Origin of the sequence: Pseudonocardia adelaidensis (genome assembly GCF_039543345.1) — a bacterium.
GTDB classification, from domain to species: Bacteria; Actinomycetota; Actinomycetes; order Mycobacteriales; family Pseudonocardiaceae; genus Pseudonocardia; species Pseudonocardia adelaidensis.
This window is the reverse complement of sequence record NZ_BAABJO010000013.1, coordinates 167161-214486: the sequence shown is the minus strand read 5'-3', so window position 1 is coordinate 214486 and position 47326 is coordinate 167161. Positions and strand designations below refer to the sequence as shown.

Annotated in this window: 45 protein-coding genes and 2 pseudogenes (1 of these 47 cut by a window edge); 15 read left to right on the top strand and 32 right to left on the bottom strand. The window is 73.3% G+C overall.

From position 1 onward, the window contains the following. The 4 genes and pseudogenes from ABEA81_RS19625 to ABEA81_RS19610 all read right to left on the bottom strand — a co-directional run. A pseudogene (locus ABEA81_RS19625) lies at window positions 1–283 on the bottom strand (hypothetical protein); the annotation flags it as partial. Then, entirely contained in the window at window positions 280–2862 is a 2583-nt protein-coding gene (nirB, locus tag ABEA81_RS19620) for a nitrite reductase large subunit NirB (protein WP_345606645.1), read from the bottom strand. The pseudogene ABEA81_RS19625 and the gene nirB, both read right to left, overlap by 4 nt. Then, window positions 2859–4349, bottom strand: a complete 1491-nt coding sequence (locus ABEA81_RS19615; protein ID WP_345606643.1) for an FAD-dependent oxidoreductase — start codon at window positions 4347–4349, stop codon at window positions 2859–2861. Before ABEA81_RS19615 ends, nirB begins: the two co-directional genes overlap by 4 nt. Window positions 4350–4463: 114 nt before the next feature. Beyond that, on the bottom strand, window positions 4464–5993 hold the full coding sequence (locus ABEA81_RS19610; RefSeq protein WP_345606642.1) for a class I adenylate-forming enzyme family protein: 1530 nt from the start codon (window positions 5991–5993) through the stop codon (window positions 4464–4466). A gap of 255 nt (window positions 5994–6248) precedes the next feature. Here ABEA81_RS19610 and ABEA81_RS19605 point away from each other — a divergent pair, with 255 nt between their 5' ends. Continuing rightward, complete coding sequence (locus ABEA81_RS19605; RefSeq protein ID WP_345606641.1) at window positions 6249–6443, top strand: hypothetical protein; 195 nt, start codon at window positions 6249–6251, stop codon at window positions 6441–6443. Window positions 6444–6516: 73 nt separating this feature from the next. On the opposite strand, the gene ABEA81_RS19600 is transcribed toward ABEA81_RS19605, so the two are convergent. The 6 genes from ABEA81_RS19600 to ABEA81_RS19575 all read right to left on the bottom strand — a co-directional run bounded on the left by ABEA81_RS19600 (window position 6517) and on the right by ABEA81_RS19575 (window position 17537). Then, window positions 6517–8571 (bottom strand): molybdopterin oxidoreductase family protein, encoded by a 2055-nt coding sequence (locus ABEA81_RS19600; RefSeq protein WP_345606640.1) that lies wholly within the window; start codon window positions 8569–8571, stop codon window positions 6517–6519. Continuing rightward, a complete protein-coding gene (locus ABEA81_RS19595; RefSeq protein ID WP_345606639.1) occupies window positions 8568–9950 on the bottom strand; it encodes a nitrate/nitrite transporter in 1383 nt (460 codons plus the stop codon). Before ABEA81_RS19595 ends, ABEA81_RS19600 begins: the two co-directional genes overlap by 4 nt. Window positions 9951–10078: 128 nt before the next feature. Next, window positions 10079–10900, bottom strand: coding sequence for a TIGR02569 family protein (locus ABEA81_RS19590; RefSeq protein WP_345606638.1), 822 nt, complete (start codon window positions 10898–10900; stop codon window positions 10079–10081). 185 nt (window positions 10901–11085) lie between these two features. Beyond that, the gene (locus ABEA81_RS19585; protein ID WP_345606637.1) at window positions 11086–14934 is read right to left on the bottom strand and encodes a hypothetical protein; all 3849 of its coding nucleotides are present in this window, start codon (window positions 14932–14934) and stop codon (window positions 11086–11088) included. 358 nt (window positions 14935–15292) lie between these two features. Then, window positions 15293–16465, bottom strand: coding sequence for an adenylyltransferase/sulfurtransferase MoeZ (gene moeZ, locus ABEA81_RS19580; RefSeq protein ID WP_345606636.1), 1173 nt, complete (start codon window positions 16463–16465; stop codon window positions 15293–15295). A gap of 49 nt (window positions 16466–16514) precedes the next feature. Then, window positions 16515–17537: an alpha/beta fold hydrolase gene (locus ABEA81_RS19575; protein ID WP_345606635.1), complete on the bottom strand. Its 1023-nt coding sequence runs from the start codon at window positions 17535–17537 to the stop codon at window positions 16515–16517. 130 nt (window positions 17538–17667) lie between these two features. On the opposite strand from ABEA81_RS19575, the gene ABEA81_RS19570 reads away from it, so the two are divergent. Together ABEA81_RS19570 and ABEA81_RS19565 are read left to right on the top strand one after the other, a co-directional pair. After that, entirely contained in the window at window positions 17668–18873 is a 1206-nt protein-coding gene (locus ABEA81_RS19570) for a hypothetical protein (RefSeq protein WP_345606634.1), read from the top strand. A gap of 47 nt (window positions 18874–18920) precedes the next feature. Next, window positions 18921–19544 (top strand): TetR/AcrR family transcriptional regulator, encoded by a 624-nt coding sequence (locus ABEA81_RS19565; protein WP_345606632.1) that lies wholly within the window; start codon window positions 18921–18923, stop codon window positions 19542–19544. Window positions 19545–19550: 6 nt separating this feature from the next. On the opposite strand, the gene ABEA81_RS19560 is transcribed toward ABEA81_RS19565, so the two are convergent. Next, the gene (locus ABEA81_RS19560; protein ID WP_345606630.1) at window positions 19551–20108 is read right to left on the bottom strand and encodes a ClpP family protease; all 558 of its coding nucleotides are present in this window, start codon (window positions 20106–20108) and stop codon (window positions 19551–19553) included. An 11-nt stretch (window positions 20109–20119) separates the two neighbouring features. After that, a complete protein-coding gene (locus ABEA81_RS19555; RefSeq protein ID WP_345606629.1) occupies window positions 20120–20734 on the bottom strand; it encodes an ATP-dependent Clp protease proteolytic subunit in 615 nt (204 codons plus the stop codon). Between the two features lie 164 nt (window positions 20735–20898). On the opposite strand from ABEA81_RS19555, the gene ABEA81_RS19550 reads away from it, so the two are divergent. Next, window positions 20899–21120 (top strand): hypothetical protein, encoded by a 222-nt coding sequence (locus tag ABEA81_RS19550; RefSeq protein ID WP_345606628.1) that lies wholly within the window; start codon window positions 20899–20901, stop codon window positions 21118–21120. A gap of 1 nt (window position 21121) precedes the next feature. After that, window positions 21122–21319 (top strand): DUF7455 domain-containing protein, encoded by a 198-nt coding sequence (locus ABEA81_RS19545; RefSeq protein WP_345606627.1) that lies wholly within the window; start codon window positions 21122–21124, stop codon window positions 21317–21319. Window positions 21320–21352: 33 nt separating this feature from the next. On the opposite strand, the gene ABEA81_RS19540 is transcribed toward ABEA81_RS19545, so the two are convergent. From ABEA81_RS19540 to ABEA81_RS19530, 3 genes are read right to left on the bottom strand one after another with little or no spacing between them, the layout of a single operon-like run. After that, window positions 21353–22261, bottom strand: a complete 909-nt coding sequence (locus ABEA81_RS19540) for an alpha/beta fold hydrolase (protein ID WP_345606626.1) — start codon at window positions 22259–22261, stop codon at window positions 21353–21355. After that, a complete protein-coding gene (locus ABEA81_RS19535) occupies window positions 22258–23169 on the bottom strand; it encodes an AurF N-oxygenase family protein (RefSeq protein WP_345606625.1) in 912 nt (303 codons plus the stop codon). The genes ABEA81_RS19540 and ABEA81_RS19535 overlap by 4 nt, the downstream gene beginning before the upstream one ends. Beyond that, complete coding sequence (locus ABEA81_RS19530; RefSeq protein WP_345606624.1) at window positions 23166–24038, bottom strand: SDR family NAD(P)-dependent oxidoreductase; 873 nt, start codon at window positions 24036–24038, stop codon at window positions 23166–23168. Before ABEA81_RS19530 ends, ABEA81_RS19535 begins: the two co-directional genes overlap by 4 nt. A gap of 59 nt (window positions 24039–24097) precedes the next feature. On the opposite strand from ABEA81_RS19530, the gene ABEA81_RS19525 reads away from it, so the two are divergent. Continuing rightward, window positions 24098–24772 (top strand): TetR/AcrR family transcriptional regulator, encoded by a 675-nt coding sequence (locus tag ABEA81_RS19525; protein WP_345606623.1) that lies wholly within the window; start codon window positions 24098–24100, stop codon window positions 24770–24772. Next, window positions 24765–25100, top strand: a complete 336-nt coding sequence (locus ABEA81_RS19520; protein ID WP_345606622.1) for a DUF4873 domain-containing protein — start codon at window positions 24765–24767, stop codon at window positions 25098–25100. The genes ABEA81_RS19525 and ABEA81_RS19520 overlap by 8 nt, the downstream gene beginning before the upstream one ends. A 94-nt stretch (window positions 25101–25194) precedes the next feature. Here ABEA81_RS19520 and ABEA81_RS19515 read toward each other — a convergent pair whose 3' ends face one another. Next, window positions 25195–25422, bottom strand: a complete 228-nt coding sequence (locus ABEA81_RS19515) for a DUF3107 domain-containing protein (protein WP_345606621.1) — start codon at window positions 25420–25422, stop codon at window positions 25195–25197. A gap of 117 nt (window positions 25423–25539) precedes the next feature. Continuing rightward, window positions 25540–26208: a ferritin-like fold-containing protein gene (locus ABEA81_RS19510; RefSeq protein ID WP_345606620.1), complete on the bottom strand. Its 669-nt coding sequence runs from the start codon at window positions 26206–26208 to the stop codon at window positions 25540–25542. 238 nt (window positions 26209–26446) lie between these two features. On the opposite strand from ABEA81_RS19510, the gene ABEA81_RS19505 reads away from it, so the two are divergent. From ABEA81_RS19505 to ABEA81_RS19495, 3 genes are all read left to right on the top strand, one after another. Then, entirely contained in the window at window positions 26447–28282 is a 1836-nt protein-coding gene (locus tag ABEA81_RS19505) for a DEAD/DEAH box helicase (protein ID WP_425570609.1), read from the top strand. A gap of 23 nt (window positions 28283–28305) precedes the next feature. After that, window positions 28306–29574 carry an Rv3212 family protein gene (locus ABEA81_RS19500; RefSeq protein WP_345606619.1) on the top strand — a complete coding sequence of 423 codons (1269 nt, stop codon included), beginning with the start codon at window positions 28306–28308 and terminating at the stop codon, window positions 29572–29574. A gap of 209 nt (window positions 29575–29783) precedes the next feature. After that, window positions 29784–30587, top strand: a complete 804-nt coding sequence (locus ABEA81_RS19495; RefSeq protein ID WP_345606618.1) for an oxygenase MpaB family protein — start codon at window positions 29784–29786, stop codon at window positions 30585–30587. On the opposite strand, the gene ABEA81_RS19490 is transcribed toward ABEA81_RS19495, so the two are convergent. The 5 genes from ABEA81_RS19490 to ABEA81_RS19470 form a co-directional block, all read right to left on the bottom strand. Further along, window positions 30550–30861 (bottom strand): hypothetical protein, encoded by a 312-nt coding sequence (locus ABEA81_RS19490; protein WP_345606617.1) that lies wholly within the window; start codon window positions 30859–30861, stop codon window positions 30550–30552. The two genes, ABEA81_RS19495 and ABEA81_RS19490, sit on opposite strands and share 38 nt — an antisense overlap. Continuing rightward, window positions 30840–31676 (bottom strand): RecB family exonuclease, encoded by an 837-nt coding sequence (locus ABEA81_RS19485; RefSeq protein ID WP_345606616.1) that lies wholly within the window; start codon window positions 31674–31676, stop codon window positions 30840–30842. Before ABEA81_RS19485 ends, ABEA81_RS19490 begins: the two co-directional genes overlap by 22 nt. Window positions 31677–32042: 366 nt before the next feature. Next, window positions 32043–32918 (bottom strand): PHP domain-containing protein, encoded by an 876-nt coding sequence (locus tag ABEA81_RS19480; protein ID WP_345606615.1) that lies wholly within the window; start codon window positions 32916–32918, stop codon window positions 32043–32045. Between the two features lie 83 nt (window positions 32919–33001). Then, entirely contained in the window at window positions 33002–33538 is a 537-nt protein-coding gene (locus tag ABEA81_RS19475; protein ID WP_345606614.1) for a PH domain-containing protein, read from the bottom strand. 4 nt (window positions 33539–33542) lie between these two features. After that, window positions 33543–33701 (bottom strand): hypothetical protein, encoded by a 159-nt coding sequence (locus ABEA81_RS19470; protein ID WP_170225713.1) that lies wholly within the window; start codon window positions 33699–33701, stop codon window positions 33543–33545. 100 nt (window positions 33702–33801) lie between these two features. Here ABEA81_RS19470 and ABEA81_RS19465 point away from each other — a divergent pair, with 100 nt between their 5' ends. Next, complete coding sequence (locus ABEA81_RS19465; RefSeq protein WP_345606612.1) at window positions 33802–34197, top strand: NUDIX hydrolase; 396 nt, start codon at window positions 33802–33804, stop codon at window positions 34195–34197. Between the two features lie 206 nt (window positions 34198–34403). On the opposite strand, the pseudogene ABEA81_RS19460 reads toward ABEA81_RS19465, so the two are convergent. Next, a pseudogene (locus ABEA81_RS19460) lies at window positions 34404–35306 on the bottom strand (MFS transporter); the annotation flags it as partial. Window positions 35307–35495: 189 nt separating this feature from the next. Between ABEA81_RS19460 and ABEA81_RS19455 the strand changes: the two are divergent. Then, complete coding sequence (locus tag ABEA81_RS19455) at window positions 35496–35858, top strand: winged helix-turn-helix transcriptional regulator (protein WP_345606611.1); 363 nt, start codon at window positions 35496–35498, stop codon at window positions 35856–35858. A gap of 198 nt (window positions 35859–36056) precedes the next feature. On the opposite strand, the gene ABEA81_RS19450 is transcribed toward ABEA81_RS19455, so the two are convergent. Further along, on the bottom strand, window positions 36057–36560 hold the full coding sequence (locus ABEA81_RS19450; protein ID WP_345606658.1) for a MaoC family dehydratase: 504 nt from the start codon (window positions 36558–36560) through the stop codon (window positions 36057–36059). 283 nt (window positions 36561–36843) lie between these two features. Here ABEA81_RS19450 and corA point away from each other — a divergent pair, with 283 nt between their 5' ends. After that, entirely contained in the window at window positions 36844–37908 is a 1065-nt protein-coding gene (gene corA, locus ABEA81_RS19445; protein ID WP_345606657.1) for a magnesium/cobalt transporter CorA, read from the top strand. A gap of 10 nt (window positions 37909–37918) precedes the next feature. Then, a complete protein-coding gene (locus tag ABEA81_RS19440; RefSeq protein WP_345606610.1) occupies window positions 37919–38893 on the top strand; it encodes a DUF5914 domain-containing protein in 975 nt (324 codons plus the stop codon). On the opposite strand, the gene ABEA81_RS19435 is transcribed toward ABEA81_RS19440, so the two are convergent. The 7 genes from ABEA81_RS19435 to ABEA81_RS19405 form a co-directional block, all read right to left on the bottom strand. Beyond that, entirely contained in the window at window positions 38869–39768 is a 900-nt protein-coding gene (locus ABEA81_RS19435) for a DMT family transporter (RefSeq protein WP_345606609.1), read from the bottom strand. The genes ABEA81_RS19440 and ABEA81_RS19435 overlap by 25 nt on opposite strands. A 199-nt stretch (window positions 39769–39967) precedes the next feature. Further along, window positions 39968–40795 (bottom strand): class I SAM-dependent methyltransferase, encoded by an 828-nt coding sequence (locus ABEA81_RS19430; RefSeq protein ID WP_345606608.1) that lies wholly within the window; start codon window positions 40793–40795, stop codon window positions 39968–39970. A 172-nt stretch (window positions 40796–40967) separates the two neighbouring features. Beyond that, complete coding sequence (locus tag ABEA81_RS19425) at window positions 40968–42173, bottom strand: ABC transporter ATP-binding protein (protein ID WP_345606607.1); 1206 nt, start codon at window positions 42171–42173, stop codon at window positions 40968–40970. Window positions 42174–42177: 4 nt separating this feature from the next. Then, on the bottom strand, window positions 42178–43014 hold the full coding sequence (locus tag ABEA81_RS19420) for a carbohydrate ABC transporter permease (protein ID WP_345606606.1): 837 nt from the start codon (window positions 43012–43014) through the stop codon (window positions 42178–42180). A gap of 1 nt (window position 43015) precedes the next feature. Continuing rightward, window positions 43016–43978, bottom strand: coding sequence for a carbohydrate ABC transporter permease (locus tag ABEA81_RS19415; RefSeq protein ID WP_345606605.1), 963 nt, complete (start codon window positions 43976–43978; stop codon window positions 43016–43018). Then, window positions 43978–45336 carry an ABC transporter substrate-binding protein gene (locus tag ABEA81_RS19410; RefSeq protein WP_345606604.1) on the bottom strand — a complete coding sequence of 453 codons (1359 nt, stop codon included), beginning with the start codon at window positions 45334–45336 and terminating at the stop codon, window positions 43978–43980. The genes ABEA81_RS19415 and ABEA81_RS19410 overlap by 1 nt, the downstream gene beginning before the upstream one ends. Window positions 45337–45488: 152 nt before the next feature. Then, a complete protein-coding gene (locus ABEA81_RS19405; protein ID WP_345606603.1) occupies window positions 45489–46007 on the bottom strand; it encodes a general stress protein in 519 nt (172 codons plus the stop codon). A 372-nt stretch (window positions 46008–46379) separates the two neighbouring features. Here ABEA81_RS19405 and ABEA81_RS19400 point away from each other — a divergent pair, with 372 nt between their 5' ends. Further along, on the top strand, window positions 46380–46643 hold the full coding sequence (locus ABEA81_RS19400; protein WP_345606602.1) for a hypothetical protein: 264 nt from the start codon (window positions 46380–46382) through the stop codon (window positions 46641–46643). An 8-nt stretch (window positions 46644–46651) separates the two neighbouring features. Here ABEA81_RS19400 and ABEA81_RS19395 read toward each other — a convergent pair whose 3' ends face one another. Then, on the bottom strand, window positions 46652–47326 hold the 3' portion of the coding sequence (locus ABEA81_RS19395; RefSeq protein WP_345606601.1) for an acyl-CoA dehydrogenase family protein. 519 nt of this gene lie beyond the right edge of the window; 675 of the gene's 1194 nt are visible here — the last part of the coding sequence; its start codon lies off the right edge, out of view — the gene reads right to left on this strand; it ends in the stop codon at window positions 46652–46654.

Below are 47326 nucleotides of genomic sequence, written 5' to 3'. Positions count from 1 at the left end.
CCCCTGTGACTTTCCCGCCCCCCTGCCCTTCGGGCCCGCCCCCTGTGACTTTCCCGCCCCCCTGCCCTTCGGGCCCGCCCCCCTTGCCGTCGGACAGCCGGAAGAGCGCCACCTGCACCGGCTCGCCGCCGGCCGCGAGCAGCGCGGCGACCCCGCGCTCGGGCAGCAGCCGGTCGAGCGGGCACACGGTTTCCCACCTGAGGTCGATCATCTCTCCACGCATGTCCGACGACGGAACGCCGTCGCGAAGCAGGCGGACGGTCGGCGGTGATTCAGCAGTCATGCGCGTACCCCCGGGAGGCCGAGCGTGACGGGCACCGGCTGCCCGCGTTCGGTGACGAACGAGATCGTCGGGTCCGGCGCGTCCGGCGCGTTGACGAACGACACGAACCGCTCCAGCTTCTCCGGGTCCTCCAGCACCCCGCGCCACTCGTCGGCGTAGCCCGCGACGTGGGCCTCCATCGCGGCCTCGAGGTCGGCGCAGATCCCCAGCGAGTCGTCGACGATCACGGCGCGCAGGTGGTCGAGGCCGCCGTCCATGGCCTGGATCCAGGCCGCGGTGCGCTGCAGCCGGTCCGCCGTGCGGATGTAGAACATGAGGAACCGGTCGATGAGCGCGATCAACGTGTCGGTGTCGACGTCGGACGCGATCAGCTCGGCGTGGCGCGGGGTGAAACCGCCGTTGCCGCCGACGTAGAGGTTCCACCCGGTCTCGGTGGCGATCACGCCGAAGTCCTTGGACCGGGCCTCCGCGCACTCGCGGGCGCAGCCCGACACCCCCGCTTTGACCTTGTGCGGCGAGCGCAGGCCGCGGTAGCGCAGCTCGAGCGCGACGGCGAGGCCCACCGAGTCCTGCTGCCCGTAGCGGCACCACGTGGTGCCGACGCACGACTTCACGGTGCGCAGCGCCTTCCCGTACGCGTGCCCGGACTCGAACCCCGCGTCGACCAGCCGGCGCCAGATCGCCGGCAGCTGCTCGACCCGGGCACCGAACATGTCGATCCGCTGCCCACCGGTGATCTTCGTGTAGAGCGCGAAGTCGCGGGCCACCTCGCCGATCACGATCAGGCCCTCCGGGGTGATCTCCCCGCCCGGGATGCGGGGCACCACCGAATAGGTGCCGTTGCGCTGCAGGTTGGCCAGGAAGTGGTCGTTGGTGTCCTGCAGCGCCGCCTGCTCGCCGGAGAGCACGTGCCCCGAACCGAGCGACGCCAGTATGGAGGCGACGGCCGGCTTGCAGATGTCGCAGCCGCGGCCGGTGCCGTGCTGGGCGATGAGCTCGGAGAACGTGCGTACCCCGGTGCTCGCCACGATCTCGAACAGCTCCGCGCGCGACACCGCGAAGTGCTCGCACAGCGCCTTCGAGACCTCGACGCCCTCCTGCGCGAGCAACGTCTTGAGCATCGGGACGCACGACCCGCAGCTGGTCCCGGCCCGGGTGCAGGCCTTGAGCGCCGGCACGTCGTGCGCGCCACCGTGGATCGCGTCCCGCAGCGCGCCCTTGGTCACGGCGTTGCAGGAGCAGATCTGCGCGGAGTCGGGTAGCCCAGAAAAGATCAACTCGGCGGCGCCCACCTCCACGCCGCCCGGCGCGATCATCGCGACCGGGTCCGCGGGCAGCGGCGAGCCGACCAGCGGGCGCAGCGCGGCGAACTTCGACGCGTCGCCGACGAGCACGCCCCCGAGCAGCGTCTTCGCATCGTCGCTGACGACGAGCTTGGCGTAGGTGCCCGCGACCGGGTCGTTGACGACGACCTCCAGCGCACCCGGCGTGCGGGCCAGCGCGTCGCCAAAGCTCGCCACGTCGACGCCGAGCATCTTGAGCTGCGTCGACATGTCCAGCTCGGCGGGCGTCATCGTCGCGGAGCCGCCGAGCAGCCGGTCGGCCACCACCTCGGCCATCGCATACCCCGGCGCGACCAGCCCGTACGTGCGGCCCTCCAGCGCGGCCACCTCGCCGACGGCCCAGACGTGCGGGTCGGGCGTCCGGCAGGCGGCGTTCACGAGCACGCCGCCGCGCTCCCCGACCGGCAGCCCGGCCGCGCGGGCCAACCCGTCGGCGGGGCGGATGCCCGCGGAGAAGACGACGACGTCCGCGTCGAGCTCGATCCCGTCGGACAGTGACGCGATCAACCTCCCCGGCGGGGATCCGCCTTGCTCCGCGGCGGCGTGTCCCCGCCGGGCACGTGGTGGGAGGCGCCGCCGGTCCTCGGTGATCCCCGTGACGGACACGCCGCAGCGCACCTGCAGGTCCTCGGACTCCACGAGCCGCCGCAGCACGGCGCCGCCGCCCTCGTCGACCTGCGCCGGCATCAGTCGCGGCGCGATCTCGACGACCTGCGGCGACAGCCCGAGCAGGCGCAGCGCCCGCGCGGCCTCCAGCCCGAGCAGCCCGCCGCCGACCACCACGGCCGAGCGCCGGCCGGGCCCGGGCGCGGCCACGGCCCGCCCGGCGGCGGCCATGATCGCGTCGAGGTCGTCGAGCGTGCGGTAGACGAAGCAGCCGGGCAGGTCGCGGCCGGGGACCGGCGGCACGAACGGCACCGACCCGGTGGCGAGCACGAGCGCGTCGTAGGGCAGCTCGCGGCCGGACTCCGTGCGAACGATGCGCGCATCGCGGTCGAGCGCGACGGCGGGGTCGCCGAGGTGCAGCTGCACCAGCGGGTCGGCCACCTCGGGAAGCGTCAGCTCCTCGGCGGTCCTGCCGTCGACATAGGAGGAGAGGGCGACCCGGTCGTAAGCGGGGCGGGTCTCCTCACCCAGCACCGTGATCCGCCACCGAGCGGCGGCATCGCGGTCGCGCATCGCCTGCACCAACCGGTGCCCGACCATGCCATTACCGACGACGACGAGCTCCTTCACGCGGCTCCCTCCTCGGGGACGGGGGTCAGCGCTGTCTGTTCGCTCCGCAAAGCTCCGCTCAGCGTCGGGGGGTCGCTCTCGGCGAGCCATGCGCAGATGCCGCGCACGGTGTCGCCGCAGCCGCCGCAGCCGGTTCCGGCGCGGGTGGCGCGGCTCAGGGCCGGGACGTCGGTGTAGCCGTCCCGCCAGGCGGCGACCAGGGCCCCCTTCGTGACGGTGTTGCAGCGGCAGACGATCGCGGATGCGGGCAGCCGGCCGGGGTCGGCCGTCTCGGGCGCACCGGGCAGCGCACGGCCGAACAGCAGCCCGAGCCGGTCGGCCGGGGCGGGATGACCCGTGTCGTAGTACTGGATCATCGACGCCGCCGCCTCGGGCAGGCCGATCATGGCGCCGCCCACCACGCGGTCGCCGCGCAGTGCGAGGGTGGCGTAGCGGCCGCCTGCCGGGTCGGCGAAGCGCAGCACCTCCGCACCCGACTCGGCCAGCACGGCCGGATCGCCCACCGTGGCGAGGTCGACGTCGCGCGCCTTGAGCCGGGTGACGGCGCGGGTGCCGCCGTAGCGGGCGGCCGGGTTCGTGCCGGTGAGGAGGTCGGCGAGCACCGCGGCCTGTTCCCACCCCGGCTGCACGAGGCCGGCGGGGGTGCCCGGGTGCTGGGCGCAGTCACCGATCGCGTGCACGCGCCCGTCGGACGTGGCGAGGCGGTCGTCGACCAGCACACCCCGGTCGACGGCGATGCGGGCGTCGGCCGCGAGCCCGGTCTCGGCCCGGACGCCTGCCGCGACGACCAGCGCGTCGGCGGCGACCAGCTCACCGTCGGCGGCGCGCAACCCGGCGTCGGGTTCCCAGCCGACGGCCTGGAAGCCGAGCCGGACGTCGACGCCGAGCCGGGTCATCGCGCCGGCCAGCACCTCGCCCGCACCCGCGTCGAGCTGGCGTTCCATGAGGTGCGACATCGGGTGCACGACCGTGACCCGCACTCCCCGGCCGGCCAGCCCGCGGGCGGCTTCGCACCCCAGCAAGCCGCCGCCGAGCACGGCGAAGCGCGCGCCGGGACGGGCCAGCTCCAGGATCCGCTCGCAGTCGTCGAGGTCGCGGAAGGTGACGACGCTCTTGTCGGCGAGCCCCTCCAGCGGCGGCAGCCAGGCCCGGCTACCGGTGGCGAGCACCAGCTCGTCGTAGCGTTCCACCGCGCCGTCCGAGCAGTGCACGACCCGTTCCGCCCGGTCGATCGACTTCACGGTGACACCGGTGCGCAGGTCCACGCGGTGCCGCGCGGCCCAGCCCGGCGGGTGCAGCTGCACCGCCTGGGCCGACAGCCCGCCGCCGAGCACCGTGGACAGCAGCACCCGGTTGTAGGCCGGGCGCGGCTCGGCCCCGAGGACGGTCAGGCGCACGAGTCGCCCGTTGGGGTCCCGGCGCCGCACCTCCTCGGCGAACCGGGCACCCACCATCCCGTGCCCCACCACCACGACCCGTCTGCTCACGCCGATCGACGGTAGGTACCTGGAGTTACACGCGTGGGGCGCTTCGTGACGGAGAGGTAACGCCGCTCGCACATCGCCCGGCCACCGCCGTGAGCGGTGCCGCGCGTCACAGGATCAGCGGCCGCGCACCGGGCGCCCCCACTCCGTGTCCTCCCGCAACTGCCGCTTGAGCAGCTTGCCGCCCGGGTTGCGGGGCAGCGGCGCTGAGCGCACGACGAGGAACTGGGGGATCTTGAAGTCGGCCATCCGCCCTCGGAGGTGGGCGAGCACGTGCTCCGCGTCGATGCCGGCGCCGACCACGACCGCGCCCACCTTCTCCCCCATCACCTCGTCCGGCACCCCCACGACCGCGGCCTCGACGACGCCGGGCACGGCGGCAAGCGCGTTCTCCACCTCCACGCAGTACACGTTCTCGCCGCCGCGGTTGATCATGTCCTTGGCGCGGTCGACGATGTGGACGAGGCCCTCGCCGTCGATGCGGGCGAGATCGCCGGTGTGCAGCCAGCCGTCGACGAACGTCTCCCGGGTTGCCTCCGGCTTGTTCCAGTAACCGGCCACCACGTTCGGGCCGCGGACGAGCAGCTCGCCCACGCCGCTCGCCGCGTCGAGCACGTCGAGCGAGAGGTCGACCACGGGAGCCGCGAACCCGACGGAGTCGGCGTGCTCGGCCGCCCACTCGTGCGGCAGGAAGGTGGCGATCGAGGAGGTCTCGGTGAGTCCGAAGCCGTTGCCGACCCGGGCGTTCGGGAAGTGCTCCTTGATCCGCTGCACGAGCGACGGCGCGATCGGCGCTCCGCCGTACGCGACACGGCTGACCCGGCCGACGTCGAACTCGGCGAAGTTCGGCTGGCCGATGGCGAGCGCGTAGATCGCCGGCACGCTGGTGAGGTGGTTGATCCGCTCCTCGACGATCGTGCGCAGGAACGCCTGCACGTCGAAGGCCGGCAGCACGACGGTGGTGCCGGCGATGGCGAGCTGCAGGAGCAGCTGGCTGTTGCACCCGGTCACGTGGAACAGCGGCACCGAGACGAGGTTGCGCAGCTCCGGCCCCTCGGCCCGGTCGATGCCGACCACGCGCACCGCCGTCTCCACGTTGGAGAGGAAGTTCTCGTTCGTGGTCATCGCGCCCTTGGGGAAGCCGGTGGTACCGCTGGTGTAGAAGATCGCCGCGAGGTCGACGGGGGTGAGCGCCTCGGCGTGCGGCGGGCCGTCGGGCAGCGGCTCGCCGGGGCGCAGCACCACCGAGGCGCCCGAGTCGGCGAGCACGTACTCGATCTCGGGCGGCGCGAACCGGGTGTTCACCGGCACCGCGACCGCGCCGGCGAGCTGCGTGCCGAGGAAGCAGAGCACCCAGTCGACGCCGGCGGGCAGGACGTTGGCCACGCGGTCCCCGCGGCCCACCCCGGCCGCGACGAGGCCGCCGGCCACGCGGGCCGCCCGGTCCCAGAGCTGCCGGTAGGTGAGCCGCCCTCCGCCCACCTCGACGAGCGCCTCGCCGTCCGGGTACCGCTCGACGCTCGCGCGCAGCATCGTGACCAGCGAGGTCGGCAGCGCGGTGTAGTGGGCGACCCCGGTGACGTCCCGCTCGATCCCCGACGTGTCGAACGGGGCCCTCCCGCGCGGGTAGGGCTCGACCACCACCATCGGCGCCTCCTCATCGAGTTCGCCGGCCGATCGTGTCCCCCGTCACATCAGCCGCGCAAGGGCACACTCGCGGCACGTGCTGCGGCGAGGACGAGGAGCCGGGCCTGCCGCCCGCCGTGATCGAGATGCTGGCCCGCTACCGCCGGATGTGCGACGAGCAGGGGTTCGGCTGGGGTGAGGGCGCCCCGCCGGACTTCTTCCGGTGGGCGCGGTTCAGCGTGCTCGGCCCCGCGTTCGACGAGTTCGCGGCCTCCGGTGACTGGTCGGCGGCCGTCCGCGCCGCCGTCGGTGAACGCGTTCCCGCCGCTGCTCGACCGGTTGCAGGCCCTCGCCACCGAGCACGGCCGGTTCGACCCGGACCGGCGGCCGGAGCAGCTCGCCGACCTGGTGGCGGTGGCCGACCGCGCCCGGGCCGTCTGCCGGGACGTCCTCGCCGTCGCCGAGAACTGAGTCCGGCATTGCAGCAAAGCCACTTTCACGCAACGTGCTGGCAGGAAAGTGGCTTTGCTGCAACTCCCGCGACTCAGGCCGGCTCGAGGCGCACCGCGCTCACCTTGAACTCCGGCATCCGGCTGACCGGGTCCAGCGCCGGGTTCGTCAACCGGTTGGCGGCCTGCTCGCCGCCGAAGTGGAACGGCAGGAACACCGTGTCCGGCCGCAGGCCCGGCACGCACCGCACGCGCGCGTGCGCCGCGCCCCGCCGGGACACGACGCGCGCCCAGTCGCCGTGGGCGAGCCCGGCCCGGGCCGCGGTGTCCGGGTGGACCTCGACGAACGACTCGGGCACGACGCCCGCGAGCTCGGCGATCCGGCGGGTCTGCGCGCCCGACTGGTAGTGGACGAGAACGCGTCCCGTGGTGGCGCGCAGCGGGTGGTCGGCGTCGGGGAGCTCGGCCGACGGCGTGTGGTCGACCGGGATCAGCCGGGCGCGGCCGTCGGCGTGGGCGAACCGCTCGGTGAACAGCCGCGGCGTGCCCGGGTGGCCCGGGGCGGGGCAGGGCCAGTGCAGCGCCTCGCCCGCGTCGAGCCGGTCGTAGCTGATGCCCGAGTAGTCGGCGAGCCCACCGGCCGACGCCGCCCGCAGCTCCTCGAACACCGCACGGGGCTCGGCGGGGAAGCCTGCGACGCCGAGCCGGTCGGCCAACCCCGAGATCACCTCGAGGTCGGTGCGCACCCCCTCCGGGGGTGGCAGCGCCCGGCGCCTGCGCAGCACCCGGCCCTCGAGGTTGGTCATCGTGCCCTCCTCCTCGGCCCACTGGGCCACCGGGAGGACGACGTCGGCGGCCATCGCCGTCTCGCCGGGGAGGACGTCGGCCACCACGAGCAGGTCGAGCGCCGCCAGCCGCTCGGCCACCGCGTTCGCGTGCGGCGCGGAGACGAGCACGTTGGAGCCGAAGACGAGCAGCGCCTTCGGCCCGTCGCGACGACCGAGCGCGGCCAGCAGCTCCGTGGCGCTGCGCCCGGGCCCCGGCAGGCCGGCCGGGTCCACGCCCCACACGCCCGCGACGTGCGCACGGGCGGCCGGGTCGCTGATCGAGCGGTACCCCGGCAGCTGGTCGGACTTCTGCCCGTGCTCGCGCCCGCCCTGCCCGTTGCCCTGCCCGGTGATCGTGCCGAAGCCCGAGCCGGGCCTGCCCGGCAACCCGAGTGCGAGCGCGAGGTTGATCCAGGAGGTGACGGTGTCGACGCCGTGGGCGTGCTGCTCGGCGCCGCGCGCGGTGAGCACGTAGCGCCGCGCCGCCCCGGCGAGCAGGCCGACGGCCGTGCGCATGTCCGCGGCCGGCACTCCGCACACCCGCTCCGCGCGCTCGGGCCACCACTGCGCGGCGACCCGCCAGGCGTCGTCGAAGCCCGCGGTGCGTTCGGCGAGGTAGTCGGCGTCGAGGTGCCCGTCGACGACGGCGGCGTGGAGCATGCCCAGCGCCAGCACGAGGTCGGTGCCGGGCACGGGCTGCAGGTGCAGCCCGCCCGAGGCCACGGCCCGTTCCGCCGTCGGCGTGCGCCGCGGGTCCACCACGACGAGCCGGGCCCCAGAGAGGTGGCCCATCAGCGGCGGCATCGTCTCCGCGACGTTCGCGCCGGCGAGCAGCACGACCTCGGCGTCGTCGAGGTCGGTGACCGGGAACGGCAGCCCGCGGTCGATCCCGAACGCCCGGTTGCCGGCCGCGGCCGCCGACGACATGCAGAACCGGCCGTTGTAGTCGATCTGCGAGGTGCCGAGCGCGACCCGCGCGAACTTGCCGAGCAGGTAGGCCTTCTCGTTCGTGAGCCCGCCCGCGCCGAAGACGGCGACGGCGTCCGGTCCGTGCTCGGCCTGCAGCTCGCGGAGCCGGCCTGCGACGTGCCCGAGCGCCGCGTCCCAGCTCACGGCGTCGAACGGGGCCGAGCGGGACGCGCGCATCAACGGCGTGGTCAACCGTTCGGGGTGGGCCAGCAGGCTGCCGGAGGTCCATCCCTTCTGGCAGAGCCCGCCGCGGTTGGTCGGGAAGTCCCGCGCGTCGACGCCGCCGTCGGCACCGACCCACTGCCCGCACTGCAGGGCGCAGTACGGGCAGTGGGTGGCGACCCGGGGCGTCACACTCCCGCGTGGGCCACGCGCGGGTGCGTGACCTCCGCCGGGACCGGACGCAGGTACACCACGTACGTCACCACGATGCACACCAGGTAGAACGCGAGGAACGACCAGAACGCCGGATTGCCGGACTGCGCGGTCAGGAACGACTGCCGGAACGCCAGGTTGATGAACAGGCCGCCCAGCGCGCCGATCGCGCCGGCGATGCCGATCACGGCACCCGAAACGCGCCGCGCGCGCAGGTACGCCGCGTCCGGCTCGGCCGCTCCCGCCTCCACCGCGACCCGCGCGTGGCCCCGGAAGATCGCCGGGATCATCTTGTACGTGGAGCCGTTCCCGACGCCGCTGAACACGAACAGCAGCACGAACCCGGCCGTGAACAGCGCGAGCGAGTCGATGGCGGACGCCGCGAGCACCACGAGGGTGGAGACACCCATCGCGATGAAGTTGTAGAACGTGACCTTCGCGCCCCCGTACCGGTCGGCGAGCCACCCGCCCACCGGCCGGACCAGCGAGCCGAGCAGCGGACCGATGAACGTCACGGCGGCGGCCTGCAGCGGGGTGCGGCCGAACTGGTTCTGCAGCACGAGCCCGAACGCGAAGCTGTAGCCGATGAACGAGCCGAACGTGCCGATGTACAGGAACGACATCACCCACGTCTGCGACTCCCGGTACGCCTCCTTGAAGGCCCCGGTGTCGCCGCGCATCGATGTCAGGTTGTCCATCCTCAGCGCGGCGCAGGCGGCGGCCACCACGATCAGCGGGATGTAGACGCCGAGCAGGATCCGGGGCGCCCCGGCTCCCGCGGTCGCGATGATCAGCAGGCCGACCAGCTGGATGACCGGCACGCCGATGTTCCCGCCGCCTGCGTTCAACCCGAGGGCCCAGCCCTTCTTCGCCTCGGGGTAGAAGGCGTTGATGTTGGCCATGGACGAGGCGAAGTTCCCACCGCCGAGCCCGCCGACGGCGGCGACGAGGACGAACACCCAGTACGGCGTTCCCGGCTGCATGACGATCGCGGCGAGGATCGTCGGGACCAGCAGCAGCGTCGCGCTCACGATCGTCCAGTTGCGGCCGCCGAACCGGGCGGGCGCCATCGTGTAGGGCAGCCGCAGGATCGATCCCACCAGCGTCGGCACGGCGACCAGGAAGAACTTCCCCGCCGCGTCGATGCCGTACTCCGGCCCCATGAAGAGCACGAGGACCGACCACAGCGTCCAGATCGAGAACCCGATGTGCTCGGAAAGGATCGAGAACCACAGGTTGCGGTTGGCGACCTTGGCGCCCGTGCGCTCCCAGAACCCACCGTCCTCGGGGTCCCAGTGGTCGATCCACCTCCCGCGGAGCAGGGAACGCGCGGGGGATGCGTCTGCCGTGGTCGTCACGCCGGTCCTCCAGGTTCGTCTTCTCCGGCGCGACGCTATGCACGGCCCGTTACCGGCCCGTCGGTTCGATGTGACGGCAGCGCAAAGCCGCGCTCACCGGGAGGGGGCGCTCGAGGTGAGGTCCTCGGCTACAGGAGCGGGCCGATGGCCCCCGCCGCCCGCTGCAGGCCGGCGAGCGTCCGCGGCGAGGCGTCCGGGTGCTGCGCGTGCAGCGCGACACGGTGCAGCAGCGCCCGCAGCAGCATCTGCGGCCACTCCTCGAGGTGCGTCCACCGGTGGGGCAGCTCCTCGTCGGCGCCGCCCCAGGCCAGCGCGTCGACGACGATGACCGCCGCCGCCCACTGCGCCGGGCGCCAGCAGGGCACGAGGTCGATCACGGCCGGCATTCCGTGCTCGTCGAAGAGGACGGCGCCGAAGAGCTCGGGGTGCACCAGCTGCGGGGTGAGCTGCACGGGCTTGCGGAACTCGGCGAGCTGCGAGTACAGCTCGCCGCCGGTGGCCGGGTCGAGCGTCAGCCGCCGCTCGCCGAACGCGCCCGCGGCCGAGCGGCTGACCAGGTCGTCCCGATCGTCGAGCAGCCGGGGCCGGGAGACGCTCGCGGTGGCGGCGTGCAAGCGCACCGACGCCTCGATCACCTCGTCGTAGCGGGGCTCGACGTAGCCGGGGATGAAGCGGCACGCCGCCCAGCCGCCCACGACCCACCGCCCGTCGGACGAGCGCAGCGGGCGGGCGATGCGCACACCCTCGACCTGGAGGCCGTCGAGCACGGCCGCGGACCAGGCCGCCACGACGTTGTCGGGCACCGGGCGGACGAGCACGTCGCCGCAGTGCCATGCCCGCCTGCCGGCCCACACCACCGGACGTGGCTCGACGTCGTTGACCCCGAACGCGGTGCGGACGTGCACGGGCAGGGTGGTCCCGGCGGGCGGCATGACGGGCGCAGCGGTCACGCCGGCGACGCTACCTGCGCCGCGCAGCCGTTCCGGGGTGCCACGCGGGGGCGCGTCGCCGTGCCGCGCGATCGGGCGGTGACCCGGTGCGATGATCACTCGCCGTCGTCGCCGCCCGCCGGCGCTCACTCGCCGTCGTCCCCGCCCACCGACGCTCAGTCCGCGTCGTCCCCGCCCACCGACGCTCAGTCCCCGTCGTCGCCGCCCCCGTCGTCCCCGCCGTCGTCGCCCCCGTCGTCTCCACCGTCATCGCCGCCGTCGTGATCGCCGCCGTCGTGATCGCCGCCGCCGTGATCGCCGCCGCCGTGATCCCCGTCGTCGTCCCCGCCGTCGTCGTCGCCGTCATCGGAGTCGCCGTCACCGGAATCGCCGTCATCGGAATCACGGTCGTCGGAATGCCGATCCGAGCCCTTGTCCGAGTCGTGGTCGGAGTCGTGGTCGGAGTCGTCGTCGGAGTCCCGGTTCGAGTCGCGGTCCGAGCCCTTGTCCGAGTCACGGTCGGAGCCCTTGTCCGAGTCACGGTCGGAGCCCTTGTCCGAGTCACGGTCGGAGCCCTTGTCCGAGTCACGGTCGGAGCCCTTGTCCGAGTCACGGTCGTCATCGGAGTCCCGGCCCGAGTCGTCGTCGGACTTCCGGTCCGAGTCACGATCCGAATCCCGGTCCGGGTCCTCGCCGGAGTTCCGATCCGCATCCGAGTCCCGATCGCTGTCACGCTCCGCATCCGAGTCCCGGTCCGACCCGCCATCGGAGTCGCGTTCCGAGCGCTGGTCGGCGGCCTCGTCGGAGCGGCTGTCGGAGTCCCGGTCAGACCGGTCCCCGGACTCCCGCTCCGAGTCGCCGTCGGTGTCACGGTCGGTGTCCTCCTCGGTGTCACGGTCCGAGCGGTCGTCACGGTCGGCCGAGTCCTCGTGGGAGTCACGACCGGAGTCCCGATCGGAATCGCGGTCGGAGTCACGGTCGGAGTCACGGTCGGAGTCACGGTCGGAGGAGCCCTCGGATGCCAACGCCTTCCAGACGGCCGCCTCGAGCTCGTCCTCGTCCCATCCGCCCCGGTCGCCGGACCCCGAGTCGCGGTCGGACGATTCACCCGACGAGTCGTCATCCGAGGAGTCCCGATCCGGAGCGTCACCATCGGACCCGCGGTCCGAGTCGCGGCGGTCCGAGTCCCGGCCCGACTCGTCGTCCGAGACGCCCCCCGGGTCGTCCCCCGAGTCGTCATCGGAGTCGTCATCGGAGTCGTTCTTCTCGGCCGCGGCCGCCAGCAGGGAGCCGAGCCCGGAACCTCCCAACGCCTCGAGGACCCGGCCGGCCCGTTCGGCGTCGTCCGAGCCGGACGAGTCGCCGGAGTCCGAGCGGTCGGTATCGCGGTCGTCGTCCGAGCGGTCGCCCCGGCCGCCGCCGGATTCCTCGCCGGACCGGTCAGAGCCGCGGTCGGCGTCGGCACGCACGTCGTCGTCGCGCTTGCGGTCCGATCCGCCGCCGTGGTCTTTCGATCGGTCGTCGTCCGCGGTCAACGACCCGCCGACGGCCTCGACGACCCCCGCGACCTTCCGGTCCGGTCGCGACGAGCCCGAGTCGTCGCCGTCGTCCCCGCCGCGATCGGACCCGCCGCCGTCGGACCCGCCGCCGCTCGGCTTGCTGTCGGACCCGCTGCCCCGGTCGCTCCTGCTGCCGCCGTCGTCGTCCGCGTCGCCGTCCCGGTCGCCACCGCCGTGACCCCCGCCGCCGAACAGGCCGCGCAGCGGTCCGGCCCCGCCGGAGTCGTCGTCCCCGCCACGGCCGTCGTCGCCGGCGGCGTCCCCGGCGTCGTCACCGTCATCCGCGGCGCCGTCATCCCCGGCCACGTCATCCCCACCGTGGTCGGACCGGCCGCCACCGCCGAGGAGATCCCCGACCGATCCGACGAGGCCACCCGGGGAGCGGCCGCCACCGGACTCAGCGCCGGTGCCACGACCACCGCCCCGCGACACCTCGTCCGGGCCGGCGCCCATGTCCGCCCCCGAACCCCGGCCCGCCCGGTTGCCCGACGCGACGTCTCCCGGCCGGTCGCGGTGCTCACCCCCGGCGTCCGCGCCGCCGAGTGCGTCCCCGACGGAGCCGAGCGCATCACCGACGGCGCCACCCGGTCCACGGTCACCCGAGCCCTCGCCCTGCTCCCGGTCACCCGCCGCATCCCGCTCACCGGGCCGGTCCCCACCCCCGGGCGAACCACGATCGCCACCGGCCGGCCCGCGTTCGCGGGGCCCCTCGCGCTCCTCACCCCCGGCATCCGCGCCGCCGAGTGCGTCCCCGACGGAGCCGAGCGCATCACCGACGGCACCACCCGGTCCACGGTCACCCGAGCCCTCGCCCTGCTCCCGGTCACCCGCCGCATCCCGCTCACCGGGCCGGTCCCCGCCCCCGGGCGAACCACGATCACCACCGGCCGGGCCGCGTTCACCGGGTCCCTCGCGTTCATCGCCGCCGGCGTCGCCCGGCCGACCGGCGCCGTCCCGGCCGCCGCCGAGCGCATCGCCCAGTGAGCCGAGTGCCTCCCCGACGGGTCCGCCCGGCCCGTTCTCGTCCCCGCCGGCTTTCCCACCAGGGCTCTCGTCCGCCCCGCGGTCACCCGGGTCCCGGTCCTGGCCCCCGGACGGCGCTCCCCCGGCGGGGGGTCGGTCCGCGGGCGACCGCTCCTTCTCGCCGGCGTCACCACCGTCGCCGCCCGCCTTCTCACCGCCGAGCGCATCGCCCAACGAACCCAGTGCGTCCCCGATCGGCCCCCGATCGGGGCCGTCGGCACGGAGGTCCGGCGGCGAGTCGGGGTCGTGGTGCTCCGCGGTCTCGTCCCCCGGGCCGCGGGGGTCCGGCGGTGCGCCGTTGGACGTGTCCTGCCGCTCCTGGTCCTCGTCCTCGCCGCGGGCGATGACGTCGGGGAGATCGGGCAGGGCGTCCTGCTCCTCGTCGTTGTCGTCGGAGTCGCCGTCGGCCTTCTCGCCGTCGGACTTGTCGCCGTCGGACTTGTCGCCATCGGACTTGTCGCCATCGGAGTCGCCGTCGTGGTCGTCCCGGTCGGATTCCTCCCGGTCCTCGGAGCGCCCCTCGTCCGACCTCCTGTCGGAGCCGCCGTGTTCGACCACGTCGAGGACGCGCTGCCTGACTTCCTCGGTTTCCTCGTCGTCGTCGGGCAGCGGGCTGCGGACGGCGTTGTCGACTCCGCGCTCGAGGTCCTCGAGCTCGTCGCGCTTCGCCTCGCGCTGGCGCAGCTGCAGGTCCCGTTGCTCGTCGAGCGCGGCGATCTCGGGCGACTGCCCGCTGCGCCGACCGGACGGGGCGGCCGCGAGTGCTTCCTCGACCGCCTGCAGGTGGCGCTCGGTGGTCCGGAGGTCCGTCCGGGCGCGGTCGAGGGACCGGTAGGTGTCGATCTGGGACGCCAGCGTGGCCTTCCGCCGTTCGAGCAGGGCCTTGCGCGCCTGCAGGTCCTCCACCTCGGGAGGGGTGATCGAGCGGCGCTCCGGCGGCAGGCTCGTCCACGCGCGTTCGGTCTGCGTGAGCGTGTCGAGCTGGCTGTCGAGCGAGGCGAGTGCGATCTGGGCGTGCGCGATCCACTCGGCCCGCGGGTCGGTCCCCGGCTCGGCGGGGGCGGTCTGCGTCGGAGCGATCGGTTCCGACGCGGTGAAGACGTAGGTGGCCGCGAGGATGCCCGCGGCGCCGAACACGGCCATGGTGCGGCGCCTGCGCCCGTTCGCGCGCGCCCTGCTGCGGGTGGCGGCGGCCTGCGCGGCGTGGTGCGCGCGGCGCGCCTCGACGAGGGCCCGCTGCTCCCGCACGCCGTGCGGGACCGGCGGTGCCGACGGATCCTCCAGCGGGTCGAGGAGCCAGGGAAGCGTGGCCGCGAGGCGCGCGTCCTGTCCGGCCTGTGCGGCGGCCCGCCGGGCCTGCCGGGCGGCGGCGCGGTGCGCTGCCGTGCAGTATCGGCGAGGCGGGCGACCGGGGATGTCCTCGATCACCTCGTTGCACCCGGGCAGGGCACAGCGTCTCGCGTTGTCGTCCACCAGTGCGACCCCCATCGCCGGGTGACGGAAGGCATGCCAGGACTCGGGACGAAGCGACCGTGGTGTGCGCCGCGGCGCACCCCGACACCACGGTCCCGCAGATCCGTCTTGATCTTTCGGCTCCGGAACGCTACCCGGCACTCGACCGGGTGTCACTGCTCCGTTCGACCAACACGACAGCAGGAAGTCGATCACAGTTAGTGATCACGAGTGCTCCGATTGGGCCATTCGAGCCCTTTCTCCCGTGCGCGCGACAAGCGCTCTTGCATCGGTAAGGACGAATGCAAACGAAACGACGACGACGCCCCTCCGACCAGGTGTCGGACGGGGCGCCGTCGCGCGGGGCCCTGGGTTGCGCTCAGTACACCGGCTGGGAGGGATCGACCTGCTTGACCCACGCCAGCACGCCCCCACCGACGTGCACGGCGTCCTTGAACCCGGCGCGGTGCAGCACCGCGAGCGCCTCTGCCGAGCGCGCACCGGACTTGCAGTGCAGCACGACCGGCTTGTCCTGGGGGATCTCCGAGAGCGCCTCGCCGGACAGGATCCGGTCCTTCGGGATGAGCTTCGCCCCCGGGATGCTGACGATCTCGTACTCGTTCTGCTCCCGGACGTCGATCAGCTCGAAGTCCTTGCCCGCGTCGATCATCTCCTTGAGCTCGAGCGCGGTGATGGTGCTACCGGCAGCCGCCTGCTGCGCGTCGTCGGAGACCACACCGCAGAACGCGTCGTAGTCGATGAGCTCGGTGACCTTCGGGGTGTTCGGGTCCTTGCGGATCTTGATCGTCCGGTAGCTCATCTCCAGGGCGTCGTAGACCATCAGCCGGCCCAGGAGTGGCTCACCGATGCCGGTGATCAGCTTGATCGCCTCGTTCACCATGATCGAACCGATCGACGCGCACAGGACGCCCAGCACACCGCCCTCGGCGCAGGACGGCACCATCCCGGGCGGCGGCGGCTCGGGGTAGAGGTCGCGGTAGTTGAGCCCCTTGCCGTTGGGGGCGTCCTCCCAGAACACGGACGCCTGGCCCTCGAACCGGAAGATCGAGCCCCACACGTACGGCTTGCCGAGCAGGACCGCCGCGTCGTTCACGAGGTAGCGCGTGGCGAAGTTGTCGGTGCCGTCGAGGATGAGGTCGTAGTCACGGAAGACGTCGAGCACGTTCGACGAGTCGAGCCGCGTCTCGTGCAGGCGGACCTCGACGAACGGGTTGATCTCCTTGATGGAGTCGCGCGCCGACTCGGCCTTCGACCTGCCGACGTCGGACTGCCCGTGGATGACCTGGCGCTGCAGGTTTGACTCGTCCACCACGTCGAACTCGACGATGCCGAGCGTGCCGACGCCCGCGGCGGCCAGGTAGAGCAGCGCCGGGCTGCCGAGCCCGCCCGCGCCCACCACCAGCACCTTCGCGTTCTTGAGCCGCTTCTGCCCCGCCATGCCGACGTCGGGGATGATGAGGTGGCGGCTGTAGCGCTCGACCTCCTCCTTCGTCAGCTCGGCGGCCGGCTCCACGAGCGGCGGTAGCGCCATGATCAAGCTCCTCGCATCGACGTACTGGCTCACTTTGGCAACGTCGCGGTCACCCGGGTTCTTCCCAGGTCCCCGCCTCGACCGCATCCCACATGCCCGCGACCGCGCGCGCCACCGCCTCGGGCGCCTCGATCTGCGCGACGTGCCCCACACCCCGCAGCACCAGCAGCCGGGAGCGCTGAAGGGCGGCCGCGGTGCGTGCGGCCAGCCGGGGCGCGACGAGCCGGTCGCGCTCGCCCCAGACCACCAGCGTAGGCGCCTGCACACGGGCCGCGACGGACCACAGCGACTCGCCGCGCAGCCATCCCGCCACCATCGCCTTGCCGGTGCGCTCGGCGGCCTCGTGGGCCCACGCGAGCCGGGCGCGCACGGCGAGCTCGGCCGCGGCCTCGGCCACCCGGTGCTCCGGGGCGATCGCCGGGTCGCCGAAGCAGAGCCGCACGATCTGCTCGGCGCGCGTGCGCGGGTCCATCGCCGCGAGCTCGGAGCGGGCCCGCCTTCCGACCAGCGGCAGCATCGCGACCAGCAGCTTCCAGTCGGAGACGCGGCGCGGGTCGGGGCGCAGGTCGGGCATCGCGGGCGACACGAGCGTCAGCGTGCGCACCAGCTCCGGCCTGCGGGCGGCCACGGTGAGCGCGACGGCACCGCCGAACGAGTTGCCCAACAGGTGCACCGGCCGCCCGCGACCGGCGAGGAAACACAGCAGGGCGTCGGCGTGCCCGGCCGGTGAGTAGTCGCGCGACGCGAGCGGCCGGGAGAGCCCGAACCCGGGAAGGTCGACCGCGGTGCCGGGGGCACGGGTGGCGAGCAGCCCGGCGAGGTCGGTCCAGTTCGTGGCCGAACCGGACAACCCGTGGACGTAGACGGCCGGGGTGTCCCCGTGGCCGGGTGTCTCGCGCACGTGCAAGGTCACGCCGCCGGAGGTCACCTCGCCACCGGGCCACGTGGCCCGGTGCGGATCGTGCGGGGGCAGCGTGGCCGCGTCCGCGAGCGGGGGCCCCGCCGGCACCGCCTGCGTCCGGCGGGCGCGGACCAGCAGCGGACGGACGAACGGCAGCGCGACGGCACCCACCCTCCGAGGATGACCCGGCCACGCGGTGGCGGCCACCTGGCGTGACCGGACTCGCGCCGACCGGGGGACGTCATCGCAGCGGAGCTCGGCCGTTGTACCCAGTGCCTCGGGAGGAGGGACGGACGGCGCCGTGACGGACGGACGGGTGGAGAGCGCGGCCGCGGGCGTGGTCGGCACGGTGGCGCTGGCGGTGCTCGGGTGCCAGCTGGCAGGAGGCGCGCCGCTGACCGACGCGGCGGGCGCCGCCCTCGCCGTGCTCCTGGTCGCGGCGCCCACGGCGCTGCACCTGGCCACCGGGCTGCCGCGCCTCGTCGGCACCGAACGGGCCGCCCGGCTCGGCGCCCTGGTCTGCCGCGGCGACGCGTTCGCGGCCGCGCGGTGCGTGGACACGGCCCTGCTCACCGGGACCGGCACGCTCACCGGCGGCGCGCTGGGAGTGCACGCCGTGCACGCGGTCGACGGCGTCCCGCACGCGGACGTGCTGCGCCTGGCGGGCGCCGTGGCCCAGCAGTCGGAGCGGCCGATCGACCGCGCGATCGCCTGCGCGACGCCGCGGCTGCCCGGCGTCGCCGAGTTCGACGCAGTGGCCGATCTGGGCGCGCGCGGCATCGTGGCCGAGGTGGTGGGCGCCCCCGGCGAGGAGCAGCGGGTGATCGCCCACGCCGTGCTCGTCGGTGGTGCCGGGCTCCTCGCGGCGCACGACATCGACCCGCCTGCCGTGCCCGCGACGGCCGGGTGCACCGCCGTGGCGGTGGCGTGGGACGGCATCGCCCGGGGCGTGCTGCAGGTCGGGCCCGACGTCGCCGCGGCCACCGCGGCCGCAGTGGGCAGGCTGACCGCCCTCGGCGTGCGACCCGTCCTCGTCGCCGCCGAGGAGGCCGCGGTCGCCCTGGCCGTGGCCGAGCGCGCCGGCATCGCACCGGACGCCGTCCACGCCGGCATCGCGCCGCGGGAGGTGGCCCCGCTCGTCCGGGAGCTCCCGGGCCGCGTCGCCGTGATCGCCTGCTCCGAGCGGTACGGCCCGGCGCTCGACGCCGCCGACCTGGCCGTGCGCCTCCCACCGCACGGGGACGCGCCCGGTGCACAGCACCCGGTCCTGACGCTGGTGCACGCCGATCTCGCCGCGGCGGTCGACGCCCTCGGATCCGCCCGTCACACCGCGGCCGTCATCCGGATGAACCTCCTGTTCTCCCTCGCGTGCGCCACGGTGCTGCTCCCGGTGACCGCCATCGGCCTGCTCGGCCCGTCGCTCGCCGCGGCGGGCACCGCGGCCTGCGCGGCGGTACTCGCGGTCAACAGCGTGCGGTCCCAGCGGGCCACCACTACCGGCGGGTAAGGTGTTCTTCCGCACCCGATCGGGTGGAGGGACGGAGGGGCAACCGCATGACCGAGGCGCCGGCACCGGTGCACCGCGGCACCCGCCTGTCCCGCGACGCGCGCCGGGCCCAGCTGCTGGTCGCCGCGCGGGACGTCTTCGCGGCCCACGGCTACCACGCCGCCGCGATGGACGACATCGCCGAACGGGCCGGGGTGAGCAAGCCCGTGCTCTACCAGCACTTCCCCGGCAAGCTCGAGCTCTACCGGGCGCTGCTCACCACGTACGCCGACGAGCTGGTGGAGCGCGTCACCGCGGCGATCGACGGCACCAGCGACAACGAACAGCGCGTGCACGCGGCCGTCGCGGCCTACTTCGACTTCGTCGCCGGTGAGGGCCAGGCCTACCGGCTGGTCTTCGAGTCCGACCTGCGCGGCGAGCCGGAGGCGGCGGCGGTCGTCGACGGTGCGCTCACCCGCTGCATCGACAGCGTGGCGGCGGCGGTCACCGCCGACGCAGGCCTCGACAACTCACGCGCGCGCCTGCTGGCGGTGGGGCTGGTCGGGTTGAGCCAGGTGGCCGCGCAGTACTGGCTCGACTCCGACCAGGCGGTTCCCCGCGACGAGGCCGTGAGCCTCATGTCCGGCTTCGCGTGGCGCGGCCTCGCCGGGTTCCCGCTGGTCCACGACTGACGCTGCTCACCGCGGTGGCGTGCGCAGCACCCCGTCGACGAGGCCGTAGTCGACGGCCTCCTGGGCGGTGAACCAGCGGTCGCGGTCGAAGTCGGCCTCGATCCGCTCCAGCTGCTGCCCGGAGTGCTCGGCCGTGAGCTCGGCGATCCGCCTCTTGAGCTTGGCCAGCATGCCCGCGCGGATCACGATGTCCGACTCCGATCCGCCCGCACCGCCCGACGGCTGGTGCATCATCACCTGGGCGTGCGGCAGCGCGAACCGCTTGCCCGGCGCGCCCCCGGTGAGCAGGAACTGGCCCATCGAGGCGGCCATGCCGGTCGCGATCGTGGCCACGTCCGGGGCGATCGAGTGCATGGTGTCGTAGATCGCCATCCCGGCGAAGACCGAGCCGCCGGGCGAGTTGATGTAGAGCGTGATGTCGGCGTCCTTGTCCTCGCCCGCGAGCAGCAGCAGCTGCGCGACGAGCTTCGTGGCGACGTCGTCGTCGACCTCCTGGCCGAGCACCACGATGCGCTCACGCAGCAGCCGGTCGTAGACGGTGTCGTCGATGGTGGGTGCGCTCATGGCGGGTCCTTTCAGCGGGGGAGTTTGCGGCTCTCGATGACGTTGTCGGCGAGCCCGTAGGCCACGGCCTCCTCGGCGGTGAGGATCAGGTCGCGCTCGATGTCGGCGTGGATGCGCTCCACGCTCTGGCCGGTGGCCTCGGCGAGCGCCTCCTCGAGCTGCCGGCGCAGGCGAGCCACCTCCGTGGCGTAGATCTCCAGGTCGGAGGTCTGCCCGCGGACGACGTCGATGCTCGGCTGGTGGATCAGCACCCGGGAGTTGGGCACGACGGACCGGTGGCCCGGCGCCCCGGCCGCGAGCAGCACGGCCGCAGCGGATGCCGCCTGCCCGAGGCAGTAGGTGTGCACCGCGGGGCGGATGTAGCGCATCGTGTCGTAGATCGCCGTCATCGCGGTGAGCGAGCCGCCCGGCGAGTTGATGTACATCGAGACCGGCCGGTCGGGCTCCGCGGACTCCAGGCAGATCAGCTGGGCCATGACGTCGTTGGCCGCCGCGTCGTCGATCGGCGTACCGAGGAAGACGATGCGGCCCTCGAACAGCTTGCTGTAGGGATTCGACTCCTGGTAGCCGTAGCTCGTCCGCTCGACGAACGACGGCAGGACGTAGCGGGCCTGCGGGCTGTGCATGCGGGGGACGCTAACGGCGCCCGACCTCCCCCGACCGGCTCCTTCGCGGGTGGCGAACCCCTTTCGCCGAGAGCGGACGGCGCGAGCGATGAGTTCCGGGAGTGGCGCCGGTCTCACCTACAACCGCGCCGCACGGAGCGCGCAGGCCCGGAAGGGAGCGAGAAATGATCACCACGTCCGACCTCAGCCACCGGGACCGCGCCGTCCTGCGCGCCGTCGCCGCCGGCCGCTGCACCGTCTCCACGATCGGTGTCCTCGCCGTCGACGGGCTCGGGTGCTGCGACCAGTTCGTCGGCCGCAGGCTGGCCGCCGCGGGCCTCATCGCCTCCGGCCCCGGCCCCGCCCACCTGACGGCCACCGGCCGCGCGCTGATCGAGGCGGCGTGACGTGAACGCCTACTGCGACCGCTGCCCGGCCCGCGCCCGCGTCCGCGCCGAGCTCCCGGTGGGCGAGCTGCACTTCTGCAACCACCACATCCGCGAGCACCGCGACCGCCTCCGGGAAGCCGGTGCCCAGCTCATCACGCTGCCCGGAAAGCCGGCCCCGATTGCAACGAGGCCACCTCCCGGCAGGCTCGTCGCCTGAAGGTGGCCATGCTGCAACGGCCGCAGGCGCCGATCACGCCGTCGCGCGGAGCTCCCCGTTCCGCACGGCGCCCCTCGCCAGCGCGGCTATCCGGCTCGACACGCCGGACACCCGTTCGAGGGGGAGCATGTGCCCGGCCCCCGGGAAGATCGTCAGTCCCGCCGACGGCAACGCGTCGGCGATCCGCCGGGCCGCGCTCACCGGCGTGAGCCGGTCCCGGGAACCGACGAGCACGACGGTCGGGATGTCGGCGAACGCCGGGAGCGCGGCGTCGCGCTCGTGGGCTTCGAGGGTGGGCTGGAAGCCGGACACGGTGAGCGGCCGGCACGCACCCACCGTCTCGCAGGTGATCCGCCGGGCCTCCGCGCTCGGCCGGGTGCCGAGCAACAGCCACCGCATCGCGGGCGCGATGAGGTGCGGGTTGCCGAAGTGCTCCCGCCGCGCCCAGCCCCGCGTCCCGGACACCCGCCGCTGCACGCGCCGGTAGACCGCGGCGACGGGCGGGGCGAGCCCGAACGGCCGCTCGGCGAGCCCGCCGCTGGCGGTGGAGACCAGCGCCACGCCGCGGGCCCGCGCCACGACGTCCGGATGCCGTTCGGCGAGGGCCATCAGCGTCATGCCACCCATCGAGTGCCCGGCGAGCACGAGCGGCCCGGTCGGCGCCGTGGCCGCGACGACCTCGGCCAGGTCGTCGGCGAGCTGGTCGATCGTCATGGTCGCCGGCTCGACGGCGGCCGAGCGGCCGTGTCCGCGGTGGTCGGGCCGCACGACCCGCACCGGTGCCGGCCCGCCGGCGAGCGAGCGGGCCACCGGTTCCCACGCGCGGCGGTCGAGCGTCCAGCCGTGGACGAGCACGACGGTGACGGGGGCGTCCTCGGGCCCGTCGATGTCGACGTGCAGCGGCACGCCGTCGGCGGCGGGGACGGTGCGCGCGGTTGTCATCGGACGAGGTGGGCCTTCCGCCAGAGGATCTCGCTGGGGCCGCCGATGATGCCCTGCTCCCGCAGGAACGGCACCAGCTTGCGCGCCGACCAGGCCAGCGTGTCCTGGTAGTGGGGGTTGTTCAGCGCCGCCTTCTGCCCGACCGCGGGATCGATGCCCACGGACTTGTAGACGTCGCGGTGGACCAGGTTGCGGGCCACCACGAACGCGACGCGCGCCGAGAGGTAGCGGGCCAGGGTCCGCTGGGCGGCGTTCGTCCCCGGCATGATCCGCATCAGCTCCTCGCGGGCGTAGCGGACGTGCCGGGCCTCCTCGGTGACGTGGATCCGGTTGACCATGCGGGTGAGCGGCTGCACGGAGTCGTCGCGCATGGCCTCCCGCTGCAGCTGGTCGAGGATCTCCTCCACGAACAGCGTGCCGGCGAACATCGCCGGACCGGTCGCGACGGTCTTGAAGAAGCGCCCGAGCTCGTGGGTGAGCCGCTTCGGCGCGTAGTCCGGCACCCCGTAGCGCTCGGTCATCTTGGCGAACATGATCGAGTGCCGGCACTCGTCGGCGATCTCGGTGAGCGCGTACTGGATGTGCTGGCGGCGCGGGTCGCGGTCGTAGGAGTAGCGCAGCAGCATCTGCATGAGGATGATCTCGAACCACAGGCCGATCCGCGCGATGCTGCACACCTCGTGCACCGACAGCGTGCGCCGCTGCTCCTCGGTGAGCCCCTCCCACAGCTCGGTGCCGTAGAGCGAGACCCGGTGCGGCGGCATTCCCCAGGTGCCGTCCGCGAGCGGGGCCTGCCAGTCGATGTCGATGCTGGGCTCGTAGGAGTGGTCGAGCGACGAGCGGAGCAGCCGTTCCGCCGTCGCCTCGCGGTCGTTCACGGTTTTCGCGTTCACGGTCTTCACGTTCATCGCGTGCTCCTTTCCGGGGCACGGCCGGTCAGCCGGGCGACGAGGCCGGCCGCCAGCGGCGAGCCGTCGAACCGCCCAGCGGCGGCCTGTTTGCGGATCTGCCGGGCCGCCAGCGCACCGACCGTCGCGGGAAGGTGCCGGGCCGCCCACAGCTCGACGTTGCCGGCGCGGGTGCAGGCGGTGTCGCGCGGCGGTCGGGGCGCGGCGAGGGTGCGTAGCACGGTGCCGACGACGTCCTCGACCTCCTCGCGCCGCACCTGGCCCTCCAGCGTCAGCCCGACCTCGCGCCCCGCGGCGTGGATCCCGGTGCGCACGTAACCCGGGTAGACGGTGCTGACGTGCAGCTGCGTGCCGTACTCCAACCGCAGCGCGTCCGCGTACGCGCTCATCCCGCGCTTCGCGACGCTGTAGGCCGAGACGAACGGCAACGTCACGTACGCGAGCTCGCTGGCGACGAAGACGGCGCGCCCGCGGTGCCCACCCCGCTCGGCCCGGCACGCCAGCAGCGCCGGGAGCGCTGCCGCGGTGACGCGCCACGCACCGAGCAGGTTGACGTCGATGACGCGCAGCGCGTCGGGCTCGAGCGGGCCACCCGCGTCGTTCGGGGTGCCGATGCCGGCGTAGTGCACGACGGCGTCGAGCCCGTCGAGCAGCTCCACGGCCTCGGCGACGGCCGCCTCGACGGCCGACGTGTCGGTGATGTCGCAGGCGAGCACGCCGCTCTCGGGCCCGCCGCCCGCCACGTCGAGCCCGACCACCCGCGCACCCTGTTCCCGCAGCCGCGTGACGGTGGGTGCCCCGAAGCCACCGGCCGCGCCGGTGACGAGCACCCGGCCGGGCATTCCGGTGGACGCCTGTGTCCGTGCCATCGAACCAGCCTCCAGACGACACTTGCGTGTTACCGCCGGTAACTGTTACCACAAGTACCGTGCATCGTGACGAAGCCCGTGTCAAGCCGAGCACCCCGGCGCAACGGCAACAACGACGAGCCGAACGCCGCGCCGAGATGGTGCAGGCCGCGATCGAGGCGGTGCGCACGCACGGCCCCGGGGTGTCCGTCGCGGAGCTCGCGGCGGCGGCCGGCATCACGAAACCCGTGCTCTACCGGCACTTCACCGACCGTGCGGACCTGCAGCGCGCCGTCGGCGAGAAAGCCGCGGAGATGCTGCTGGGCCGGATGGCCCCCGAGTTCGACCCCGACCGCGAGCCCGCGCAGCTGATCCGAGGGGTGATCGACGCCTTCCTCGCGGGCATCGAGGCCGAGCCGCAGCTGTGGCGGTTCGTCGTGCACCACCCGATCGAGCGGGAGGCGGGAGCCGAGATCGTCGAGGACGCCCGCCAGCAGATCGCCCGCCTGCTCGCCATGATCATCGGCGAGCGGCTGCGGGCGCTGGGCCTCGACTCCGGCGGCGCGGAGGCCTGGGCGCAGGGCCTCGTGGGAATGGTGCAGAGCGCGGGCGACTGGTGGCTCGAGCGGCGCACCATGAGCCGCGCCGCGCTCACCGACTACCTGACGACCCTCATCTGGGGCGGCATATCGGGTGTCATCGCGATGGCCGACGAGCCCGTCCCGATGCCCTCGCCGGAGGCGGACCGTGGCTGACCACGACGAACACGACGAACACGACGAACACGACGAACACGACGAGGGCTACACCGGCCCCGCCGTCCTCACCGTCGACGGGCGGGACGTGGCCGTCCACGCGCAGCTGGACACCCGTCACGAGCCGCACGACGGGCGGCTGCACTGGTTCGGCCGGCTCCGCGTGGAGGACGGACCGCAGGAGCTGCCGAGCGGCACGGTCGAGGTGCGCACCGAGAGCGGTCGCGCCGAGGGTCGCATCGGCGACGTGGACCCCTGGGGCCGCTACCGCGTGACGGGCGTGGGCACGCCGCCGTTCCGGGTCGACGAGCCGGACCTGGACGACTGACGGGCGGTTCGCCGCCGGGACAGCGCTACCTGACGTCGTGAGCGGATACGAGTGCCGGAGCACTCGTATCCGCTCACGAGGGCGAACCCGCAGGTCAGCCGATCGCGAAGCCCACCCGTCCCGCCGCGGCCGGGGCGATCTCCACGTAGGCGATCTGGGCGGCGCGGACGAGGTAGCGCCTGCCCTTGTCGTCGACGAGGCGGAGCAGCCCGTCCGCATCCTTGAGCGCGTCGTCGACCAGGGCCTGGACCTCGTCCGGCGTCTGGTCGCTGGACACCACGAGCTCGCGCGCGCTCTCCGCGATGCCGATCTTGACCTCCACCGGTGGACCTCCTGGTCACGTCGTCCGAGCTGAATGCGCGGCCCAGGCTAGCCGAGCGCGGCGGTGCGGGAGGGCCTGGGCGCTCTGCCGTGGGCGAACGAGACGAGTGGCGCGCGGCTAGTTGAGCCCGAGCTTCGCCATCCGCTTGCCGTGGTTGGACTGGAGGCGTTTGAGCAACGCGGCGATGCCGGACAGGTCTCCGGTCCCGGAGACGATGAACTCGGCCAGCTCGTCGCGCTCGGCCACGATGTGCTGGGCCTGGGTGACGGCTTCGCCGAGCAGCCGCCGCCCCCAGAGCGCGAGCCGGTCGTGCACCTGCCTGCTGCTCGCGCAGGCCGCCTTGACCTCGCGCTCGGCGAACGCGCTGTGGCCGGTGTCGGCCAGCACCTGCTGCACGAGATCGCCGGTGGGCCCGGGCAGCCAGCCCGCGATGTCACGGTAGAAGTCGGCCGCGAGCCCGTCGCCGAGGTAGGCCTTGACCAGCGACTCGAGCCAGCTGCGGGGCGCCGTGGACGCGTGGTAGGCGTCCCACTGCGCCACGAACGGCCGCATCGCGTCCTCGACGCTCACCCCGAGCCCGTCGAGGTGCTCCTCGAGCAGCCGGAAATGCCCGATCTCGGCGGCCGCCATCGCGGAGAGCGCGGCGCGACCGCCGAGGGTGGGCGCGTGCCGCGCGTCCTCGGCCAGGCGGTCGAACGCCGACAGCTCCCCGTAGGCCAGCACGCCGAGCAGGTCGACGGTAGCCCGGTCCGCCACCGCCTTGTCCACGGCCCGCGCAGTCCCCATGGTGCGGAGCCTAGTGCCCGGACGACCCGCGTGACCGACGTCACGAAGATCGGTTCGATGCGGCCCGGGCCACGGAACGGGCGGGGACGCCCGCGCCGCACCGCCCGGACGGGTCGGCGGCGGTGCCCCATCGAGGGCCGCGACCCGGTAGGATGTGCGGCAGCGCAGCGCCCACATCGGGTGCGCGCCTACGAGCGTCGCCGGTGCTGAGCGCGTCGGCTCCGCAACGACATGGTGCGTGCAGCGCCTCGTCAGCTCTCCCACCCGAGCGCCCCGCGCGCCGGTGGTCGACGAGCCGGCCTCGGGCTCCTGTGCGCGGAGAGAGGCGATCAACCTGTCCGTCGAGAGCGACACTTCCATCGAGAACCCCCCCACCGCCGACCCGATCGACGAGGTCGTGGAGGCGCATCCACTCCAGGCCGGCGCCCCGGTCCGGCCCGAATCTCCCACGTTCGCCGAGCTCGGCGTCCGGCCCGAGATCGTCAAGGCGCTCGCCGAGGCCGGTATCGAGCGCACGTTCGCGATCCAGGAGCTCACGCTCCCGCTGGCGCTGGCAGGCGAGGACGTGATCGGCCAGGCCCGCACGGGCATGGGCAAGACCCTCGGCTTCGGCGTCCCGCTGCTCCAGCGGGTCGTCCCGCCGGCCGAGCAGCCCGCCGCCGGCGTCGACGGCGAGGCCGCCGACCGCACCAAGGACGTCCCGCAGGCGCTGGTCGTCGTGCCGACGCGCGAGCTGTGCGTGCAGGTGGCCAAGGACATCGCCGACGCGGGCAAGCACCTCGGCGTCCGCGTCACCGCCATCTACGGCGGCCGCGCCTACGAACCGCAGCTCGCCGCCCTCCGCAAGGGCGTCGACATCGTGGTCGGCACGCCCGGCCGGCTGCTCGACCTGGCCGAGCAGCGCCACCTGGTGCTGGGCCGAGTCAAGGCACTCGTGCTCGACGAGGCCGACGAGATGCTGGACCTGGGCTTCCTGCCCGACGTCGAGCGGATCATGCGCATGCTGCCGGACCAGCGCCACACGATGCTCTTCTCGGCCACGATGCCGGGCCCGATCATCCAGCTGTCGCGCACGTTCCTGCACCGCCCCACCCACATCCGGGCGGAGGAGGCCGACCAGGGCTCCATCCACGAGCGCACCAAGCAGCTCGTCTACCGGGCCCACGCGATGGACAAGGTCGAGCTGCTCACCCGCGTGCTGCAGGCCGACGAGCGCGGTCTCACCATGATCTTCGCGCGCACGAAGCGCACGGTGCAGCGGGTGGCCGACGACCTCGCCGACCGCGGGTTCGCCGCCGCCGCCGTGCACGGTGACCTGGGCCAGGGTGCCCGCGAGCAGGCGCTGCGCGCGTTCCGCTCCGGCAAGGTCGACGTCCTCGTGGCCACCGACGTCGCGGCGCGCGGCATCGACGTCACCGACGTCACCCACGTCGTCAACTACCAGTGCCCCGAGGACTCGAAGACCTACGTCCACCGGATCGGCCGCACCGGCCGTGCCGGCAAGGAGGGCGTGGCGGTCACGCTCGTCGACTGGGACGAGATCCCGCGCTGGAAGATGATCAGCGACGATCTCGGCCTCGGCATCGACGAGCCGGTCGAGACCTACTCGACCTCCGACCACCTGTACGCCGAGCTCGGCATCCCCGCCGGCGCCACCGGCCGGCTCCCGCGCTCGAAGCGCACCCGGCCGGGGCTCGACGCCGAGTACATCGACACCGAGGGCGACAACGGCTCGAAGCGCCGCTCCGGTCGCTCGAAGACCGGGCCCCGGCGCGCCGAGGACGAGGTCGTGGCGCCCCGGCGGCCGCGGCGCTCGCGGGCGCGCACCCGCAGCCGTGGCGGCGTGACGGTCGACGGCGGTGCGGAGGGCGGCACGGCCGGCGGCGACGCGCAGGCCTCCGAGGCGGTCGCAACCGCTGCGGAGGCGCCGGCGGCGCAGGCCGGTCCCGAAGCCGGCCCGCGCGCCGACAGCGATCGGCCCCGCAGGCGCCGGCGTCGCGGAGGCGCCCGCCGCCGCACCGACGAGACCGTCGGCGACGCGGACGGCGACGCGCAGGACGCGGCCGCCAGCTGAGCACCGCACGCGGGGCGACCGGGTTGGCGCCCGTCATCCCCGACCGGCCGCGCCCACCCCGGGTGCGGCCGGAACGGCGCCGCCGCAGCGACGTGGTCGTAGCGGCGGCGCTCACCGTGCTGCTGGTCGGCGTCACGATCGTCCTCTGGGTCACCAGCGACGTGGCGCACACCTCCTCCGTGGAGGCCGCCGATCCGATCGCGCCGCCGCCGGCCGCCGCCGGCATGCCGGCGGCCGTCACCGAGGCGTGGCGCGCACCCAGCGGGGCCACGGTCGCACCGGTGGTCGCGGGGCCGGCCGCCGTCACGGCAGACGGCGGCCTCGTCGTCGGCCGCGACGCGCTCACCGGCGAGGTGCGCTGGAGCTACGAGCGCGACCGGCAGCTCTGCACGGTCGCGGCCGGGTTCCCCCGCGCCGATCAGGGCCGGGGCCGGGTGCTCGCGCTGTACGCCGAGGACTCCGAGTGGTGCAGCGAGCTCACCGCGCTGCGCCCGGACACCGGGGCGCGGGCCGCGGCGAGCAACCCCGACGTGCGCCCGGGCACCCAGCTGCTCGCGTCCGGGTCGTCGGTGGTCGCCACCGGCCCCAACTACCTGGAGGTCATGCGCAGCGACCTCGTCAAGACGCTCGAGTACGGCGCCGTGCCGATCCCGGTGCAGGTCAAGGCGCAGCCGCGGCCGCAGTGCACCCACGCGTCCACGGCGCTCGGGACCGACCGGCTCGGCCTCGTCGAGCGCTGCCCCGGCGAGGGGAGCGACCGGCTCACCCTCGTCGTCACCGACGGGGAGAAGGGCGCCGAGGAGCCCGAGGTCGCCTTCTCCGTCCTGCTGCCCGGCCCCGGCGCGGTGATCGTCGCGGTCTCGGACGAGCGGGTGGCCGTGGCGCTGCCCGGCCCGCCGCGGCTGCTGGTGTACGACCACGCCGGCCGGCAGGTGGCGGAGCACCCGCTGGACGTGCCCGGCACCGATCTCGTCGATCCGCCGGGCGGGGTGGCGGCAACGGCCACCCGCGACCACCGGATCACGTGGTGGACGGGATCGCGGACCATCGCCCTCGACGACCAGGACCTCGCCCCGCAATGGGTCGTGCCGGACGCGCTCGGCCCGGCGGTGCCCTACGCCGACGGGTGGCTCGCACCGGTGCCCGGCGGGCTGCGGGTCCTCGACGCCCGCGGTGCCGAGCTGCGCACGATCCCGGTGGAGCGCCCATCCGGCCCGGTGCGGCTGGCGACGCTGGGAGAGGTGCTGCTCGAACAGCGGGCAGGCGAGGTCGTGGCACTGAAGCCCGCCTGAGGGTCCTGAACAGCTCCGGCCGTAGCGAGCGGCGTCCGAGTGGCCGCATCGCAGCGGGGTCGCCTGGTGGGAGGAGGCCGATACCGGGCCGTATCTGCGACGACGACAACGCAGCGAGGTGGCCGCCGGGCGTCGCGCAGTAGGTCGGGGTTCTTCAGCGCGCCCCTGGCACCTGGCATGGAGGGGCTCGATCGGGCAATCCTGGTGGCGTGAGCACCGCAACGCCCCCTTCCGTCGCGAGCGAAGGGCTCTTCCCGCCGGGCAGCGCCACCCGCCACGTCATCGGCGACCCGGCCGCGCTGGTCGGCGGCATCAGCGCCCTGTTCCTGCAGGCCCTGCACCCGCGGGCGATGGCGGGGGTCGAGCAGCACTCGTCCTTCCCCGCCGACTTCTGGCCACGCCTGCAGCGCACCGTCGGCTACGTCACCACGCTCGCGTTCGCCGACCTCGCCACCGCGGAGAAGGCGGCGGCGCGGGTGCGCGCGATCCACCGGCGGGTCCGCGGCACCGACCCCGTGACCGGTCTGCCCTACGCCGCCGACGACCCCGACCTGCTGCGCTGGGTGCACGTCAGCGAGGTCAGCTCGTTCGCCGCCGCCGTGCGCCGGTTGGGACTGATCGACGCGGCCGAGGAGGACCGTTTCCTCGCCGAGCAGGTGCGGGCGGGGGCCCTCCTGGGCGCCACGGACCTGCCGGCCGACCGCGCCGCGGTGGAGGCCTACTTCGCGGCCGTCCGACCGGAGCTCGCGGCCAGCCCGGTGGCGCGGCGGGCCGCCGCCCGGCTGCTGCTCGCCCCGCTGCCGTGGCGGCTCGCCCTGTTCACGCCTGCCCGGCCCGCGTGGACGGTCGTCGCCGGGGTGGCCGTCGGACTGCTCCCGGACTGGGCGAAGCAGCTCTACGGGATCCCGCGCGTGCCCGGCGCGGATGCTGCCACCACCGCGGGCCTCGCGACCCTGCGCGCCGCGCTCCTGACCTTCAGACGAGCCACAGGACGGCCAACACCACCGCGGTGAGGCCCATCACGGCGAACGCCCACCCGGCCGCCTGGGCGGCCGGTGAGCGGTCGGCCCGGCGCTGGAGCACCACAGCGGCGACCGCGGCCACCACGTGCCCGCCGATGGACGCCGCACCCGGCCCCGGCACCGCGCGCTGCTGCGCCACGACCCCGGCGACGAGCAACGCCACCGCCAGCGCCACGAGCCCGCCCGCCAGCACCCCGGAGAACCCCCGCAGCAGGCGGACCGCCCGGGGCTCCGTCCTGCGCCTCAGGGTGCCAGCCCGGCCCACGGCACCTCCTCGGGCGCGGCCGCCCGCCCCTCCGGGCAGTGCCTGCGCACGTCGCAGCCACCGCAGCGCGGGGCAGGTCGGGGCGGGAACAGCACGTCGGCGTTCCCGCCCGCGGCGAGTTCGCCGGCCGCGCTGTCGAGCTCGGCCGCGCTCGCCTCGGCGCGTGCGACGTGCTCCCGCAGGGACGCCGCGTCGTGCCGCCAGGCCGCGACCGTGCCGCTGGGCAGGTGGTGCAGCTCCACCTGCGTGCACTCGCGGTGCAGGGTGCGCTCCACCGCCACCGCGTAGAGGGCGAGCGCACGCGACGCACGGGCGTCGGCGGGGGTCGGGGCGCGGCGCCCGGTCTTGTAGTCCACGACCACCAGCTCGGCACCGCGGCGGTCGATCCGGTCGACGCGCCCCTCCGCGACGATCCGGTCGGTGGCGGCCGACACCCACCGTTCCAGGCCGACGGGCTCGACCTCCGGGTCCAGCTCGGCGGCGTACTCGGCCAGCCAGCCGCGAGCGCGCTCCCGGTAGTCGGCGGCCTGGTCGGCGTCGCGGAAGCCTTCGCTGCTCCAGTACCGGTCCACGAGGCGGGCCGCCGTCCGCGGGGTGCGCTCGGCGGGTGGGAGGTCGAACAGCGCCCGCAGGGCGAGGTGCACCACGGCACCGAGGGTGCTCCCCGCACGGGCGCCGCCACGGGACGGCGCCGGTCGGTCCAGGTAGGTCATCCGGTACCGGCGCGGGCAGTCGTCCCAGGTGCCGAGCCTGGACGGGGTGACCCGCACCAGCCGGGTGGTGGCGAAGTCGAACCCGAGCTGCGCGCCGTCCACGCGAGCACGGTAGTCGCCGCCCACCCGGTTCGGTGACGACCCCTGACGAGGTCCGGCGGGGATCGACGACGGTCTCCTCCGGCTGGTGCGCCGGGCGGTTGGCCCGCCGCGCGGTGAGGATGCCGATCGCGGACAGGCCGGCGACCGCAGCGCCGAATGCGGTGGCGACGGTCAGCACCGTCACGATCGCCGCTGCGGCCTTCGTCCCCTCGTCCGGGCCTTCGGTGCCGGTCATCGCGGCCACCGCCAGATGGGGCATGGCGATGCCGATCCCCGCACCGCTCACGAGCAGCACGGGCAGCCACGCGATGACCACGGGCACTGTGGTGCGCTCGTGCTGCCGTCACATCGATAGCCGGCCCGCCGTCAGCCGGTCAGGACCTCGACACCGGTCGTGGCGTCCAGCAACTCCTCGAGCGCCTCGGGGGCGGTGGTCTCCAGCGCGATCGGGGTGGTCTTGTTGGTGCCGTGGTAGTCGCTCGATCCGGTCGCGACGAGCCCGGTGTCCGCGGCGAGCCGCCGCAGCAGGGCGCGGTCCTCGGGAACGTGGTCCGGGTGGTCGACCTCGACGCCCGCGAGTCCGACGGCCGCCAGCTCGGCGATGACCGACGGTTCCACCACCCGCCCACGCCTGCGCGCCAGCGGGTGCGCGAACACCGCGAAGCCGCCCGCGGAGCGCACCATGTCGATGGCCGTACGCACGGGCGTGTCGGTCTTCGGCACGAAGTACGGGCTGCCGTTGTAGAGGAGCGTGGCGAACGCCTCGCTGACCGAGCCGACCACCCCCGCCGCGACGAGCGCCCGCGCCAGGTGCGGCCGTCCGGCGCTGGCGCCGTCCGGCAGGAACGCGAACACCGCGTCGGGGTCGACCGGGTACCCGTCCGCGGCCATCTTCTCGGTCATCCGGCGCAGCCGCTCGACGCGCTCGGCCCGCAGCCGCGCCTGCTCGGCCACGATCACCGGGTGTTCGGGGTCGAACTGGTAGCCGAGCAGGTGCACCGCCACGTTCCGGTCCCCGCGTCCGGTGGGGCTCACGCACGAGAACTCCGCCCCGCGCAGCAACCGCATTCCCGGTGGCAGCGCGGCCGCGGCCTCCGCCCAGCCCGCGGTCGTGTCGTGGTCGGTGATCGCCAGCACGTCGACGCCCGCGGCCGCGGCGACGGCGACGAGCTCGGCCGGGCGGTCGGTGCCGTCGGACGCGGTGGAGTGGGTGTGCAGGTCGATTCGGGGGCGGCGGGGCACGCCTGAGGCTATCCCGGACCAGGAGGGCCCTGAACAACTCCGGTCGTCGCGCAGCAGGCCCGGTTGGTCAGGGCGCGGCGAGGTCAGCGCCGCCAGCGGGGCCGGGCGAGCATCCCCGTGGCGCGCGTCTTGCCCTTCTCGCCGAACACGAGCTCCGACAGCGCCTCGTAGATCTCCTCGGGGCGAGGCAGGTAGTCGATCCGGTTGAGCGCCTGGATCTGACCCGCCGACTCCACGACGATCGTGCCGTAGCCGAACATGCGGCCGCCGAGCGTGCGCTGGAACGTGAGGTCGGTGACCTTGCCCAGCGGCATCATGCCGACGTTGTGGGTGATGATGCCCTGCGCGAGCATCACCCGCTTGTCGGTGATGACGATGCGCTCGATCCACCACAGGATCGTGAGGATCGTGAACCGCAGCACCGCCACCAGCGCCAGGTACCAGGCCAGGTTGTCGATCAGGATGCTGTCGGGCAGCAGCCGCTCGCCGATCACCAGGGCCAGCAGGAACAACGCCGTGGAGCTGACGTGGTTCATCATCACGGCCCAGTGCTGCCGCACGCGGATGACCCTGCGCTCCGTGGGGAGCAGGTACTCGTCGATCTCGCGAGGGGCGAGCATGGGACTAGACGAGCTGGGTGACGAAGCGGATGACGGACTCCGCGCCGTCCCTGAGCGTGGTGCCGACGCTCGTGACGGATCCGGCCGCGTTGTCCGGCTGCGTGAAGACGAAGAAGAGGAGCAGCGCGATCGCGAGCAACCCGACGATCTTCTTGACGTTCACCACAACCACCGTTCTGGACGGGACGGAGACCTGCACCTGATTTGTACCGCACCGATCGTGTCCAGGGTATCCGGCGCGCGGGGCCGTATGGTGGCCGTTGATGACATTGGGTGATGGCTCCGTCCCCTGTGTGGGGGGACTCGCCTACGACGAGTCGGGCAGGCTGCTGCTCGTCCAGCGCGCGAACGAGCCTGGTCGCGGCCTCTGGTCGCTGCCGGGAGGCCGCGTCGAGGCGGGGGAGGACGACGCAGCCGCGCTCGTCCGGGAGATGGCCGAGGAGACCGGCCTCGTGGTGCAACCGGGTGGTCTTGTCGGCCGAGTCCACCGCGGCACCTACGAGATCGCCGACTACCGGTGCCGCGTGCTGGGCGGGACCCTGGTCGCCGGCGACGATGCGCTCGACGCGCGCTGGTGCGACGCGGCGACATTGCTGGAGCTCCCGCTCGTGCCGCTGCTGCTGGAGACGCTGCGGGAGTGGGACGCCCTTCCCCGCTGACCACCCGCCCGCCGCTCGCGGCGCAGGACGTGCAGCGCGAGCGCGAGCCCTCCCGCGGTGAGGACCGCACCGACGAGCGGGAGCGCAGGCGTCCCCGGCCCGGCGATGACCTGCCCGCCCAGCCAGCCGGCGAACGCGGCGGCGAGCTGGTAGCCGGAGGCGTTGACGGCCACGGCGAGCGTCGGGGCCGCGGCGGCCGCGGCCACCACCCTGGTCTGCATGCCGGGGATCACCGCGAAGGCGAGCACGCCGACCGCGAACGTCAGCACCGCCGCGGCCGCGGGCACGGCGCCGGCCAGCCCGAACAGCGCGAGCACGGCGGCCAGCGCGGCGAGCAGCCAGGCGACCGACGGCAGCAGCGCCCGGTCGGCGAGCCTGCCGCCGACCACGTTCCCGGCGACGGCGCCGGCCCCGTACACCAGCAGCAGCACCGGAACCGCCCCCGCCGGGAACCCGCCGACCTCGGTGAGCAGCGGCGCGATGTAGGTGAAGACGGTGACGACCCCGACGTTGCCCACCGCGGACAGCGCGATCGCGAGCTGCACGTCCCGGTCGCCGAGGACGCGCAGCTCGGCGAATGCGGACCCGGACGTTCCCGGGGCTGCGGGCACGTGGCGCAGCACGAGCGGCACCGCGGCGAGCGTGACCGCAGCGACCGCCACGAACGTCGCCCGCCAGCCGAGCTGCTGCCCGATGACGGTGCCGAGCGGGGTGCCGAGGACGAGCCCGAGGTTGAGTCCCAGCGTCACCTTCGCCACGGCGGACGCCTGCCGGCCCGGCGGGGCGACCGCGGCCGCCGTCGCGATCGCGACGGCGAAGAACGTGGCCACGACCAGGCCGGCGGCGAACCGTGCCGCCAGCAGCGCGACGTGGTTCGGCGCCACCGCCGAGCCGAGGTTGCCGAGCACCGACACGGCGACCAGGCCCAGCACCAGCGGCCGACGCGGGACGCGTGCGGTGAGCACCGTGACCACCGGCCCGCCGACGATCATGCCGAGGGCGTAGGCGGTGGTCAGCAGGCCCGCCGCGGGGATCGACGCCCCGATGTCGGCGGCCACGTCCGGCAGGATGCCGGCCACGACGAACTCCCCCGTGGTGAATCCGAACACCACGAGGAAGAGGGCGAAGATGGTGCGCGACACGACGATCTCTTCCTCTCCAGGAAATTCCTCCGGTGCGGTTTTCGCACGTCATCGACCCACTGGGGCGGCAGGAATACGACGGGAAGGATCGTCGTTCGGCAATGCGCGAAGAACAAGTACCCACATTCGAGTAACCACTTACCGAAAGGTGCGTGCATGCCCGAGAGGTGCGAGGTGTTCGTGTCCGGGCTCGACGCGAGCATCGACGTGGTCGGCGGCAAGTGGAAGGTGCTCATCCTCTGGGCACTCGGCGACGGCCGGAAGCGGTTCGGGGAGCTGCGGCGCGCGGTCGACGGCGTCAGCGAGAAGGTGCTCGCACAGCACCTGCGGGAGCTCGAGCGCGACGAGGTGGTGCACCGGGAGGTGCACGATGCGGTGCCGCCCAAGGTCGAGTACTCGCTCACCCCCTCCGGCGCCACCCTCATCGAGGCGCTGCGCCCGCTCGGCGCCTGGGGGTGCGAGCACAAGACCCGCATCGAGGCGATCCGGAACGGTCCCGGCGCCACCGTGTGCGCATAGCTCGCCGGGGGCGGAATGAGCTGCGGCAGCCGGTGTCCGGCGCGGCCAGGGCCGCCGCACACACCGTCGCGGTGCGGCACACATGCCCCGGCATGTGCGCGGAGCCCACCCGGTGTGTGCGGTCACGACCAGGGTGCGGGTGCGGCTCGCAGCTGCCCGGATACCCCGCCGGTCGACGTGACCGCTGCCCGCCTCCGGTCAGAGCTTCGGCTCGGGCCGCGCCGGCTGTTCGCCGCCACGGGAGTCCCCGTACGAGCGCTTGGGCACCATCACCTTGCGCCGGAACGTGCACACCACGGTGCCGTCCTGCTTGTAGCCCCGGGTCTCGACGTACACGACCCCGCGGTCGTCCTTGGAGCGCGACTCGGTCTTGTCGAGCACCTCGGTCTCGCCGTAGATCGTGTCTCCGTGGAAGGTCGGCTTGACGTGCTTGAGCGACTCGACCTCGAGGTTGGCGATGGCCTTTCCCGAGACGTCGGGCACGGACATGCCCAGCAGCAGCGAGTAGATGTAGTTGCCCACCACGACGTTGCGGCCGAAGTCGGTGGTCTCCCCCGCGTAGTGCGCATCCATGTGCAGCGGGTGGTGGTTCATCGTGAGGAGGCAGAAGAGGTGGTCGTCGTACTCGGTGACCGTTTTGCCCGGCCAGTGCTTGTAGACCGCGCCGACCTCGAACTCCTCGTAATACCGGCCGAACTGCAACGCTGCCGCCTCCATCGCCGATGCCCAGGACAGGTGGGGGTAATCTAGCCCGTGGACCGGCCTTGCCCGCCCTGCGTGGACTTGGCCCTGCACACACCGGTGAGGAGGTGAGCGCGGTGCCGACGGCACCCGGATGCAGTAGTCGCCGCGTTCCCGACACGGTGACTGGCTGACGGTCTCCCCGGTCGGGACGCGATTTGTCACGCGCGCGCCACGAGCCCCGCTCTGGCGTCCCGATCTCAGGAGGTACGCCGTGCCGCCCCTGTCCGCCCTCCGCCCCGCCATGCGCGCCAACCGCCAGGTGCGGCGCGAGACCGTGCTGTCCAACAAGCTGCGCGTCCCGATCTCGGCCTACGTCGTCGACTGCGCCGTGTACGCCGACGGCAAGCGGCTGCCCGGACGCTGGACGCACGAGCGCGCACTCGCCGAGGTCCGCGCGCGCACCGACGACGCCTTCGTCTGGATCGGGCTGCACGAGCCGGACGAGGAGCAGATCACGGGCATCGCCGACGTGTTCGGGCTCCACGAGCTGGCGGTCGAGGACGCCGTGCACGCCCACCAGCGCCCCAAGCTGGAGCGCTACGACGACATGCTGTTCATGGTGCTCAAGACGGTCTGCTACCGCGGCAGGCCGGCCGATGGCGCCGAGCACGAGATCGTCGAGACCGGCGAGGTGATGGTGTTCCTCGGTCCCGACTTCGTCATCACCGTCCGGCACGGCGACCACTCCTCGCTGCGCGACGTCCGCCGCGCACTGGAGAACGACCCGGAGCAGCTCGCGCTCGGGCCCGCCGCCGTGCTGCACGCCATCTCCGACCACGTGGTCGACAGCTACCTCGACGTCACCGCCGCCATCGAGGACGACATCGAGGACATGGAGACCCGGGTCTTCGCCCCGCGTTCCACGGTCGACTCCGAGCAGATCTACGTCCTCAAGCGCGAGGTGCTGGAGCTGCGCCGGGCGGTGGTGCCGCTGGGGGCTCCGGTGCGCAAGCTCACTGAGGGCTACAGCTCACTGGTGCCGCACGACGTCCGGTCGTACTTCCGGGACGTCGACGACCACCTCGTCACCGTCACCGAGCGGATCGCCGGGTTCAACGAGCTGCTCACCACGCTGATCGACGCCGCGCTCGCCAAGATCACCCTGCGGCAGAACACCGACATGCGCAAGATCACCGCCTACGTCGCGATCATCTCGGTCCCGACGATGATCGCGGGGATCTACGGGATGAACTTCGACTACATCCCCGAGCTCCACTGGTCGTTGGGGTATCCGATGGTGTGGCTCGTGATCATCGGCAGCTGTCTCGCGCTCTTCAGGGTGTTCCGCCGCAACCAGTGGTTGTGAGGAGACAGGCGTGAAGGCCGGTCCGCTCCGGAGGATCCGCCGACCGGCGTGGGCCGACCAGCAGCCGACCTGGGCCGACGCCAGGCCGGGGCTCATCCGGGCCGCGCTGCGCCGCGCACTGGAGCGGCCCACCGGCGGCTGGTACGTGATCGGCGCGAGCCGGGAGGTGCGCCCCGGCCGGGCGTTCGGCCGCGTCGTCGCGGGCCGGGAGCTGGTGGCGTGGCGGGACGATGCGGGTGCGCTCCACGTCGGGCCGGGGGCCTGCCCGCACCTCGGTGCCGCGCTCTGCGACGCCCCCGTGCACGGCGGTCGCCTCGTCTGCCGGTGGCACGGGCTCGCGCTCGGCCCGGACGGCCGGCCCGGGTGGCAGCCTGTGCCTGCCCACGACGACGGCGTGCTGGCCTGGGCCCGGCTGGACGAAGCGGGCGCCGTCGCGAGCGACGGCCCGGTTCTCGGCCCGCGGCCGCCCGCCGACCACAGCGTCCCGGCCGTGACCACGGTGATCGGCCGGTGCGAGCCGGAGGACGTGGTCGCCAACCGGCTCGACCCGTGGCACGGCGCCTGGTTCCACCCCTACTCGTTCGCCGCGCTGCGGGTGCTGAGCGCACCGCCGCCGGACTCCCCGCCCACCGAGGACCGTTTTCTCGTCGAGGTGACGTTCACCGTCGGGCGCCGCCTCGGCGTGCCGGTGCACGCCGAGTTCACCTGCCCCGACGCCCGGACGGTGACCATGCGGATCGTCGACGGCGAGGGCACCGGATCGGTGGTCGAGACCCACGCCACGCCCCTGGGGCCGGGCCCGGACGACCGGCCCCGCACCGCCGTCGTCGAGGCGGTGATCGCCTACTCCGACCGTCCGGGTTTCGGTCACGCGCGGCGGGTCGCCGGTGCGCTGCGCCCGCTGATGGGCGCGGCGGCCCGACGGCTGTGGCGCGACGACATCGCGTACGCCGAACGCCGCTACGCGCTGCGGTCCTGCCCCTGACCGTGCGCCCTCAGCACGAGCGCCGCGCCGAGGAGCAGCCCGCCCGCGATGCCGGCCGGGCCGAGCCGCTCCCCGAGCAGCAGGACGGACAACAGGGCCGCCGTCAGCGGTTCCAGCAGGGCCATCAGCACGCCCACGCCTGCCGGAGCGCCGCGCAGACCGCGGAAGTAGCACGTGTACGCGACGGCCGTCGGCACGAGCCCGAACGCGAGCGCCAGCCCCACCGCGGCCGGTGTCGGCGCGAACGCCAGCCCGGACGTCGTCGCGGCGAGCGGAACCAGCAGCGCACCGCCGAGGGTGAAGCCCGCACCGGTGGTCGTCATCGCGTCCAGGTCGGGGACAGGGCGGGCGCCGATCAGCGACATCGCCGTGAACCCGGCCGCAGCGGTGAGGGCGCACCCGGCGCCGGCGAACAGCGCCGCCGTCGACGGGCCGCCATCGGTCGGGACCCCGACGAGCAGCACGAGACCGGACAGGGCCGACCCGACCGCCACGACGCTGCGCCGATCCGCGCTGCGCGGGCGCACCAGGAGCACGAGCAGCGGTGAGGAACCGATCGTCACCAGGGTGGCGACGATCACGGAGGTCAGCGACACGGCGGTGAAGTAGGCCACCTGGAAGAGCGCCGCCAGCGCCCCGACGGCGGCGATGCGGGCCCACGCTGCCCGGGACCGCGGCAAGCGAGCGCCCGTGACCAGCAGGTACCCGAGGAGGAGCAGGCCACCGACGGCGAGGCGGTAGGTCGCGACCGCGAGGGACGACAGGCCGGTGGCGTCGCCCAGCATGCGGCCGAGCAGGCCGCCGGTGCCCCAGAGGACGCCGGCGAGGACGAGGAAGGACACCCCGGACGACGGGGTGGTGCGAACTGTGGACACGGGTGTACGCGCTCCTGCGACGAAGGGAAGTGGTCGCTGAAGCGGGGCCGGTCGGCCCGAGGAGACCCGCCCTGTGGATGGGCGGTTGAGTGGACGGCCCCGCTAGGAGCGGGGCGGCGGGGTGATCGGGTACATCCGGTGCACGAGCCTCACAGTACCCGGCGACGGATCGCGCACCTCGCCCATTCCGATGCGGCGTTCAGCTCGGTGGCTTCGTGACGTCGATGCCTTCGGCAGGGGTGGCGGCCTCCGCGTCGACGTCCGGTTCGGCCACCGCCTCCCCGGGCGCCGCCGCGCCCGGGTCGGGCGGCCGCCTGCCGAGGAACGTGTGCACGATGTGCTGCTGCCAACCGGGCACGGTCTGCACCCTGATGTCCTCGAAGCCGGCCGAGGCGAGCCGCTTGCTGAGGTCGGAGACGCCGTCGAACTGCAGCGCACTGCGCCACAGGTAGCGGTAGAGGTCGGTCGAGCCGGCGCGGATGCGGGCCATGGGGATGATCACTCCCCAGCACACCGTGGTCCAGACGATGCGGCTGCGCAGCGAGTCGCGCACGGAGTACTCGTGGATCGCGAGCGGAGCGCCGGGACGCAGGAGGCGGTGGAACTGGCGCAGCGCGGCGTCCTGGTGCAGGAGGTTGCGCAGGACGTACGCGGCGAGGATCCCGTCGTACGGGCCGACGATGCCGCTCATGGCGAGGTTCTCGGCATTGCCGTGCACGAACCGGACGGTGCGCGGCCACGTCTTGCGCTGGGCCTGCGCGAGCATCTCGTGGGACGCGTCGACGGCGGTGATCTCCGCTTCCGGGGCGGCGTCGAGCAGGGCAGCGGTGGAGGCGCCGGTGCCGCAGCCGACGTCGAGCAGCCGCAGGCCGGCGCCCCGGTCCGGTAGGCCCATCCGCTTGGTGGTCAACCGCAGGTGCTCGTGGTAGCCGGGGTTGGAGCCGACGAGCTTGTCGTAGGTGCGTGCATGCGCGTCGAACGAGCGCGCCACCCCGCCCCGCTCGATCGGACCTGGCTTCGGAGTCACACCTCGCATCCTGGCGCATCCGGGAGGGGCCCGTCGCGCTTCCGGCGGGGGACACCGAACCGGATGTCGCTCGACGAGGTCGTGGCCGCGCGGGGAGCGGCCGAGTTGCAGCACAGCCACTTTCACGCAAGCACGTTGCGTGAAAGTGGCCTTCCTGCTGTCCCGGGACGGCCTAACCCGCCGCCACCGGGGTCGGCGACGCCGTCGTCAGGTTCTTCCCGCTCGCCGGGTCGAAGACCTGGATCTTGCTCGTGTCCAGCCAGACGTCGACCGGCCGGCCCTGGGTTGCGCCCGAGGTGGCGGACAAACGGGTGACCAGGGTGCCGGAGTCACCCCCGGGCACGTCCGCGGTGCCGGCGTCGGCGGCGAGGTCGGCGAGGTCGTCCGACATCGCCTGCTCCCCCTCCACCGAGAAGTACGCGAACTTGTCAGAGCCCATCGACTCCAGCACGTCCACCTCGGCGCTGAACACGGTGCCGCGGGAGCGCTGGTGCTCCTCGAGCAGCGCGGCGTCCTCGAAGTGCTCGGGTCGGATCCCCACGATGAGCTGGCGCGGCGCATCGGCCGCCTCCAGCGACCGGCGCAGTTCGTCGACGAGCGGGACGTCGCCGAGCGCGGTGCGGAACCGGCCGTCCTCCAGCGTGGCGGGCAGGAAGTTCATGGCGGGCGAGCCGATGAACCCCGCGACGAAGAGGTTGGCCGGGGTGTCGTAGAGCACCTGCGGCGACCCGATCTGCTGGATCTTCCCGCCCCGCATCACGACGATCCGGTCGCCCAGCGTCATGGCCTCGGTCTGGTCGTGGGTGACGTAGACCGTGGTGGTCTGCAGCCGCTGCTGCAGCTTCGACACCATCGTGCGCATCTGCACGCGCAGCTTGGCGTCGAGGTTCGACAGCGGCTCGTCCATGAGGAACGCCTTGGGGCTGCGCACGATGGCGCGGCCCATCGCCACCCGCTGCCGCTGGCCGCCCGACATGTTCGCGGGCTTGCGGTCCAGGTGGTTGGTGAGGTCGAGGATCTTCGCTGCCTCCTCGACCTTGCGGTTGATCTCCGCCTTGTCGACCTTGGCGAGCTTGAGCGGGAAGCCCATGTTCTCCCGCACGGTCATGTGCGGGTAGAGCGCGTAGGACTGGAACACCATCGCGATGTCCCGGTCCTTCGGCGCCTTCTCGTTGACGCGCTCGCCGCCGATGCGCAGCTCGCCGGAGGAGATGTCCTCCAGCCCGGCGATCATGTTGAGCGTGGTCGACTTCCCGCAGCCCGACGGCCCGACCAGGATGACGAACTCGCCGTCGCCGATCTCGAAGTCGGCGTCGTCCACCCCCACCGTTCCGTCGGGGTAGCGCTTGGTGATGTGGTCGAGGACGATCTCTGCCACTTTCTCAGCCCTTCACTGCACCGGAGGTCAGGCCGGCGACGATGCGCCGCTGGAAGAAGAACACGAAGATGATGATCGGGATCGTGAGCAGCACGGCGGCCGCCGCGATCGAGCCGGTCGGCTCGGCGAACTCGCTGGCCCCTGTGAAGTTCGCGATCGCGACGGGAGCGGTCTGCGATCGCTCGGTGGAGGTCAGCGAGAGTGCGAACAGGAAGTCGTTCCAGCAGAAGATGAACACCAGGATGGCCGTGGTGAACACGCCCGGCGCGGCGAGCGGCACGATCACCGACCGGAACGCCTGCAGCGGGGTGGCCCCGTCCATCTTGGCCGCCTTCTCCAGCTCCCACGGGATCTCGCGGAAGAACGCAGAGAGCGTGTAGATCGCCAGCGGCAGCGAGAACGTGATGTAGGGCAGGATCAGGCCGGGCCACGTGTCGAACAGGCCGATGCTGCGCTCGATGTCGAACAGCGGGCTCACCAGTGAGATCGGCGGGAACATGGCGATCAGCAGCGAGACGCCGACGAGCAGCCCCTTTCCGGGGAACCGCAGCCGGGCGATCGCGTACGCCGCCATCGTGCCGATCACGACGGACAGCACGGTGGCGATCACCGCGATGCCGATCGAGTTGATCAGTGCGCTGGTGAACAGCGAGACCCCGAACACCTCGGCGTAGTTCTCGAGCGTCCACTCCCGCGGGAAGAACGAGCCGTCGGTGATGGTGCTCGCCGGCTTGAACGACAGGCTGAGGATCCACACCACCGGGATGAGCGCGTAGAGCAGCACGAGCGTGTTGGCCACGGCCCATTTGCTCTTCACGCCTGTCGTGGTCGCGACGGCCACGTCAGCGCCTCCCCTCGGTCTCGGCGCCCGGCGCGGCCGCGCCGAACAGCTTGATGAAGATGAATGCGATCAGCGCGACGGAGATGAAGATGAGAACGCTGATCGCCGACCCGATTCCGAGGTTGAACGCCCGGAACAGGTTGTCGTAACCGAGCATGGACACCGATCCGGTGCCGTTCGAACCGCCGGTGAGGATGTAGATGTTGTCGAAGATGCGGAACGCGTCGAGGGTGCGGAACAGCAGCGCCACGAGGATCGCGGGCTTCATCATCGGCAGGATGATCTGGGTGAGCCGCTCCCACGGCCCGGCGCCGTCCACCTGGGCGGCCTTGAGCAGGTCGTCGGGCACGAGCGCGAGGCCGGCCAGCAGCAGCAGCGCCATGAACGGCGTGGTCTTCCAGACCTCGGCGATGATGATCAGCACGATCGCCGATGCCTGCCCGGTGAGCGGGGCGCTGCCCTCCGAGAGCATGTTGGCCAGGTAGCCGGTGTCCGGCGTCCAGGCGAACTGCCAGCTGAACGCCGCGACGACGGTGACGATCCCGTACGGGATCAGCACGACGGTGCGGGTGAGCCCGCGCCCGATGATCGTGCGGTGCATCACCAGCGCGAGCGCGAGCCCGAGCACGAACTCGATCGCCACGGAGACGATGGTGATCAGCAGCGTGATGCCGAACGCCGACCACCAGTACCCGGACGACAGCACTGCCACGTAGTTCGAGAGGCCGGCGAACGCGCGGTCGGCGGGGAACCGCAGGTCGTAGCGCTGCAGCGACAGCCAGAGCGCGTAGCCGATGGGGTAGGCGGTGACCGCGACCATGATGATCACGGCCGGGGCGCAGAGCAGGTACGCCAGCTTCCGCTCGGCGCGCGCCCCCTCGGACAGAGGGGGCTTGCCGCGGTGCTTCGGTGCCCGCGTCGAGGTCTCGGCCTCGGCGGCCGGGGCCGTGCTCGAGACGGTCATCAGGGCACCAGTCCTTCCGAGTTCACGGCCCGCTCGACCTCGGACGCCATCCGCGGGACGACCGTGTCCGGATCGATCTGCGCGGGCGGGTTGAGCAGGTCGGCGAGCACGATCGAGATGCTCGTGTAGGCCGGGGTCTTGGGCCGCACGCTCGCGTTCTGCACCGAGTCGCGGATCGCCTCCCAGGCCGGGTACTTCGCCTGGAACGACGGGTCGTCGTACAGCTCGGCGAGCGTGGGCGGCACGCCGCCCTGGGTGGCGTTGGTGAGCTGGTTCTCGCGGTTGCGCAGGCACTGCGCGGCCTCGAACGCCAGGTCCTGGTTGCCGCCGGTGGTGCTCACGCCGATGTTGAGGCCGCCGATGGTGACGGTCGCGGGCTTGCTCGGGTCGACCCGCGGGTACGGCGCCCAGGCGAAGACGTCCACGACGCGGCGGCCGGTGTCCTCGCCGGTCGGGCGGCCGTGATCGTCGATGAACGTGCCGCCGCCCCCACCGTCCGGCGGCGGCGTGTTGATCGAGGCGTTCACGAACGGGTAGTTGACCTGGAACGCCGCGACTCCTGCCTCCATCTGCAGGCGCCCGTCGTTCTCCTGGGCCACCGACAGCGACGGGTCGCCCGCCGGTGAGCTCGCCACTCGCTGCATGATCGAGGTGGCCTTGCGGGCGGCGTCGCCGTCGTCGACGAGCACGTCGCCGTTCTCGGAGACGAGCTGGCCGCCCCCGCTGGTGAGCAGCGTGTTGAACCAGACCGAGATGCCCTCGTACTGCGCCGCCTGCACCTCGATGTAGGACGGCAGGCCCTTGTCGCGCAGCGCCTCGGACATCTGGATCATCTGGTCCCACGTCTGCGGGGGTTGCGGCGCCAGATCCTTGCGGTACCAGAGCAGCTGCGTGTTGGTGTTGAGCGGAGCCGCCCAGAGCCGGCCCTGGTACCGGGCGGTCTCGAGCGGGCCTTCGAGGGTGCCCTTCTCGACGGCCGCGGCGGCGTCGTCCGGCCACGGCTCGATCCAACCGGCCTCCGCGAACTCGGCGGTCCACGTGACGTCGAGGGCCACCAGGTCGACCTCGGGGTCGCCGGCCACGAGGCGGCGGGCGAGCTGCAGCCGCTGGTCGTCGGCCGCCTTCGGCAGCGTCTGCTGGGTGACCACGTAGCGGCCGTTCGCCGCTTCGGTGCAGGCCGCGGCGCCCGCCGCGTACCCGCTGGCGTTGTCGGCCGGTGTGTAGAAGTTGAGCACCGGTGGCCCGGCCGGGCCAGAGCTGCATCCGGCCACTGCAGCAGCGACCAGGAACCCGCAGGTCGCCGCGGCGAGCGGTCGCCCGCGTCGCCGCCGGAGCGTCGAATGGACCGGCTCCCCCATGCGTATCTCCGTCCCGAGAGCGCGGACGACCCAGGCATCGTCGCCCGCAAGTGTGACACCGATCACGGCCAGTGGCCGGTGATCAGAACTTATGCGGGCGCGGAGGCAGTGGCAATCGCCAGGGGGAGGGTTAGGGGAAGGACAAGGAGGATTTAGGCCGGGCCCCCGCCCATGGCCAGCTTCGCCAGCAGCTCGCGGGCCTTCTCGGCGTTGCGCGGCTGGCAGAGCACGTCGTAGCGGCCGGCCACGAGCTGGCTCACCGACTGGAAGTCGCGCCGGCCGCGGGAGAAGCCGTACGTCACCGCGGCGAAGATCAGCCCGAACACGAGGCCGAAGCCGAGGCCGAGCAGGATCGGCCCGAACGAGTTGCCGCCCTGGCTCACCAGGCTCAGCAGCAGTCCGACGAACAGACCGAACCAGGCACCGGACGCGGCGCCGGAGGCGAGGACCCGGCCCCAGGTGAGCCGGCCGATCACCCGCTCGACCAGCATCAGGTCGACGCCGACGATGGTGACGTCACGGACCGGGAAGTCCGAGTCGGCCAGGTGGTCGACGGCCCGCTGCGCCTCCTCGTACGTGGCATAGGAACCGACGGGCCACCCGGTGGGTGGGGTCGGCAGGTTGGGCAGTCCGGGCGCGGTGCGCGCGGGGCCACCGAACGGAGTGGTCACGGGGCCTCCTCGATCCTCGATGTCTGGGCTCCTGGTGCTCTCGAGCCCACATCATGTCAACGCGAGGAGCAGGGACGAAGTGCCCATTCCGACGATCATCACATGGAGGACGCATCGCCGCACCCATCGCCGGGCCCGGCAGCTCCGCCCGAATGGAGCGTTTCCGGCTCGCCCACACCGTCATCGGCGCGCGGTCAGCCGATCGGCGACCCGACCAGGCGCCCGCCGAGGGCAGCTGTGCCGCCGTCCGGAGGAGTGAATCTTGGCCTTTCCAGCCACTTCCACTGCGCTGAACGTCACATACCGTGGCAGAACGCCGGGGCGGACGGCAAGAGGCCGCCGAGGGGCGCTCCCGGGGATCGGAGGTGTCCCATGCCGTCCCTGCCCGCCGCTGCCGCATCAGTGCCCGCCGAGCTGTCCGGCGCGACGCTCCTCACGATCGTCGGCCTCGGTCTGCTGGCGGCGTGGGCGGTCTCGCTGCTGTTGCACCCGTACACCGCCTGCGGCTCCTGCAAGGGCACGCCGCGCTCCTACGGCGCGATCGCCACCCGCTCCTTCCGCCTCTGGCCCGGCTGCGGCGGCACCGGCCGCCAACTGCGCGCCGGCGCCCGCATCTGGCCGCAGAACAGGTCATAGGAGCGCTCCTACCGCAGCTTGTACTCCCTCAGCAGACCGCGGCTGATGATCGTCTTCTGGATCTCGGACGTGCCCTCGCCGATCAGCAGGAACGGCGCCTCGCGCATGAGGCGCTCGATCTCGTACTCCTTGGAGTAGCCGTAGCCGCCGTGGATGCGGAACGACTCCTGGGTGACCTCGGCGGCGTACTCGCTGGCCATCAGCTTGGCCATGCCCGCCTCGACGTCGTTGCGGGTGCCGGCGTCCTTGAGCCGCGCCGCGTTGACCATCATCAGGTGGGCGGCCTCCACCTTGGTGGCCATCTCGGCGAGCTTGAACGCGATGGCCTGGTGCTCGGCGATCGGCTTGCCGAACGTCGAGCGCTGCTGGGCGTACTCGACGGCGAGCTCGAAGGCGCGGATCGCAATGCCGCAGCCGCGGGCCGCGACGTTCACGCGGCCGACCTCGACGCCGTCCATCATCTGGGCGAAGCCGCCGCCGCGCTTGCCGCCCAGGATCTGCTCCCCCGGCACGCGGAAGCCCTTGAACACCAGCTCGGTGGTGTCCACACCCTTGTAACCCATCTTGTCGATCTTGCCCGGCACGACCAGCCCGGGCGCGACCTCGCCGTACCCGGTGGGCTTCTCGACCAGGAACGTCGTCAGGTTCTGGTGCGGCCTGGGCGCGCCCTCGTCGGTGCGCAC

Coding starts and splice junctions, on each gene's coding strand:
- ABEA81_RS19610 (WP_345606642.1), bottom strand. CDS start 5,993: ATGGTGGTGGTCGAGCCCTACCCGCGCGGGAGGGCCCCGTTCGACACG.
- moeZ (WP_345606636.1), bottom strand. CDS start 16,465: ATGGCGCTACCGCCGCTCGTGGAGCCGGCCGCCGAGCTGACGAAGGAG.
- ABEA81_RS19565 (WP_345606632.1), top strand. CDS start 18,921: ATGACCGAGGCGCCGGCACCGGTGCACCGCGGCACCCGCCTGTCCCGC.
- ABEA81_RS19560 (WP_345606630.1), bottom strand. CDS start 20,108: ATGAGCGCACCCACCATCGACGACACCGTCTACGACCGGCTGCTGCGT.
- ABEA81_RS19555 (WP_345606629.1), bottom strand. CDS start 20,734: ATGCACAGCCCGCAGGCCCGCTACGTCCTGCCGTCGTTCGTCGAGCGG.
- ABEA81_RS19550 (WP_345606628.1), top strand. CDS start 20,899: ATGATCACCACGTCCGACCTCAGCCACCGGGACCGCGCCGTCCTGCGC.
- ABEA81_RS19540 (WP_345606626.1), bottom strand. CDS start 22,261: ATGACAACCGCGCGCACCGTCCCCGCCGCCGACGGCGTGCCGCTGCAC.
- ABEA81_RS19535 (WP_345606625.1), bottom strand. CDS start 23,169: ATGAACGTGAAGACCGTGAACGCGAAAACCGTGAACGACCGCGAGGCG.
- ABEA81_RS19530 (WP_345606624.1), bottom strand. CDS start 24,038: ATGGCACGGACACAGGCGTCCACCGGAATGCCCGGCCGGGTGCTCGTC.
- ABEA81_RS19510 (WP_345606620.1), bottom strand. CDS start 26,208: ATGGGGACTGCGCGGGCCGTGGACAAGGCGGTGGCGGACCGGGCTACC.
- ABEA81_RS19475 (WP_345606614.1), bottom strand. CDS start 33,538: ATGCTCGCCCCTCGCGAGATCGACGAGTACCTGCTCCCCACGGAGCGC.
- ABEA81_RS19465 (WP_345606612.1), top strand. CDS start 33,802: ATGACATTGGGTGATGGCTCCGTCCCCTGTGTGGGGGGACTCGCCTAC.
- ABEA81_RS19455 (WP_345606611.1), top strand. CDS start 35,496: ATGCCCGAGAGGTGCGAGGTGTTCGTGTCCGGGCTCGACGCGAGCATC.
- corA (WP_345606657.1), top strand. CDS start 36,844: ATGCGCGCCAACCGCCAGGTGCGGCGCGAGACCGTGCTGTCCAACAAG.
- ABEA81_RS19415 (WP_345606605.1), bottom strand. CDS start 43,978: ATGACCGTCTCGAGCACGGCCCCGGCCGCCGAGGCCGAGACCTCGACG.
- ABEA81_RS19410 (WP_345606604.1), bottom strand. CDS start 45,336: ATGGGGGAGCCGGTCCATTCGACGCTCCGGCGGCGACGCGGGCGACCG.
- ABEA81_RS19400 (WP_345606602.1), top strand. CDS start 46,380: ATGCCGTCCCTGCCCGCCGCTGCCGCATCAGTGCCCGCCGAGCTGTCC.